This window comes from Burkholderia sp. Ap-955, assembly GCF_011753045.1.
Taxonomy (GTDB): domain Bacteria; phylum Pseudomonadota; class Gammaproteobacteria; order Burkholderiales; family Burkholderiaceae; genus Burkholderia; species Burkholderia lata_D.
The window spans coordinates 1-56,717 of the sequence record NZ_VWWH01000043.1 but is presented as its reverse complement, the minus strand read 5'-3'; the positions used below and the strand labels follow the sequence as shown (position 1 = coordinate 56,717).

Here is a 56,717-nt window from a genome sequence, read left to right as displayed (position 1 = left end):
CCTCGCGTTTTCGCCGTACTTCGTGCCGCACGACGCCGGCGTGAAGATCCTCGGGGATACGGCCGCGCGCGGCGTGCGCGTCGCGATCGTGACGAACTCGCTCGCGGCTACCGACGCGGTCGCGGTGCAGGCCGGCTATGCGCCGTATCGCGTGCCGTTGCTGCAGCGCGGCGTCGAGCTGTACGAATTCAAGTCGCAGCCGGACCAGCAGCCCGCGCGGCTGTTCGGTTCGCGCTCGCGCGCGAGCCTGCATGCGAAGGCGTACGTGATCGACCGGCAAATCCTCGTGATCGGCTCGCTGAACCTCGACCCGCGCTCCGCGCACCTGAACACCGAACTCGCGCTCGTGATCCACAGCCCGGTGCTCGCGCAGCAGGCCGCGGCGATCTTCGCGCGCGTGACGCAGCCGGACGAAAGCTACCGCGTCGCGCTCGCGAAGCGGACCGACGGCAGCCCGCCCGCGCTCGAATGGACGGGCACCGAAGGCGGTCAGGCCGCCACCTATCACGTCGACCCGCATGCGGGGCTGCTGCGTAACGTGATGACGGGCATCTTCACGCTGCTGCCGGTCGACGACCAGTTGTAAGGGCGGCAACGGCTCCGGCAAAACCCGCGTTACCGGTGCGCGGGGAAAGGTGATAAGGTTGTGCGCGCAACGATATATGAATCGTGAAGGGCGCCGCCGGGCCGCTCGCACAATGCGGGTCGGTACGGCGCCGGCAGACGATGGACGATGCGCACCGCCGCTCGCCGTGGCCGCGCGCCGTCGCAACCGGAGTTCCCCCATGCAACGTGTACCGAACCAGCCGTTCACGCGTCCCGCCCGTTTCTCCGAAGCCGAATGGCAGGCGCGCGTGCAGCTCGCGGCCGCCTACCGCATCTTCGATCACCTCGGCTGGACCGAGCTGATCTACAACCATATCTCGCTGCGCGTGCCGGGCGAGGACGGTCATTTCCTGATCAACCCGTTCGGGCTCCATTACCGCGAGGTGTGCGCGTCGAACCTCGTGAAGATCGACATCGACGGCAACGTGATCGGTCATTCCGACTGGCCGATCAACCCGGCCGGCTTCACGTTTCACAGTGCGATCCATGCGGCGCTGCCCGATGCGCACTGCGTGATGCACGTGCATACGACGCCGACGATGGCCGTGTGCTGTTCGCGCGACGGGCTGTCGTTCTCCAATTTCTATTCGGCGCAGCTGTACGGGAAGGTCGCGTATCACGACTTCGAGGGCATCACCGTGCATCTCGAAGAGGGGCGGCGCATCGTCGAGAGCGCCGGCGGGCGGCCCGTGCTGCTGCTGCGCAACCATGGGCCCGTGACGATCGGCGCGACGCTTGCGCAGACGTTCTCGCTGATGTGGCTGCTCAATCGTGCATGTGAGGTGCAGGTCGCCACGCATGCGATCGGCGACGCGCTGCCGATCGCGCCGCCGGTGCTCGAAGGGTGCGTGCGCGATTCGCTGAATTTCGATCCGAAGCATGGCGCGGGGCAGGACGCGTTCGACGCGCTGCAGCGGATCGTCGATCGCATCGATCCGGGCTATCGCGCGTGACGTGAAGCGGGGCTGTCGCTTCGTCATGCCTGATACGGCATGAACTGGATCCGACGGCGGCGTGCGCAAAAAAAACGCGGCCGGGCGGCCGCGTGAATACTCGCAGACTCCTTCGGACGAAGGAAACAAGCAACTGTGAGACGAAGTGTAGCGAAAGGCCGCGTGCCGATTCAGTCATCCGGCTGCAAAGGTCCATTCCAGGTTGATGCAGACTGATGCGTCGTGCGCCGCGCGAGCGGGCCGGCCGGGCGCGGTGCGGCGATTCGCTGCATGGCCGTTCGGTGGACTCCCGGACCGGCGGCGATCGACTACCATCCTATCTGGCGCCCCCGCTCGGGCGGCGTACAACGTCGTACAAGGAGAGTCCATGCTCAAGCTGCGTTTGCTCCAGGTCGCGTTACTCGCGGGCGTGCTGGCCGCCGGCAGCGCCGCCGCCGAAACGGTGCGCCTGTCCGCCAATCTCCAGCCGTCGAGTGAAGTGCCACCCACGGCGACCAAGGGCTCTGGCGACGTCGAGGCCACCTACGACACGGCCACGCACATGCTGCAGTGGAAGGTCTCTTACGAACACCTCACGGGGCCGGCCACCGCCGCGCACTTCCACGGGCCGGCGCCGGTCGGCCAGAACGCGGGCGTGCAGGTGCCGATTCCCAAGGAGGAACTGGCGAGCCCGATCAAGGGCTCGAAGGAACTCACCGACGCGCAGGTCACCGACCTGATGGGCGGCAAGTGGTACTTCAACGTCCATACGAAGGAGCACCCGGCCGGCGAGATCCGCGGCCAGGTGATGCCGGCGAACTGAGCGCGGGCGTTTGATCTAGAGGCACCTGTCGAGCGGTGCGGGAGCGATCGCACGTACCATCGTCACACTGTGATTACGGAGTGCGTCCGATGAGTTGGCAAAGCAAGTTCGCCTGCTGGCTGCTGCGCTGGCAGTTCCGGCCCGAGACCACGCGCGAGGTGCTCGATCCCGCCCGCGCACGGCGCTTTACCGACTTGCGGATGGTCGTGCCGCGCCGTGCGCCGTCGGGCTACCGGCTGCGCCAGTGCTATGGCCCGGGCGACGCGCCGCTGCGCGGCGAGTGGCTCGAACGCACCGACTCGGTTGCGGGCCGCGGGCCTGGCCGCACGCTGCTGTACTTCCACGGCGGCGGCTACTACTTCTGTTCGACGAAGACCCACCGTCCGCTCGTCTTCGGCCTGACGAAGCGTGCGGGCGTGCGCTCGTTCTCGCTCGACTACCGGCTGGCGCCCGAGAACCGCTTCCCGGCCGCGCTCGACGATGCGCTGGCCGCGTACCGGCAACTGCTGGCGCTCGGTACGCCGCCCGAGTCGATCGTGCTCGGCGGCGATTCGGCAGGCGGCGGCCTCGCGCTTGCGACGCTCGTCGCGCTGCGCGATCGCGGCGAGCCGCTGCCGGCCGGCGCGATCCTGTTTTCGCCGTGGACCGACCTGGCCGCCACCGGCGCGACCCTGCGCACGAACGACGGCGCCGATCCGATGTTCGCGGGCGCGGCGCTGCCGAAGGCCGCGAAGCTGTACCTGGGTGACGAGCCGGGCACGAATCCGTACGCATCGCCGCTCTATGCGGATTTCGCGGGCCTGCCGCCGCTGTATATCCAGGTCGGCAGCACCGAGGTGCTGCTCGACGATTCGCGCCGCGTCGCCGAAAAGGCAAAGGCGGCCGGGGTCGCGGTGGAGATCGAGGTGTGGCCGGACATGCCGCACGTGTGGCAGCTGTACGCGCCGATGGTGCCGGAAGCACGTGACGCGCTCGACCGCGCGGCCGCGTTCCTGCGCCGCGTCGCGGTCGAACGCGCGGTTCAGCGGGCCGGCGAGGCGTCGATCGCCTGATAGGCGGCCTTGACGGCCACCGAGCCGTACTTGCGCTCGAGCCGGCGCACGGTGAAGTGGCCGTGCGCCATCTGCTGGAAGTGGTCGATGAACAGCGTATTGACGGTCGCGCCGAGCACGGCGCCGATCGCCGGAATCGACTTCGCGGCCATCTGCTCGGTCACCTGCACCGAGAAGCGCGACGCCACCGTCTGCACGAGCTTGAACACGGCCGCCGAGCTGTGCGCGGCGATGCCCTTCGTCGTGATGTCCGACGAGGCCTTCGAGATCGCCTGCGCGAGCGCGCCGCGCAGCACGAAATAGCCGAGATCGGCGTCCTCTTCCTGCTTGTCCGGGTTGCCGCCCATGCCGAGCACGGCCAGGCATTGCAGCTGCGTATCGACCGAGCCCAGGTCTTCACCCTCGCTGCGCGCGATGTCGCACACCGAGCGGAAGATCAGCGTCGTCGTCACCGGCAGCTCGACCGGCAGTGCGAGAAAGCCGAACGCACCGCCCGCTGCACCGGTCGTCGCAACCGCGAGCTTGTGCAGCAGGTTGCTCGGCTTGTCGGGTTCGGCGTCCGGCCCGGGCGGCTTGCCGAGCGTGCGCAGCGCGATGTTCAGGCACTTGCGCAGCGCGAGCTGCGTCGCGTCGTTGATCTTGCCGGTCGCGAAATCCGGCAGCCGGGCGATCATTTTCTCGACCGGCGCGCCGAGCATGCCCGTCAGCTTCATCGTCAGCGACGGGCTTTCCAGCACCTGCTTCGCGCGCCACAGCGCGTCCCGATCCTCTTGAGACAGCGGGGTCGCGGGGGTGATTGAAATCGGTTCCATCTTTCTCCTTGGCGGTCTGGTTCGGTTTGACCGTCGCCAGCCTAGATTACTCCGGCGTGCTAGAATTTTGAGATTGTTTGACTCGTCAAAAGTTGCGCCAACAAAAAAATGGCCGTCCATACTGCCGCCCACCATTCGAGCGGGCAAGTCCTGCCGTTCCGTGAATCGCTGCTGGCGATGATCGGGATCTCATTTGTCACCATGCTGGTCGCGCTCGACCAGACCGTCGTCGGCACCGCGTTGCCGACCATCGTCGCCGAGCTTCGTGGTTTCGACCTGTACGCGTGGGTCGCAACCTCGTACCTGCTCAGTTCCGTGATCACGGTGCCGATCTTCGGCCGGCTCGGCGACTATTACGGCCGCAAGCCGTTCGTCATCGCGTCGATCGTCGTGTTCACCGGCGCGTCCGTGCTGTGCGGGATGGCGAACGACATGCTGATGCTCGTGCTCGCGCGCGGGCTGCAGGGGATCGGCGGCGGGATGCTGGTCGGCACCGCGTTCGCGTGCATTCCCGACCTGTTCCCCGATTCCGTCGTGCGCCTGCGCTGGCAGGTGCTGATGAGCTCCGCGTTCGGCATCGCGAACGCGGTCGGCCCGTCGCTCGGCGGCGTGCTGACCCAGTCGTTCGGCTGGCGTTCGGTGTTCTACGTGAACCTACCGGTCGGCCTGCTGTCGCTGCTGTTCGTGTGGCGCTACCTGCCGCACCTGCGCCACGTCGAGCACGATCGCAAGATGCGGCTCGACTGGCCGGGCGCGCTGCTGATCGCGCTGTCGCTCGGCGCGCTGCAGCTGTTCGTCGAATGGCTGCCGAAGTACGGCGTCGCGAGCTGGGCATCGCTGCTGCTCGTCGTCGCGGTCGCGGCCGGTGTCGGCCTGTGGCGCTGGGAGAAGCGTTGCGCGCAGCCGATCTTGCCGTTCGACATGTTCGGCAACCGCGCGCTGTCGGCGCTCTTCGTGCTGGCGATCCTTGCCGGCTTCTCGATGTTCTCGCTGCTGTTCTACGCGCCGCTGCTGTTCCAGGGCGGGTTCGGGATGTCGCCGAAGGAGGCGGGGCTCGTGATCACGCCGCTCGTCGTGTTCATCACGATCGGCAGCATCATGAACGGCCGGGTCGTCACGCGCATCCGCAACCCGAACGCGATGCTGCACGTCGGCTTCGTGCTGTTCGCGATCACCTGCGCGGGCATCGTCGTGTCGACCCACACGACGCCGAAGTGGCTGTTGATGGCGCTGATGGTCGCGGGCGGCATCGGGCTCGGCTTCGTACTGCCGAACCTCACCGTCTTCGCGCAGCAGACGGCCGGCCGCGAGCATCTCGGCATCGCGACGGCGCTGCTGCAGTCGCTGCGGATGGTCGGCGGGATGGTCGGCACCGCGCTCACCGGCACACTCGTCAACCAGATGTATTCGAGCGGCGTACGCAATGCGCTGTCGGCGGACCATGCGATGCAGTGGCATGCGCAGCTCGCCGATCCGCAGATCCTGATCGATCGCGCCGCGCAGGGTGGTCTCGTCGCGGAGCTGACGCGCGCCGGGCATAATGGCGCGCTGCTGCTGGAAGCGGCCCGCGAATCGCTCGTCGGCGCGATTCACCTGGGCGTCGCGATGGCGGCGGTCGTCGCCGTGGTGTCGGTGTGGCAGTGCCGCCGCGTGCCGCCGATCGCGCTGCGGCACAAGATCGAACCGCATGTCGCGGCCGACTGAACGATTGAACGAGTAGAACTGAGCGCATGGAAGAACAGGACCGCGTCGCGATCTTGCAGCAATTCGGACGCACGTATCGCGCGTTCATGACCGCGTTCGAGGCGCAGGTCGGGCAGCCGATGCCGCGCTGGCGCATCATGGTCGCGTTGCACACGATGGGCGGGCATGCGTCGCAGAAGAAGCTCGTCGAAGTGCTGCGCGTCGATCCGGGCGCGCTCACGCGCCAGTTGAAGTCGCTCGACGCGCTCGGCTGGATCCAGCGTGAATCCGACGCACGCGACAATCGCGTGACCAACGTGACGCTGACGGACGACGGCCGCGCCGCATTCGACGCATGCCTGCCGCGCCGCAAGGCGTTTCTGGATCAGACGATGGCGCAACTGCCGGACGACGTGCTGAATGCACTGTCGGCCGCGCTGGCGATGCTGGAGTCGCGGATCGCGGACGTCGGCTCGACGCCGGCCGCGCGCTGAAGCGCAGGGCAGGGCGGCGCGAACTCGCCGCCGGCCCGGCCCTTCATCTCATCTCAATTCACTTCAGGTTCAAAGCTCGATGCGCGTGCCCAGCAGCGCGAGGAACTGCGCGAGCCAGGCCGGATGCGCGGGCCACGCGGGTGCGGTGACGAACGGCGCGTCGGTCACGGCCGCGTCGACCGGGATGTCCGCGTATTCACCGCCCGCGAGCTTCACCTCGGGCGCGCACGCCGGGTAAGCCGAGATGCGCTTGCCGCGGATCACGTCGGCGGCCGCGAGCAGTTGCGCCGCGTGGCAGATCGCCGCGATCGGCTTGCCGGCTTCGGCGAACTCGCGCACGAGCGAGATCACCTTCGGATCGAGTCGCAGGTATTCGGGCGCACGGCCGCCCGCGATCGCGAGCGCGTCGTAGCGCGATGCGTCGACGTCGTCGAACGCCGCGTTCAGCGTGAACTGGTGGCCGGGCTTCTCGGTGTAGGTCTGATCGCCCTCGAAATCATGGATCGCAGTCTTGATCTTGTCGCCCGCGCGCTTGCCCGGGCAGACTGCATCGACGTGGTGGCCCACGGCCTGCAGCGCCTGGAACGGCACCATCGTTTCGTAGTCTTCGGCGAAATCGCCGGTCAGGAACAGGATCTTCTTCGCGGCCATGGCTTTCTCCAGTGGAGCTGCGTTGAGGGCCCGCGCGACAGGCAAGTGCAACGCCCGCCTGGGGCCCAGAGGACGAAAGCGCAGTGTACTCCGGCCGCTTGAAGCGCGCGTGACGGCCGCCCCGCGCGAGCGGCGGGGCGGTTGTGCACGATGTGCGCGACGGGCGTCAGAAGAAGGTTTCGACGACTTCCGTCACGTTGAACTGCGGATCGAGCACGAGCACCTGGCGCCACTTGTCGAACGTCAGGCACGGGTGCGAGATGTCGAATGCGACCATGTCACCCACTTTCACGTCCGCGCCCGGCGGGATCTGCAGGTACGCGTGCTGGTCCATCATCCCGGTGACGGCCCAGCCTTCGGCGGCGGCGACGTCGCGCGGCGCGGTGTCGCGGCCCGGGCGGAAGTGGCGCGCCGGCTCGGGCAGCCCCGCGTCGAACGCCGCGTCGCGCTTGCCGAGCGCGACGATCGCGCGATCCGCCTCCGGCACCGACTGCACGTAGGCCCACAGCTGCAGCGCGGGCAGCAGTCCTTCGCCCATCGTGCGTGCGATCGGGTTGCGCGCGAACACGTCGGTCTGCGCCTTCTTGTAGATGCCGACATCGTGCGTCAGGTAGCAGCCCGGACGCAGCACGACTTCCGCGAAGCCGGCGTTCGACGCCTTCGCGAATTCCTCCGCGACCACGTCGTACCACGCCGAACCGGCACCGGACAGGATCGCCGGCGTACGCGCGAAGCGGCCTGCTTCGGCCAGCTCGCGCGTGAGCGCGACCGCTTCCTGCAGGAACGTGCGGATCTCGCCTTCCTCCTTCAGCACGCCTTCGTAGAGTTCGATACCGGCCAGCTTCAGCGTGTCCGGATAGCGCGCGATCGCGGCGAGCACGGCCTCGCGCTGTGCGGCGTCGCGCACGCCCGCGCGGCCGCCCGGCACGCCGAGTTCGAGCAGCACGTTCAGCGGCTTCTTCAGTGCGCCGAAGAAGCGGCCGAGCTGGTCGACGCTTTCCGCCGAATCGACGAGGCAGAAGAATTCGAAATCGGGATCGGACAGCAGCCCGGCGATGATCGTCATGTTCTGGCGGCCGACCAGCTGGTTCGCGAGCAGCACGCGCCGCACGCCGCCGTGATACGCGGCCTGCGTCTGGTGCGCGGTCGCGAGCGTGATGCCCCACGCGCCGGCGTCGAGCTGGCGGCGGAACAGTTGCGGCGCCATCGTCGTCTTGCCGTGCGGCGCAAACTTGACGCCGTACTTCTGCACGAATGCCTGCATCCAGTTCAGGTTGTGTTCGATGCGGTCCTCGTAAAGCACGGCGGCCGGCAGGCTGACGTCTTCCGCCAGCAGGTTCCACTCGAGGCGGCCTGCGTCGCCGAGCGGCACGCTCGCGCTCGGCAGATTGCCGAGGCCCTTGCCGAACGGATCAATCGTCGCTTCCTGATAGTTTGTAACTTTCATGTCATCCCGCTCCATCATCACTATGCATTGCACTGAAGTTGACACGCCGATGGTACAGAAAGTAGCATCGGCGCGGTGATGTTATTTAGTAACATCGAGCTTCGCACCCTCGAGCTTTGCCCCCTTTTTGCAGATGAATACGCCCGCCACCCCGTCCGCCCCGCTCGCAGCCGAGCTTCATCCGGCGCAGGCCGTTCAGCCGGTGCTCGACATCGTCGCGCGGATCGCCGAATGTGCGCCCGAGCTGCGCGAAGCCGAGCGCAAGGTCGCCGCGTTCATCCTCGCCGACCTGGCGCGCGCCGCGCATGCCAGCATCGGCGCGCTTGCACGCGACGCGGAGGTCAGCGTCGCGACGGTCACGCGTTTCGCGAAGGCCGTCGGCTGCCGCGACGTGCGCGAGCTGAAGGTGCTCGTCGCGCAGGCGGCGGCCGTCGGCCAGCGCTTTCTGGTGCCGTCCGACGACGCGCCGGCCGACGACACGAGCCCCGCGTCGATGGTCTACGACGAGATCCGCGTCGCGCTCGCACACAACCATCAGTTGCTGCGCAATACGTCGTTCGAGGCAGCCGCCGACCTGCTCGCCGCCGCGAAGATGACCTACGTGTACGGGCAGGGCGGCGGCTCGACCGCGCTCGCCGACGAGCTGCGCTTCCGGCTCGTGCGCTTCGGCCGGCCGGTCGCGAGCTACCAGGACAGCGTGCTGCAGCGGATGGTGGCCGCCACGCTGTCGCGCGACACCGTCGTCGTCGCGCTGTCGGTGAGCGGGCGCGTGCCCGAGCTGCTCGAGAGCTGCCGGCTCGCGAAGCGCTACGGTGCGAAGCTGATCGCGATCACCGCGCCGGCGTCGCCGCTCGCGAAGCTGGCCGACCACCTGATTCCGGTCGTCGCGTTCGAAACCGATTTCATTTACAAGCCGTCGACATCGCGCTACGCGATGATGATGGCGATCGACGTGCTCGTTACCGGCGTCGCATTGCGGCTCGGCGATGCGGGCCGAGAATCGCTGCGTCGCATCAAACACGCGCTCGATGCGCACCGCGGCGGCGGAGACCGTCAACCGGTAGGAGACTGACCATGCATTCGCACCCCGAAGCCGCCGATACGCTGATCGTCGGCGCGCAGCTGTACGACGGCACCGGCGCGCCGCCCGTCACGCGCGACGTCGCGATCCGCAACGGCATGATCGCGGCGATCGGCAACCTGTCGAACTGGCTTGCCGAGAACGTCATCGATGCGAACGGCCGCGCGCTCGCGCCGGGCTTCGTCGACGTGCACACGCACGACGACACACACGTGATCCGCGCACCGGAGATGATCCCGAAGATCTCGCAGGGCGTGACGACCGTGATCGTCGGCAACTGCGGGATCAGCGCGTCGCCGGTGACGCTCGCGGGCGATCCGCCCGATCCGATGAACCTGCTCGGCGAGCGCGGTGCGTTCCAGTACCCGACCTTCGCCGACTACGTCGCGGCCGTGAACGGTGCGCGTCCGGCCGTGAACGTCGCGGCGCTCGTCGGCCACACGGCGCTGCGCAACAACCAGATGGACCGCCTCGACCGCGCGGCGACCGACGGCGAGATTGCCGGCATGCGCGCGCAGCTCGAGGAGGCGCTCGCGAACGGCGCGCTCGGCCTGTCGTCGGGCCTCGCGTACGGCTCCGCGTTCGCGGCGCCGACCGAGGAGGTGATGGCGCTCGCCGAACCGCTCGCAAATGCGGGCGCGCTGTACACGACGCACATGCGCACCGAGTTCGACGCGATCCTCGATGCGATGGAAGAGGCGTACCAGGTCGGCCGCCACGCACGCGTGCCGGTCGTGATCTCGCACCTGAAGTGCGCGGGTCCGTCGAACTGGGGGCGCAGCACCGAAGTGCTCGCGTCGCTCGAAGGCGCGCGCCGCTACCAGCCGGTCGGCTGCGACTGCTATCCGTACAGCCGCAGCTCGTCGACGCTCGACCTGAAGCAGGTGACGGGCGACATCGACATCACGATCACGTGGTCCGAGCCGCACCCGGAAGTGGCGGGCAAGCTGCTGAAGGCGATCGCGGCCGAGTGGGGCGTGACCGAGCAGGAGGCCGCGCAGCGCATCCGCCCGGCGGGCGCCGTGTACCACAACATGTCCGAGGACGACGTGCGCCGGATCCTGTCGCATCCCGCGACGATGGTCGGCTCCGACGGCCTGCCGAACGATCCGCTGCCGCACCCGCGGCTGTGGGGCGCGTTCCCGCGCGTGCTCGGCCACTACGTGCGCGACACGAACCTGCTGCCGCTCGAAGAGGCGATCCGCAAGATGACGTCGCTGTCCGCGCGCCGCTACGGGATCGCACGGCGCGGCGAGGTGCACGTGGGCTACCACGCGGATCTCGTGTTGTTCGATCCGGCGAGCGTGATCGACGCCGCGACGTTCGAGAAGCCGCAGCAGCCCGCGCACGGGATCGACGCCGTGTGGGTGAACGGCGTGCTCACTTATGAAAACGGCCAGCCGACCGGCGAGCGCGCCGGCGGCTTCGTCGCGCGCGGCGAGCGCGTGCCGGCGAGTGCCGACGCCGCGTTCTGAACGCGGTGATTGTCCGATCTGCCGCGCGCGCCATCGTTGGTGCGCGCATCCGTAACCGAAACAAGGAGTGAAACGATGAAGCGATATGGCGTAGGCGAAGCGAAGGGCACGGGCGGCCAGGTGATGCCGTTTGCACGTGCGGTCGAAGCCGACGGCTGGCTGTACGTGTCGGGCCAGACGCCGATGGTGAACGGCGAGGTCGTCGAAGGCGGCATCGTCACGCAGTCGAAGCAGACGATCGAGAACGTGATCGCGATCCTGAAGGAAGCCGGCTACGGCCTCGAGCACGTCGTGCGCTGCGGCGTGTGGCTCGACGACGCGCGCGATTTCGCGTCGTTCAACAAGGTGTTCATTTCGTACTTCGGCGAGCATCCGCCGGCACGCGCGTGCGTGCAGTCGAGCATGGTCATCGACTGCAAGGTCGAGGTCGACTGCATCGCGTACAAGGCGCCGGCGAAGTAACGCCGCCACGGCAAGCCGCTACGCAACGGGCCCGGCGCATTCACGTGCGCCGGGCCCGTTTTTTCATGTGCGGGGTACGGGTCGACCGGTGGGGCTGTGTTCCCGAGGCCGCAACCGTCGCAACGCATCCGGTCCGTTCATGTAAGGTGCCGCATGACCATACGGGGAGGATGTGCATGGAATGGGCTGCGCTGGTGCCGGAGCTGATTTGCTCGGACCTTGCCGGAAGCATTCGCTTCTATCGCGACGTGCTCGGATTCCGGATTCGCTTCGAGCGTCCGGAAGACGGGTTCGCCTATCTCGAGATCGGGGGTGCTCAGCTGATGCTCGAGCAGCACAGCCCGGAGGGCTGGTTGACCGGCCCGCTGGAGCCGCCGTTCGGGCGCGGGATCAATTTTCAGATCGAGGTCGAGGCGCTCGATCCGATTCTCGACAGGATTCGCGCCGCGGGCGTGACGCTGTTCGTCGAGCCGCGCACGTCCTGGTATCGGGAGGGCGAGATCGAGCATGGCCAGGTCGAGATGCTGGTGCAGGATCCCGACGGCTATCTGTTGCGCCTGGTGGAGCTTCTTCCGGAGCGGCCGGTGAAAGGTTGACCGTGGGGCGGCCGCGTTTCTCCGCGCAATGAAAAACGGCCCGGCCGGTTGAACCCGGTCGGGCCGTTTTATCAGGGGGTACCGCCGCGCGTTGCCAACTGCGAACCGCGGCCACCCGCCGCCGTCACTGCCGCGCGTTGCGCGCGTTGTCCGGCATCGGCTGGTTGTAGTTGGTGCGGAACGGGTTGATGTCGAGCCCGCCGCGACGCGTATAGCGTGCGTACACCGCGAGCTTCACCGGTTTGCACGCGTGCAGGATGTCGAGGAAGATCCGCTCGACGCACTGCTCGTGAAAGCCCGTGTGATTGCGGAACGAGATGATGTAGCGCAGCAGGCCCGCGTGATCGATCTGCGGCCCGACGTAGTGGATCTGCACGCTGCCCCAGTCGGGCTGGCCGGTGACCGGGCAGTTCGAGCGCAGCAGGTCGGACACGAGCGTCTCCTCGACCGGCGCTTCGTCTTCAGCGGCCGACAGCAGCGACGGATCGGGTTCGTACACGTCGGTGTCGAGGTCGAGCCGGTCGAGCGACAGCCCGTCGAGCTCGTCCATCTCGAGCTTGCCGAAATCGTGCGGCGACACGAGCTGCACGGACACGGTCGCGCCGCACGCGGCCGACACGTCGCGCTTCAGCGCGTCGCGCACCGCGTCGATCGAATCGAACTTCGTCTGCGCGAACGAGCCGAGATACAGCTTGAACGACTTCGATTCGACGATGTTCGGCGATTCGGCCGGCACGTAGAACGTCGCGACCGCGATCTGCGGCTTGCCGCGCGCGTTGAGCCACGACAGCTCGTAGGCGTTCCAGATGTCGGTGCCGAAGAACGGCAGCGCCGACGTGATGCCGAGCTGCTCGCGCGCGCCGGCGCGCGGGATCGGGAACAGCAGCGACGCGTCGTACTGGGCGGCGTAGACGGTGGCCTTGCCGAGCGGGGAATGTTCGGGATTCATGCGTGACGCCTTTACGACAGGAAGAGGCGGTAAGCCGGGTTGGCGCTCTCCTCGACATACGGATAGCCGAGTGCCGCGAGGAAGCGTTCGAATTCGGCGTGATCGGCCTGCGGCACCTGCAGCCCCACGAGGATCGAGCTGTAGTCCGCGCCCTGGTTACGGTAGTGGAACAGGCTGATGTTCCAGTCCGGCGCCATCGACGACAGGAACTTCATCAGCGCGCCCGGCCGCTCCGGGAATTCGAAGCGGAACAGGCGCTCGTCGAGCGCGAGCGGCGAACGGCCGCCCACCATGTAGCGGATGTGTTCCTTCGACAGCTCGTCATGCGTCAGGTCGACGCTCTTGAAGCCGTGCGATTCGAAGTTCGCGGCGATCTCGGCCGATTCGCCGCGGCGCTTGATCTGCACGCCGACGAAGATGTGTGCGGCCTGCGCATCGGCGATCCGGTAGTTGAACTCGGTGACGTTGCGGTCGCCGACGAGCGAGCAGAAGCGCTTGAAGCTGCCGCGCTCCTCGGGGATCGTGACCGCGAACACGGCTTCGCGCGCTTCACCCACTTCCGCGCGCTCGGCGACGAAGCGCATCCGGTCGAAGTTCATGTTCGCGCCGGACGTGACCGCGACGAGCGTCTGGTTCTCGATGCCTTCGCGTTCCGCGTAGAGCTTCGCGCCCGCGACCGCGAGCGCGCCGGACGGTTCGAGCACGCTGCGCGTATCTTGAAAGACGTCCTTGATCGCTGCGCACAATGCGTCGGTGTTCACCGTCACGACGCCGTCGAGGTATTCGCTGCAGAGCCGGAAGGTTTCCTCGCCGACCAGCTTCACGGCAGTGCCGTCCGCGAACAGGCCGACCTCGCTCAGCTCGACGCGCTTGCCGGCTTCCAGCGACTGCGCCATCGCGCACGAATCCTCGGCCTGCACGCCGATCACCTTGATCTCCGGCCGCACCGCCTTCACGTAGGCCGCGACGCCGGACGCAAGCCCGCCGCCGCCGATCGGCACGAAGATCGCGTGGATCGGGCCTTGGTGCTGGCGCAGGATTTCCATCGCGATCGTGCCCTGGCCGGCGATCACGTACGGATCGTCGAACGGGTGGACGAACGTGAGGCCGCGCTCTTCCTGCACCTTGACCGCGTGTGCATACGCGTCGCTGTACGACTCCCCGGCCTGGATCACCTCGACGCTCGGGCCGCCGTGCGCACGCACCGCATCGACCTTCACCTGCGGCGTCGTGACCGGCACGACGATCACGGCCTTGACGCCCATCCGCGCCGCAGAGAACGCGACACCCTGCGCGTGGTTGCCGGCCGACGCCGTAATCACGCCGCGCGCGAGTGCTTCCGCCGGAATGTGCGCCATCTTGTTGTACGCGCCGCGCAGCTTGAACGAGAACACCGGCTGGTTGTCCTCGCGCTTCAGGTAGACGGCGTTGCGCAGGCGGGCCGACAGGTTGCGGGCGGATTCGAGTTCCGTCTCGATCGCGACGTCGTAGACGCGCGCGGTGAGGATTTTCTTCAGGTAATCGTGGGATGCCATGGGCGCTCGCGTGCAGTGCGGAAGCAGACGGTAAAGGATCAATGATAGCGCCAAGGGTCTGCCTGCACGCAAGCGGCATGCCGAGCGGGTGCTCGCGGGGCCGTGCGGGCGGGGCGTCGGCGAGCGCGCGCGGCCTTTTTTACCGGCTTAACCGCGTGGTTACCGACCGGACGGACGGCGAATGATCACATGAAATCGCGCCGAGCCAGGCCTGGCGCGGCTCGCGGGGATAGCCCCACGACCTGTCCGACGTGTCACGCATGGCCCGATCATGGGTTAGAATTCCGTTTTGAATCAAGGATCGGAAGATGCAGAGGCACCCTCGGATCGCACCGTTGAAGCCGACGCCGCGCGCAGCCTGCCCCGCGGCCGAACGGCATGCGCGCCGCGCGCGATCGTGCTGATCGTTCCGAGTGCCGCCAGGCCCTGTCGCCGGCCAGGAGGGGCGAGTCGCCCGCTCCGGCCCCATGAAGGACAGCCGCGCGCCTGGTAACAGAACAGATTTCCCCAAGATTGCGCCCACGCGCTTGCCGACGCCCGTGCACGGTGTATCGGCCCTCCGAGTCGTCCGAACATGAACGCACCACAAGTTTTCGATCCGCATGGCGCGGCCGCTGCCGTCGCCTCCGACCCCGCGCCTCGCTTGCGCGAGATTCCCTACAACTACACGTCCTTCTCGGATCGCGAGATCGTGATCCGCCTGCTCGGCGAAGAGGCGTGGTCGGTGCTCGACGAACTGCGCGCCGAGCGCCGTACGGGCCGCTCGGCACGGATGCTGTATGAAGTGCTCGGCGACATCTGGGTCGTGCGCCGCAACCCGTACCTGCAGGACGACCTGCTCGACAACCCGAAGCGCCGCGCGCTGCTGATCGAGGCGCTGAACCACCGCCTCACCGAAATCGGCAAGCGCCGCAGCGCGGACCTCACCGAGCACCGCGACGACGCGGGCCGCGAACGTGCGTCGCGCGTCGAGATGCTCGAAACCGCCGCGCAGCGCGCGGTCAACGAGTTCGCCGACGAATTCGAGAAGATGGCCGACCTGCGCCGCCGCGCGACCAAGGCGCTCGGCCGCTGCACGCAGAAGGACAACATCCGTTTCGACGGGCTGTCGCGCGTGTCGCACGTGACCGACGCGACCGACTGGCGTGTCGAATACCCGTTCGTCGTGCTGACCCCCGATAGCGAAGCCGAGATCGCCGGCCTCATCAAGGCCTGCTTCGAGCTCGGCCTGACCGTGATCCCGCGCGGCGGCGGCACCGGCTACACGGGCGGCGCGGTGCCGCTCACGCCGTTCTCCGCCGTCATCAACACCGAAAAGCTCGAACAACTCGGCGCGGTCGAGCTGACCGAGCTGCCGGGCGTCGCGCACAAGGTGCCGACGATCTTCTCCGGCGCGGGTGTCGTCACGCGCCGCGTGACCGAGGCGGCGGAAGCGGCCGGCTACGTGTTCGCGGTCGATCCGACCTCGCTCGACGCATCGTGCATCGGCGGCAACGTCGCGATGAACGCGGGCGGCAAGAAGGCCGTGCTGTGGGGCACCGCGCTCGACAACCTGGCCTGGTGGCGGATGGTCGACCCGGACGGCAACTGGCTCGAAGTCACGCGCCACGAGCACAACCAGGGCAAGATCCACGACATCGCGGTCGCGCGCTTCGAGCTGAAGTGGTTCGACGGCGCCTACGCGCCGGGCGAGAAGCTGCTGAAGAGCGAGATGCTCGAGATCGAAGGCCGCCGGTTCCGCAAGGAAGGGCTCGGCAAGGACGTGACCGACAAGTTCCTCGCCGGCCTGCCGGGCGTGCAGAAGGAAGGCTGCGACGGGCTCATCACGTCCGCGCGCTGGGTGCTGCACAAGATGCCCGCGCACACGCGCACCGTCTGCCTCGAATTCTTCGGCCAGGCGCGCGAGGCGATCCCGAGCATCGTCGAGATCAAGGATTACCTGTTCGAAACGTCGAAGCAGGGCGGCGCGATCCTCGCGGGCCTCGAGCACCTCGACGAGCGCTACTTGCGCGCGGTCGGCTACGCGACCAAAAGCAAGCGCAATTCATTCCCCAAGATGGTGCTGATCGGCGACATCGTCGGCGACGATGCCGATGCGGTCGCGCACGCCACGTCCGAAGTGATCCGGATGGCGAACGGCAAGAGCGGCGAAGGCTTCGTCGCGGTCAGCGCGGAGGCGCGCAAGCGCTTCTGGCTCGACCGCAGCCGCACGGCCGCGATCGCGAAGCACACGAACGCGTTCAAGATCAACGAAGACGTCGTGATCCCGCTGAACCGGATGGGTGAGTACACCGACGGTATCGAGCGGATCAACATCGAGCTGTCGCTGAAGAACAAGCTGCAGCTCGTCGACGCGCTGGAAGCGTTTTTCCGTGCCGGCAACCTGCCCCTCGGCAAGACCGACGACGCGAACGAGATCCCGAGCGCCGAACTGCTCGAAGACCGGGTCCAGCAGGCGCTGGAGCTGCTCAAGCGCGTGCGTGCCCGCTGGGAATTCGTGCGCGACCGGCTCGACCAGCCGCTGCGCGAGGCGCAGCACTACCTCGTGCAGCTCGGCTACGAGGCGCTTGCCGAGAAGTTCGCCGATCGCGCGGACGATCAACCGGGCGCGACCGTGTTCCACGTCACGCAAGACCGCACGGTCCGCATCTCGTGGAAGCAGGAGATCCGTGCAGAGCTGCGCGCGATCTTCAACGGCGGCGCGTTCAAGCAGATCCTCGACGAGGCGCAGGCGATCCACAAGCAGGTGCTGCGCGGCCGCGTGTTCGTCGCGCTGCACATGCACGCGGGCGACGGCAACGTCCACACCAACCTGCCGGTCAACTCCGACAACTACGAGATGCTGCAGGACGCCCACGCGGCGGTCGCACGCATCATGACGCTCGCGCGTTCGCTCGACGGCGTGATTTCCGGCGAGCACGGCATCGGCATCACGAAGCTCGAGTTCCTGACCGACGACGAGATCGCCGAATTCCGCGCGTACAAGCAGCGCGTCGACCCGAACGGCCGCTTCAACAAGGGCAAGCTGCTCGAAGGCGCCGATCTGCGCAACGCCTATACGCCGAGCTTCGGGCTGATGGGGTACGAGTCGCTGATCATGAAGCAGTCCGACATCGGCGCGATTGCCGATTCGGTGAAGGACTGCCTGCGCTGCGGCAAGTGCAAGCCGGTGTGCGCGACCCACGTGCCGCGCGCGAACCTGCTGTACAGCCCGCGCAACAAGATCCTTGCAACCTCGCTGCTGGTCGAGGCGTTCCTGTACGAGGAACAGACGCGCCGCGGCGTGTCGATCAAGCACTGGGACGAGTTCAACGACGTGGCCGACCACTGCACCGTGTGCCACAAGTGCGCGACGCCGTGCCCGGTAAAGATCGACTTCGGCGACGTCACGATGAACATGCGCAACCTGTTGCGCAAGATGGGCAAGAAGAAGTTCAACGCAGGCAATGCGGCGGGCATGTTCTTCCTGAACGCGACCAACCCGCAGACGATCAACGTCGCGCGCAGCGTGATGATGGGCGCCGGCTACAAGGTGCAGCGCTTCGCGAACGACATGCTGAAGAAGGTCGTGACGAAGCAGACGCAGCACCCGCCCGCGACGGTCGGCAAGCCGCCCGTGGTCGAGCAGGTGATCCACTTCGTCAACAAGAAGATGCCGGGCAACCTGCCGAAGAAGACGGCGCGCGCGCTGCTCGACATCGAGGACAACAAGATCGTGCCGATCATCCGCAATCCGAAGTCGACCACCGTCGATTCGGAAGCGGTGTTCTACTTCCCGGGCTGCGGCTCCGAGCGCCTGTTCTCGCAGGTCGGCCTCGCGACGCAGGCGATGCTGTGGGAAGCCGGCGTGCAGACGGTGTTGCCGCCGGGCTACCTGTGCTGCGGCTATCCGCAGCGCGGCTCGGGCCAGTACGACAAGGCGGAGAAGATCGTCACCGACAACCGCGTGCTGTTCCACCGGGTCGCGAACACGCTGAACTACCTCGACATCAAGACGGTCGTGGTGTCGTGCGGCACCTGCTACGACCAGCTCGCCGGCTACGAATTCGACAAGATCTTCCCGGGCTGCCGGATCATCGACATCCACGAGTTCCTGCTCGAGAAGGGGATGAAGCTCGATGGCGTGACGGGCACGCGCTACATGTATCACGACCCGTGCCACACGCCGATCAAGACGATGGACCCGGTGAAGCTCGTCAACGAGCTGATGGGCGCCGAGAAGGACGGCTACAAGATCGAGAAGAACGATCGCTGCTGCGGCGAATCGGGCACGCTCGCGGTCACGCGCCCGGACATTTCGACGCAGGTCCGCTTCCGCAAGGAAGAGGAGATCCGCAAGGGGGCCGCGAAGCTGCGCAGCATCCCGGTCGTGGCCGGCAACGCGCCGGCACCGGCCGCCGCGGCCGCGAACGGCCCGGACGTGAAGATCCTGACGAGCTGCCCGTCGTGCCTGCAGGGCCTGTCGCGCTACAGCGAGGACGCGAACCTCGAAGCCGACTACATCGTGGTCGAAATCGCGCGCCAGGTGCTCGGCGAGAACTGGATGGCCGATTATGTCGCACGTGCGAACAATGGCGGGATCGAGCGCGTGCTGGTCTAATGCGGGCATGACGACCGCCCGACCGGGCCAGGAATGAGCGGGCGCCGGCGCAGCAATGCCGGCGCCCGTCCACATGGGAGCGACGATGGAATGCGTGTTTTGCCGTGAAGACGGCGGCGAAGTGCTCTGGCAGGACGATGCGGTGCGTGTCGTCCTCGCGACGGGCGAGCACGAGTACCCGGGCTTCTGCCGGGTGATCTGGGGCGCGCACGTGGCCGAATTCTCCGATCTCGGCGAACCGGAGCGGGCACATCTGATGCGCGTAGTCTATGCGGTCGAGCGGGCCGTGCGCCGCGTGATGCAGCCGAACAAGGTGAATCTCGCGAGCCTCGGCAACATGGTGCCGCACGTGCACTGGCACGTGATCCCGCGCTTTTCCAACGACGCACACTTCCCGCAGCCCGTCTGGGCGCCGCGCCAGCGCAGCGTGTCCGAGGCGCTGCTGCGCTCGCGCGCAGCGCAGGCCTCGCTGCTGCACAATGCGGTGCGCGAGGAAATTCAACGCATGACCGATTCGAGGCAGCCATGAGCGGTTTGACTTCCACGACGCCGATTCCGTCCGGCGTCGTCGTGCACGCGGTGTCGCGCGTGCTCGAATTGCAGTACCCGAACGGCGAGAGTTACCGGATTCCGTTCGAGCTGATGCGCGTGTATTCGCCGTCGGCCGAGGTGCGCGGCCACGGGCCCGGCCAGGAGACGCTGCAGACGGGCAAGCGCGAAGTGACGATCACCGCGCTCGAGGGTGTCGGCAACTACGCGCTGCAGCCGACGTTCTCCGACGGCCATTCGACCGGCATCTACTCGTGGGACCTGCTGTACGAGCTGGCCACGCAGCAGGATGCGCTGTGGCGCGATTATTTCGACAAACTGCAGGCGGCGGGCGTCGAGCGCGACGCCCCGATGCCGGCGGCGAACGCGTCGCACGGCCACTGCCACTGAAATTCGACGGCGCCCGCTCGGCGCCGTCTTGCCATTTACTGAGGATCAACGCGATGAGCAAAACCCACTTCGGCTTCGAAAGCGTCGAGGAAAACGAAAAAGCGAAGAAAGTGGCGGGTGTGTTCCATTCGGTCGCGAGCAACTACGATCTGATGAACGACCTGATGTCGGCGGGCATGCACCGCGCGTGGAAGGCGTTCACGATCGCGCAGGCGAACGTGCGCCCCGGCTTCAAGGTGCTCGACCTTGCGGCCGGCACCGGCGACCTGACCCGGTCGTTCGCAAAGGCGGCCGGGCCGACCGGCGAGGTCTGGCATACGGACATCAACGAATCGATGCTGCGCGTCGGCCGCGACCGGCTGCTCGACAAGGGCATCGTGACGCCGTCGCTCTTGTGCGACGCCGAGAAAATTCCCTTTCCGGACAACTACTTCGATGTGGTCACGGTCGCGTTCGGGCTGCGCAACATGACGCACAAGGATGCCGCGCTGGCCGAGATGCGCCGCGTGACGAAGCCCGGCGGCCGCGTGATGGTGCTGGAATTCTCGAAAGTCTGGGATCCGCTGAAAAAAGCGTACGATCTGTATTCTTTCAAAGTATTACCGTGGCTTGGCGACAAGTTCGCGAAAGATGCCGAAAGTTATCGGTATCTTGCCGAATCTATTCGGATGCACCCCGACCAGGACACGCTGAAGACGATGATGGAACAAGCGGGCCTCGATGCCGTCAAATATTACAATTTGTCAGGTGGCGTGGTAGCTTTACACATGGGAGCCAAGTATTAAGGGGCTCTTTCCATACATTTGTCTTACATCTGGAGAAACTGATGTTCGAATCGCGTTCGTTGTTCAACCGTAGCAAGCCGTCGAAGCCGTGGGCTCGACGGGTCGGCACGCTGCTGATGGTCGGCCTGCTCACGGCCGGCACGTTCGCATCGCTCGACGCCGAAGCCAAGCGCATGGGCGGCGGGCGCAGCATCGGCCGCCAGAACTCCTCCGTCACGCAGCGCCAGGCCACGCCGCCCGCACAGCAACCGATGCAGCAGGCCGCGCCGTCGCAGGCGCAGCGTGCGAATCCGGCCGCACCCGCGCCGGCCGCACAGCCCAACCGCTCGCGCTGGCTCGGGCCGATCGCCGGCCTAGCGGCCGGTCTCGGTATCGCGGCGCTGCTGTCGCACTTCGGCCTGGGCGGCGCATTCGCGAGCATGATGGCGAACGTCATCGTGATCGCGCTGCTCGCGGCGGTCGGCATCTGGCTGATCCGCAAGTTCATGAACCGCCGTCGTCCGCACGAGCCGGCCTACTCGGTCGGCGGCTCGGCGTCGTCGTCGGGCGGCTACTCGCAAAGCCCGTCGTTCCAGCAGGGCAGCACCGGCAGCAACTATTCCGGTAGCGGCAGCAGCTACGCGAACGAAGCGCAAGGCGTGTTCGGCGGCGGTGCCGCGGCCACCGGCGCGGCAGCGGCTGCTGCGGCAGCACCGCTCCAGGTGCCGGCCGGCTTCGACACCGAAGCGTTCCTGCGCAGCTCGAAGGTTTACTTCGTGCGCCTGCAGGCCGCGTGGGACCAGGGCAACCTGGCCGACATCCGCGAGTTCACGACGCCGGAAATGTTCGCCGAGATCAAGATCGACCTCGATTCGCGCGGCAACGAGTCGAACCAGACCGACGTCGTGCAGCTCGACGCGGAACTGGTCGCGATCGAGGATCGCGGCATCGAGCAGTCGGCGAGCGTGCGCTTCCACGGCCTGATCCGCGAATCGGCGAATGCGTCGGCCGCGCCGTTCGACGAGGTGTGGAACCTGTCGAAGTCGGGCAGTCAGGGCTGGCTGCTCGCGGGCATCCAGCAGATCAACACGCACTGAGCGTGACCGGCGGCCCGCGCCGCCGGCACCCGGGCAACGGCCGCCGCACTGCGACCGCTTGCCGCCCGGGTGTGCGGTCAGGCACGGTCTGCCGGCGATCCGACGTTACAATAGAAACCCGCGTGGGCGCCCGGCCTGCGCGGGTTTTTTCTTTCCCAGCCCGATGACCTTTGCCGCCAAGCCTTTTGCTGCTGCTGTCAATCACCTGCTCGCCCGCGAATCGTGGGCGCGCGACCGCCTGATTCCCTATTCGGGCAAGACTGCCCGGATCGACGTGCCCCCGGTTACGCTGACGCTGCTGGTGCAGCCCGACGGCTATCTGTCGGCCGTCGACGCGCACGATGCGCAACAGGTCGACGTGTCGATCGCGCTTGCCGGCGACGCGGTCGCCGCGTTCCTGCAGGGCGGCCAGGCGGCCGTGATGAAGCACGTGAAGATCGAGGGCGACGCGGAGTTCGCCACGCAGATCGCGAAGCTGGCCGAGCACCTGCGCTGGGAACCTGAAGAAGATCTCGCGAAGCTGGTCGGCGACGCGGCGGCATACAGGATCGCGACGGTCGTGCGCGACGCCGGCGCGCGCGCGCGACGCACCGGCCGCAACGTGCTCGATTCCGTCGCCGAATACTGGCTCGACGAGAACCCGCAAGTCGTCCGGCGCGCGTCGCTCGGCGGCTTCGATGCCGAACTGGCGCGCGCACGCGATGCGCTCGCACGGGTCGAAAAGCGGGTCGAGCGACTCGAACAAAAAATCGGCGCGCGCACGGGTTCCGGCCCGCGCGGCGCGCACTGAGGGGCCGCAGGGCATGCGCATTTTCCGTTTCATCAAGATTGTCTACACCGTCATCCGCTTTGGCCTCGACGAAGTGATGCTGTCCCGGATCGACGACCGGCGCGTGAAGCTGCTGTTGCGGATCACGACGATCGGCCGCCGCTATTCGGATCCGCCTGCCGTGCGGCTGCGTCACGCGCTCGAAAGCCTCGGCCCGATCTTCGTGAAGTTCGGCCAGGTGCTGTCGACGCGCCGCGACCTGCTGTCGGTCGATTTCGCGAACGAACTCGCGAAGCTGCAGGACCAGGTGCCGCCGTTCGATTCGGCGGTCGCGATCGGGATCATCGAGAAGTCGCTCGGTGCGCCGGTCGACGAGCTGTTCGACGAATTCGAGCGCGAGCCGGTCGCGAGCGCGTCGATCGCGCAGGTGCATTTCGCGAAGCTCAAGCAGGGCGTGCACGCGGGCAAGGCCGTCGCCGTCAAGGTGCTGCGCCCGAACATGCTGTCCGTGATCGATTCCGACCTCGCGCTGATGCGCGACATCGCGATCTGGACCGAGCGCATGTGGGCCGACGGTCGACGCCTGAAGCCGCGCGAGGTCGTCGCCGAATTCGACAAGTACCTGCACGACGAGCTCGACCTGATGCGCGAGGCCGCCAACGGCAGCCAGCTGCGCCGCAACTTCGCGGGTCTCGACCTGCTGCTCGTGCCCGAAATGTTCTGGGATTTCTCGACGTCGCAGGTGCTCGTGATGGAGCGCATGACCGGCGTGCCGATCAGCCAGGTCGAGACGCTGCGTTCGGCCGGCGTCGACATCAAGAAGCTCGCGCGCGAAGGCGTCGAGATCTTCTTCACGCAGGTGTTCCGCGACGGCTTCTTCCACGCGGACATGCACCCGGGCAACATCCAGGTGAGCCTCGATCCGAATACGTTCGGCCGCTACGTCGCGCTCGATTTCGGGATCGTCGGCGCGCTGTCCGATTTCGACAAGAACTACCTCGCGCAGAACTTCCTCGCGTTCTTCAAGCGCGACTACCACCGCGTCGCGACGCTCCACCTCGAATCGGGCTGGGTGCCGCCCGAAACGCGCGTCGAGGAACTCGAAAGCGCGATCCGCGCGGTGTGCGAGCCGTATTTCGACCGCGCGCTGAAGGACATCTCGCTCGGCCAGGTGCTGATGCGCCTGTTCTCGACGTCGCGCCGCTTCAACGTCGAGATCCAGCCGCAGCTCGTGCTGCTGCAGAAGACGATGCTGAACGTCGAGGGCCTCGGCCGCTCGCTCGACCCCGAGCTTGACCTGTGGAAGACCGCGAAGCCGTACCTCGAGCGCTGGATGACCGAGCAGATCGGCCTGCGCGGCTGGTACGAGCGCTTCAAGGTCGAGGCGCCGCAGTGGAGCAAGACGCTGCCGCAACTGCCGCGCCTGATCCATCACGCGATGGCCGCGCGCCATGACGCGCCGCGTGCCGCGAGCGAAGAGCTGATGCGTCAGATCCTCGTCGAGCAGAAGCGGACGAACCGGCTGATGCAGGCGCTGCTGATCTTCGGCCTTGCCGTCGGCGTCGGGGCGCTCGTTGCGCGTGTGCTGCTGGCGCTTGCGTACGGCACATGACCGAAAGGAGCAGGGCGATGTCCGATCCGAAGCAACCCGCTACACCGTCAGCCGCCGATTTCACGACGCGCGATCCCGGCAACGCATCGTTCTGGGACGAGCGTTTCGAGCGTGGCGTGACGCCGTGGGAATTCGGCGGTGTGCCCGAGGGCTTCAGTGTGTTCGCGCATCGGCTCGAGCCGTGCGCGGTGCTGATTCCCGGCTGCGGCAGTGCGCAGGAAGCCGGGTGGCTGGCCGAAGCCGGCTGGCCCGTGCGTGCGATCGATTTCGCCGCGCAGGCGGTGGCTGCCGCGAAGGCGCAGCTCGGTGCGCATGCGGACGTCGTCGAGCAGGCCGATTTCTTTGCGTACCGGCCGCCGTTCGACGTGCAGTGGGTGTACGAGCGCGCGTTCCTGTGCGCGCTGCCGCCGGCCATGCGTGCCGGCTATGCGACGCGCATGGCCGAGTTGCTGCCTGCTGACGGATTGCTGGCCGGCTATTTCTTCCTGATGGCGAAACCGAAGGGGCCGCCGTTCGGAATCGAGCGTGCCGAACTCGATGCGCTGCTCACGCCGCACTTCGAACTGGTCGAGGATTTGCCCGTGACCGATTCGCTCGCGGTGTTCGAAGGACATGAGCGCTGGCTCACGTGGCGTCGCCGCTGATGCGCGGGTGTCGCGGCCATTGCCGGAGCGCGACGGGGTTTCGGCTATAATTCAAGGTTTTGCAAGCTGTTTCCAGTTTCCGCGGGAAAAATATCATGCCGATCTACGCCTATCGATGCGAAGCGTGTGGTTTCGCGAAGGACGTGCTCCAGAAGATGAGCGACGCGCCGCTGTCGCAGTGCCCGGAATGCGGGAAGGATGCATTTCGCAAGCAGGTCACTGCCGCGGGCTTCCAGCTGAAGGGTTCGGGTTGGTATGTCACCGATTTCCGTGGCGGTTCGGGCGGCACCAGCGCGCCGGCGACGGCGTCGGGCGACGCAGCCCCGGCTGCGGCAACGGAAGCCGCGCCCGCTGCGGCTGCGCCGGCTGCTTCGAGCAGTTCCGAAAGCACGACGACGAGCGCAGCGCCCGCCCCGGCTGCAGCGCCCGCCGCCAGCAGTTGACCGTCGCGGCCCGGCCGGGCTGCGACCAACCCGCGCCGCCGGCGCGGTTCATTGACGGCAGATGATGAAAAAGACGACCCTGAAATCGGTGTTTCTGACCGGCCTGCTGGTTCTCGTCCCGCTCGCGATCACGCTGTGGGTGCTTGGTCTCATCATCGGCACGATGGACCAGACACTGCTCCTGTTGCCCGAATCGTGGCAGCCCGAGCGGATGCTCGGCTTCCATCTGCCGGGGATCGGCGCGGTGCTGACGCTCGCGTTCATCTTCGTCGTCGGGCTGGCCACGCAGAACTTCATCGGCCAGAAGCTCGTCACGTGGTGGAACGCCGTGGTGCGCCACATCCCGGTCGTCGGGCCGATCTACACGAGCGTCAAGCAGGTGTCGGACACGCTGCTGTCGAGCAGCGGCAACGCGTTCCGCAAGGCGCTGTTGATCGAATACCCGCGTCGCGGCTCGTATACGATCGCGTTTCTGACCGGCACGCCGGGCGGCGACGTGCTCAATCATCTGACGGAAGAATACGTGAGCGTCTATATCCCGACGACGCCGAACCCGACGTCGGGCTTCTTCCTGATGCTGCCGAAGAGCGAAGTCATCGAACTCGACATGTCGGTCGATGCCGCGCTCAAGTACATCGTCTCGATGGGCGTGGTGGCGCCCCCGGCGCCGGCTCCGGCGCCTGCACGCCGCCCCGTCGAGCCGCCGCTGTAAGTAAAGAATCATCGCCCGGGCCGCGCGTTGCGGCGCCCGTTGATCAAACCGAACGAAAGCAAACATCATGTCGATGCGTACTGAATACTGCGGTCTCGTGACCGAACACCTGCTGGGCCAAACCGTGTCGCTGTGCGGCTGGGTGCAGCGCCGCCGCGATCACGGCGGTGTGATCTTCATCGACCTGCGCGATCGTGAAGGCCTCGTGCAGGTGGTGTGCGACCCGGATCGCGCGGAAATGTTCGCGACCGCCGAAGGCGTGCGCAATGAGTTCTGCGTGCAGATCAAGGGCCTCGTGCGCAACCGTCCGGAAGGCACGGTCAACGCCGGCCTGAAGAGCGGCAAGATCGAAGTGCTGTGCCACGAACTGAATGTGCTGAACGCGTCGGTCACGCCGCCGTTCCAGCTCGACGACGACAACCTGTCGGAAACGACGCGTCTGACGCACCGCGTGCTCGACCTGCGTCGCCCGCAGATGCAGCACAACCTGCGCCTGCGCTACCGCGTGGCGATCGAAGCGCGCAAGTACCTCGACGAGCAGGGCTTCATCGACATCGAAACGCCGATGCTGACGAAGAGCACGCCGGAAGGCGCGCGCGACTACCTCGTGCCGTCGCGCGTGAACGCAGGCCAGTTCTTCGCGCTGCCGCAGTCGCCGCAGCTGTTCAAGCAGCTGCTGATGGTCGCGAACTTCGACCGTTACTACCAGATCACCAAGTGCTTCCGCGACGAAGACCTCCGTGCCGACCGTCAGCCGGAATTCACGCAGATCGACTGCGAAACGTCGTTCCTCGGCGAGCAGGAAATCCGTGACCTGTTCGAAGACATGATCCGTCACATCTTCAAGACGACGATCGACGTCGAACTCGACGCGAAATTCCCGGTGATGCCGTACTCGGAAGCGATGGCGCGTTTCGGTTCGGACAAGCCGGACCTGCGCGTGCAGCTCGAATTCACCGAGCTGACCGACGCGATGAAGGACGTCGACTTCAAGGTGTTCAGCACGCCGGCCAACGCGAAGGACGGCCGTGTCGCGGCACTGCGCGTGCCGAAGGGCGGCGAGCTGTCGCGTGGCGACATCGACGGCTACACCGAATTCGTGCGCATCTACGGCGCGAAGGGCCTCGCATGGATCAAGGTCAACGAGAAGGCGAAGGGCCGTGACGGCCTGCAGAGCCCGATCGTCAAGAACCTGCACGACGCATCGATCGCGGCGATCCTCGAGCGCACCGGCGCGGAAGACGGCGACATCATCTTCTTCGCGGCCGACCGCGCGAAGGTCGTCAACGACAGCCTCGGCGCGCTGCGCCTGAAGATCGGCCATTCGGAATTCGGCAAGGCGAGCGGCCTCGTCCAGGCGGGCTGGAAGCCGCTGTGGGTCGTCGACTTCCCGATGTTCGAATACGACGACGAAGATGCACGCTACGTCGCGGCTCACCACCCGTTCACGAGCCCGAAGGACGAGCACCTCGAGTACCTCGAGACGGATCCGGGCCGTTGCCTCGCGAAGGCCTACGACATGGTGCTGAACGGCTGGGAAATCGGCGGCGGCTCGGTGCGTATCCACCGCGAGGAAGTGCAGAGCAAGGTGTTCCGCGCGCTGAAGATCGGTGCTGAAGAAGCACAGCTCAAGTTCGGCTTCCTGCTGGACGCACTGCAGTACGGCGCGCCGCCGCACGGCGGTATCGCATTCGGTCTCGACCGCATCGTCACGATGATGGCCGGCGCCGATTCGATCCGCGACGTGATCGCGTTCCCGAAGACGCAGCGTGCGCAGGATCTGCTCACGCAAGCGCCGAGCCCGGTCGACGAGCGTCAGCTGCGCGAACTGCACATCCGTCTGCGTCAGCCGGAACAGCCGAAGGCGTAACGCGCTTCGTACCCGGTCGTGTGTGCGTTCGCGCGCACACGACGCACATGAAAAAGGCGCAGCGATGCGCCTTTTTCGTTTTTTGCGGTACAGTCGCAGCACTTGCCGCCCGTTCGGAGCATTTGCCCGGCGCGCGGCCCTGTGCTGCATGAAACAAAGATGACGAAGCCGCCGAAAATCCCCGAATCCGTTCTTGTCGTGATCTACACGCCCGACCTCGATGTGCTCGTGATCAAGCGTGCCGACCAGCCCGATTTCTGGCAATCGGTGACCGGCTCGAAGGACGCGCTCGACGAGCCGCTCGCGGTCACCGCCGCGCGCGAAGTGATCGAAGAGACCGGCATCGCAGTCGGCACGCCGGACGTGCCGGCCAGTGCGCTCGTCGACTGGCGCCACAAGATCGAATACACGATCTATCCGCAATACCTGCATCGCTATGCGCCGGGCGTCACGCGCAATGTCGAGCACTGGTTCGGCCTGTGCGTGCCGCATCGCGTCGACGTGACGCTGTCGCCGCGCGAGCATGTCGACCATGCGTGGCTGCCGTTCCGCGAGGCGGCCGCACGCTGTTTCTCGCCGTCGAACGCCGAGGCGATCCTGCAACTGCCCGCGCGCGTGGCACTGTCGCGCGCGCCGCACGGCTCGTCCGCATGACGGCGGAAGCCCGCAAGCGCTTCGCGCAATTGCGGCAGATGTTCCTGCAGGAACGCGGTTCCGCGTCGCGGCTCGCGTTTACGGCCGGCAACACGGTGCGGCTGTGCGAAACCGGCGGCGAATTCTTCCACGCGCTGATCGAACGGATCGACGCCGCGCGCGAGCAGGTGATGCTCGAAACCTACATCTTCTGCGACGACGCGGCCGGCCGGCCGGTGTCGGACGCGCTGATCCGCGCGGCGCGGCGCGGCGTGCGCGTGCGCGTGATCACCGACGGCATCGGCACCGCACGCCTGCCGTTGTTCGACACATGGGCCGAAGCCGGCGTCGAGCACTGCATCTACAACCGTTTCCTGTTCGGCCGTTTCGGCTTCTCGCGCACGCACCGCAAGCTCGCGGTGATCGATCACGCGGTCGCGTTCTGCGGCGGCATCAACATCGTCGACGACTACACGCAGGGCAGCGCGACGCTGCCGTTCGCGCGCTGGGACTTCGCAGTCGAGATGGCCGGGCCCGCGGTGGCCGACGTGCGCGCCGCGTTCGAGTTGCAGTGGCACCGCATCCAGTTCGGCCACAAGCCGTATGCGCAGTACGCGGCCGGGCTGCACGGTGGCGAAGCGTTCCCCGACATGTTCCGGCGCTGGATGCGCAGCCATCGATGGATCAAGGCCGGCGCACTGCGGGTCGTGACCGAGCCGAGCGTCGCGTTCGTCGCGCGCGACAACGTCGTGAACCGCCGCGCGATCGAGAAGGCGTATCTCGCGGCGATCGGCCAGGCGCGCCAGCGGATCCTGCTCGCGAATCCGTATTTCATGCCGGGCCGCAAGCTGCGCCGCGCACTGACGGGTGCGGCCCGCCGCGGCGTCGACGTGCAGGTGCTGATCGGTCGCAAGGAATTCACGGCGCTCGATACGGCCGTGCCGTTCCTGTATCACTCGCTGTTGCGGGCGGGCGTGCGCGTTGCCGAATACGACAAGACGATCCTGCACGGCAAGGTCGCCGTGATCGACGACAACTGGGCGACGGTCGGCTCGTCGAACCTGGACGCGCTGAGCCTGATGCTGAACAATGAAGCGAACGTCGTGCTGGTGCGCTACGATGCAGTGACGAACCAGTTGCGAGACGCGATCGCGACCGCGTTCGCCGAAGGCCGGGAGATCGATGCCGCGCGCTACGCCGCGCGCCCGCGCATCGAGCGGCTGCTGAACTGGCTTGCGTACAACACGTACCGCCTCGTGATGAAGGCGCTGACGGTCGGCGGTTACGACTGAACGCAGACTAAGTATTCGCTTCATAAAATCTGTCCGCACGTTCGTGCGGAAAAGCCGCTCCGGTCCCGCCGGAATCGCGCAAAATAGCGGCTCGGTTAGACACCGGTTTCTAATAATTTCCTTGTTTCGCGAGCGGCCGCACTCAATAATAGTACGGCCGTTCGATTTTATTCGAACCCCCGAACGGTTACAGAAATAGCTATGCGAAAAGGCGAACAGACGCGTGCCGCGATACTTGAAGCTGCTTTGGACCTCGCCAGCCGTGACGGGCTGGAGGGGCTGACGATCGGCCTGCTGGCCGAGCGCATGCAGATGAGCAAGAGCGGTGTGTTCGCGCACTTCGGATCGCGTGAAGACCTGCAGGTCGAGGTCGTCCGCGAGTATCACCATCGTTTCGAAAACGAGGTGTTCTTTCCGAGCCTGCGCGAGCCGCGAGGCTTGCCGCGCCTTCGGGCGATGCTGGCCCGCTGGACGGAGAAGCGCATCCAGGAGGTGACGACCGGATGCATCTACATCAGCGGTGCGGTCGAGTACGACGACCGGCCTGACAGCCCCGTGCGCGAGCAGTTGATCGCAAGCGTGACGGCCTGGCGTGCCGCGATGCTGCGTGCCATTTCGCAGGCGAAGGAAGAAGGGCATCTGCGTGCGGATACGGATCCGGACCTGATGCTCTTCGAGTTGTACAGCTTCACGCTCGGCCTGCATCACGACGCACGCTTCCTGCATTCGCCGGACGCCGTGCGCCTCACGTGGGCCGCGCTGGAAAAGACGATTGTTTCGTATCAGAGCGAGAGCCGTTAGCGGCGCGTGATCCGCCCGCCAGGAGCTCGAGCCGTTTTGCCCACCTTTGGAGAGAGTCATGGGACAGTACGCCGCGCCGCTGCGCGACATGCAATTCGTGTTGCACGAGCTTCTGAACGTCGAAGCCGAAGTCAAGCAAATGCCCAAGCATGCGGACCTCGACGCCGACACGATCAACCAGGTCCTCGAGGAAGCGGGCAAGTTCTGCTCCGAGGTGCTGTTCCCGCTGAACCAGGTCGGCGATCGCGAAGGCTGCACGTATGAAGGCGACGGCGTCGTGAAGACCCCGACCGGCTTCAAGGAAGCCTACCAGCAGTACGTCGAGGCCGGCTGGCCGGCGCTCGGCTGCGATCCGGACTACGGCGGCCAGGGCCTGCCCGCGTTCGTGAACAACGCGCTCTACGAAATGCTGAACTCGGCGAACCAGGCCTGGACGATGTATCCGGGCCTGTCGCACGGCGCCTACGAGTGCCTGCACGCGCACGGCGCGCCGGAACTGCAGCAGCGCTACCTGCCGAAGCTCGTGACGGGCGAATGGACCGGCACGATGTGCCTGACCGAGCCGCACTGCGGCACCGACCTCGGCATCCTGCGCACCAAGGCCGAACCCAACGGCGACGGCTCGTACTCGATCAGCGGCACGAAGATCTTCATCTCGAGCGGCGAGCACGACATGTCGAAGAACATCATCCACCTCGTGCTCGCGCGCCTGCCGGACGCGCCGCAAGGCACCAAGGGGATCTCGCTGTTCATCGTGCCGAAGTTCATCCCCGACGCAGCGGGCGAGCCGGGCGAGCGCAACGGCATCAAGTGCGGCTCGATCGAGCACAAGATGGGCATCCACGGCAACTCGACGTGCGTGATGAACCTCGACGGTGCGAAGGGCTGGATGGTCGGCGAGCCGAACAAGGGCTTGAACGCGATGTTCGTGATGATGAATGCCGCGCGCCTCGGCGTCGGCATGCAGGGCCTCGGCCTCACGGAAGTCGCGTACCAGAACTCGCTCACGTATGCGAAGGAGCGCCTGCAAATGCGCTCGCTGACGGGCCCGAAGGCACCGGACAAGCCGGCCGACCCGATCATCGTGCACCCGGACGTGCGCCGCATGCTGCTCACGCAGAAGGCCTACGCCGAAGGCGCGCGCGCATTCACATACTGGTCCGCGCTGCAGATTGACAAGGAACTGTCGCATGCCGACGAAGCGGTGCGCAAGGAAGCGGCCGACCTCGTCGCGCTGCTCACGCCGATCATCAAGGCGTTCCTGACCGACAACGCATTCGAGTCGACCAACCACGCGATGCAGATCTACGGCGGCCACGGCTTCATCTCCGAGTGGGGCATGGAGCAATACGTGCGCGACGCGCGGATCAACATGATCTACGAAGGCACGAACTCGATCCAGTCGCTCGACCTGCTGGGCCGCAAGGTGCTCGGCGACATGGGCGCGAAGCTGAAGAAGTTCGGCAAGCTCGTCACGGAATTCGCGGAAGCCGAAGGCGTGAAGCCGGAAATGGCCGAGTTCATCAACCCGCTCGCCGACATCGGCGACAAGGTGCAGAAGCTGACGATGGAAATCGGCATGAAGGCGATGCAGAACCCGGACGAAGTCGGCGCTGCCGCCGTGCCGTACCTGCGCACCGTCGGCCACCTGGTGTTCTCGTACTTCTGGGCGCGCATGGCGCGCCTCGCACTCGACAAGGAAGCGTCGGGCGATCCGTTCTACAAGTCGAAGCTCGCCACCGCCCGCTTCTACTTCGCGCGCCTGCTGCCCGAGACGGCGTCGACGATCCGCGCCGCACGCGCCGGTTCGAAGACGCTGATGGAAGTCGACGAATCGCTGTTCTGACGCGAGTCCGGGCGGGGCGCGATGCGCACCGCCCGAACGCAACGGTTCCTGGTACTCACTTCGCTGTGCAGCCCCCACCTCCCGCGCTGCACGACACTATCCGGAGACATCCCGTGAGCAATTTCCTGATTCGCAAGGTCGCCGTGCTGGGCGCCGGCGTGATGGGCGCGCAGATCGCCGCGCACCTCATCAACGCGCGCGTGCCGGTGCTGCTGTTCGACCTGCCGGCCAAGGAAGGCCCGAAAAACGCGATCGCGCTGAAGGCGATCGAGAACCTGAAGAAGCTGTCGCCCGCGCCGTTCGGCGTGAAGGACGACGCAAAGTACCTCGAGGCAGCCAACTACGAAGACGACATCGCGAAACTCGCCGAGTGCGACGTCGTGATCGAGGCGATCGCCGAGCGGATGGACTGGAAGCACGACCTGTACAAGAAGGTCGCGCCGCACATCGCGCCGAATGCGATCTTCGCGACCAACACGTCGGGCCTGTCGATCACGAAGCTGTCCGAAGGTTTCTCGGACGAGCTGAAGTCGCGTTTCTGCGGCGTGCACTTCTTCAACCCGCCGCGCTACATGCACCTCGTCGAGCTGATCCCGACCGCGCATACGCGCCCGGAGATCCTCGACCAGCTCGAAACCTTCCTGACGAGCATCGTCGGCAAGGGCGTCGTGCGCGCGAAGGACACGCCGAACTTCATCGCGAACCGCGTCGGCATCTTCTCGATCCTGGCCGTGATCACCGAGGCCGCGAAGTTCGGCCTGCGTTTCGACGAAGTCGACGACCTGACGGGCAGCCGCCTCGGCCGCGCGAAGTCGGCGACGTTCCGCACCGCGGACGTGGTCGGCCTCGACACGATGGCGCACGTGATCAAGACGATGCAGGACAACCTCGCCGACGATCCGTTCTTCCCGGTCTACCAGACGCCTGCCGTGCTCGCCGAACTGGTGAAGCAGGGCGCGCTCGGCCAGAAGACGGGCGGCGGCTTCTACAAGAAGGAAGGCAAGGCGATCAAGGTGCTCGACGCGAAGACGGGCACCTACGTGGATTCGGGCGCGAAGGCGGACGAAACCGTCGGCCGCATCCTGAAGCGTCCGCCGGCGGAACGCCTGAAGCTGCTGCGTGAAACGGACCATCCGCACGCGCAGTTCCTGTGGTCGATCTTCCGCGACGTGTTCCACTACATCGGCGTGCATCTCGAATCGATCGCCGACAACGCGCGTGACGTCGACCTCGCGATCCGCTGGGGCTTCGGCTGGAACGAAGGCCCGTTCGAAGGCTGGCAGGCCGCCGGCTGGAAGCAGGTCGCCGAGTGGGTGCAGGAAGACATCGCGGCCGGCAAGGCGCTCGCGAACGTGCCGCTGCCGTCGTGGGTGCTCGAAGGCGCGGTTGCGGAAAAGGGTGGCGTGCACACGGCCGAAGGCTCGTGGGCGCCGGCAGCGAAGCGCTTCGTGCCGCGTTCGGACCTCGCGGTCTACGACAAGCAGGTGTTCCGCGCGCCGCTGCTCGGCGAAGCCGGTGCCGATCCGAAGACGTACGGCAAGACGCTGTTCGAAACCGATGCCGTGCGTGCATGGGTCGACGACCGTGCGGGTGAGGATGACGTCGTGATCGTGTCGTTCAAGTCGAAGATGAACACGATCGGACCGAGCGTGATCGACGGCCTCGTGCAGGCGATCGAACTCGCGGAGAAGGACTACAAGGGCGTGGTGATCTGGCAGCCGACGTCGCTGAAGCTCGGCACGCCGGGCGGCCCGTTCTCGGCCGGTGCGAACCTCGAAGAGGCGATGCCCGCGTTCATGATGGGCGGCGCGAAGGGCATCGAGCCGTTCGTGAAGAAGTTCCAGGAAGGCATGCTGCGCGTGAAGTACGCGAACGTGCCGGTCGTCGCAGCCGTGTCGGGCATCGCGCTCGGCGGCGGGTGCGAGCTGATGCTGCACAGCGCGAAGCGCGTCGTGCACGTCGAGAGCTACATCGGTCTCGTCGAAGTGGGTGTCGGCCTCGTGCCGGCGGGCGGCGGTCTGAAGGAAGCCGCGCTGCGCGCAGCGGATGCCGCAACGGCCGCGAATGCGACCACCGACATCCTGAAGTTCGTCACGAAGTCGTTCGAGAACGCGGCGATGGCGAAGGTGTCGGCGTCCGCGCACGATGCCCGTGCGATGGGCTACGTGAAGCCGTCCGACACGATCATCTTCAACGTGTTCGAACTGCTCGACACCGCGAAGAAGGAAGCGCGCGCGCTGGCTGCAACCGGCTACCGCGCACCGCTGCGCGCGAAGGACGTGCCGGTCGCCGGCCGTTCGGCGATCGCGACGATCAAGGCATCGCTCGTCAACATGCGTGACGGCCGCTTCATCAGCGATCACGACTACCTGATCGCGAGCCGCATCGCCGAAGCCGTGTGCGGCGGCGACGTCGAAGCCGGCAGCCTGGTCGACGAGCAGTGGCTGCTCGCGCTGGAGCGCCGTGCGTTCGTCGAGCTGCTCGGCACGCAGAAGACGCAGGAACGGATCATGGGCATGTTGCAGACCGGCAAGCCGGTGCGTAACTGAGCGAGCGGATAAGGCAAGGAGTCTCAAATGAGCAAACAATTGCAAGACGCATACATCGTCGCCGCCAGCCGCACGCCGATCGGCAAGGCCCCGCGCGGTGTCTTCAAGAACACGCGCCCGGACGAGCTGCTGGTCCACGCGCTCAAGTCGGCGGTGGCGCAGGTGCCCGGCTTCGACACGAAGCTGATCGAAGACGCGATCATCGGTTGCGCGATTCCGGAAGCCGAGCAGGGCCTGAACGTCGCGCGGATGGGCGCGCTGCTCGCGGGCCTGCCGCAGACCGTCGGCGGCGTGACGGTCAACCGCTTCTGCGCGTCGGGCATCACGGCGCTGGCCATGGCGGCCGACCGCATCCGCGTCGGTGAATCGGACGCGATCTTCGCGGGTGGCTGCGAATCGATGAGCATGGTGCCGATGATGGGCAACAAGCCGTCGATGTCGCCGCACATCTTCGATCGCAACGAAGACTTCGGCATCGCGTACGGGATGGGCCTGACGGCCGAGCGCGTCGCGGAGCAGTGGAAGGTGAGCCGCGAAGACCAGGACGCATTCTCGGTCGAGTCGCACCGCAAGGCGCTTGCCGCCCAGCAGGCCGGCGAGTTCAACGACGAGATCGCCGCGTACACGATCACCGAGCGTTTCCCGAACCTCGCGACGGGTGAAGTCGACGTGAAGACGCGCGAGATCAAGCTCGACGAAGGTCCGCGTGCGGATACGTCGATCGAAGGCCTCGCGAAGCTGCGCACGGTGTTCGCGAACAAGGGCTCGGTCACGGCCGGCAACAGCTCGCAGACGTCGGACGGCGCGGGCGCGCTGCTCGTCGTGTCGGAGAAGGTGCTCAAGGAATTCAACCTGACGCCGCTCGCACGCTTCGTGAGCTTCGCGGTGCGTGGCGTGCCGCCGGAAATCATGGGCATCGGTCCGAAGGAAGCGATTCCGGCCGCACTGAAGGCCGCCGGCCTGAAGCAGGACGATCTCGACTGGATCGAGCTGAACGAAGCGTTCGCTGCGCAATCGCTGGCGGTGATGCGCGATCTCGGCCTCGACCCGTCGAAGGTCAACCCGATGGGCGGCGCGATCGCACTCGGCCACCCGCTCGGCGCGACCGGCGCGATCCGCGCGGCGACCGTCGTGCACGGGCTGCGTCGCCGCAACCTGAAGTACGGGATGGTCACGATGTGCGTCGGCACCGGCATGGGCGCCGCGGGCATCATCGAACGCCTGTAAGCGGAGCACGACGACAAGCTGCGACGGTGCGCGGGCCACGAGCTCGCGCACCGTTTTTTTCATTCCGATAGAGGAAAGTCAAAGGAGACGGTTGTGGCCGAAATTCAAGTGGAACGCGCCGATGGCGTGATGACGATCACGATCGCACGCCCGGCGAAGAAGAACGCGCTGACGGCGGCGATGTACCAGACGATGGCCGACGCACTCGCCGAAGCGCAGGAAGACAAGGCGGTTCGCGTGATCCTGCTGCGCGGCGGCGACGGCAACTTCACCGCGGGGAACGATCTCGAGGATTTCCTGAAGTCGCCGCCGAAGGACGACACCGCTCCGGTGTTCCAGTTTCTCGCGCGGATCAGCAGCGCGAGCAAGCCGATCGTGGCCGCGGTGCCGGGCCTGGCGATCGGCGTCGGCGTGACGATGCTGCTGCACTGCGATCTGGTCTACGCGGCCGACACCGCGACGTTCTCGTTGCCGTTCACGCAGCTCGGACTGTGCCCGGAAGCCGCGTCGAGCGTGCTGCTGCCGCGTCTGGCCGGCCATCAGGTCGCGGCCGAGAAGCTGCTGCTCGGCGAAGCGTTCGACGCGCTGGAAGCGCACCGGATCGGCATCGTCAACCGCGTGCTGCCGGCGGCCGAGCTCGACGCGTTCGCGGCGAAGCAGGCGGCAAAGCTCGCGGCGCTGCCGGCGGCGTCTTTGCGCGTGACGAAGGCACTGCTGAAGGATACGGGCGGCGTGGCGACGCAGGCGCGGATGGCCGAGGAAGCGGGCCACTTCGCCGAGATGCTGCGCGCGCCGGAAGCGCGCGAGGCGATGACGGCGTTCTTCGAGAAGCGCAAGCCGGATTTCCGTCAGTTCGACTGACCGGTCGACGGAGCAGGGCGCGCCGGCGGCGGACCGCCGGCGCGCTCCCGGGATCGCGATCAGGCCGTGCCGTAGTCGACGTGGCCGGTTTCGCGGCAGAAGCTGACGAGCCGCAAGCCGGCCGCTTTCGCGATCTCGATCGCGAGCGACGACGGCGCGGAGATCGTCGCCACCAGCGGGATGCCGACCCGTGCGGCCTTGCGCACGAGCTCGTAGCTCGCGCGGCTCGACAGGAACACGAAGCCGTCGGTCGCGTCGGCGCGCGACAGCACGAGCGAGCCGATCAGCTTGTCGAGTGCGTTGTGGCGGCCGACATCCTCGAACGCCATCCGGATCGCGCCTGTTGCGTCGCACCACGCGGCCGCGTGCAGGCCGCCCGTGAGCCGCGTGAGCGCCTGGTGAACCGGCAGCGCCTGCGCCGCGCGCGTCAGCGCGTCGGGGGCGAGGCGTGCGAGAAAGCCCGTATCGGGCACGCGTTCGGGCGCGAGGTCGAGCAGGTCGATGCTTTCGATCCCGCAGACGCCGCAGCCGGTACGCCCCGCGAGCGCGCGGCGCCGGTCCTTCAGCGCGGCGAACGCCTGCTGGACGACCTCCAGGTGGACTTCCGCATGCGGCAGCGGTGCGTCGGCGTGCAGGATCACCTCGATGTCCTTGATGTCGCTGCCGCGCGCGACGATCCCTTCCGAGATCGCGAAACCGACCGCGAACGCTTCGAGGTCGCACGGCGTACACATCATCACCGCATGCGAGATGCCGTTGAAGACGAGCGCGACGGGCCATTCCTGGCCCACGTAGTCGTGTGCGGTTTCGACGGCGCCGCCGCGCGTGCGGCGCACGGACAGTTCGATCGCGCCGCGCGGTTCGTCGCGCAAGTTGCCGGATTCGGTCGGATTCACGAGCACTCCCGTTGATTCAGCACGCGGCCGGCGGCAATCGTATCCGCCGCCCGCGCGCAGAGGTTCTAAAATACCCCAGGCAAGCCGGCCGCGCCGGTATCCGCCACATCAGGTAACGATCATGGGACTCAGCGACGCTCCACTGCTATTCGCCTTCGAACACGATTCGTCGGAAAACTTCACGTACATCCCGATGATCGTGCGTTTCAATCTCGACCGTTTCGGTCTGCGGATTTCACTGGAGCAGTGGCAGTTGCTGCCGCTCGAGGACCGCAAGCTGCTCGCGCGCTTTCCGGCCGACGAGGACACCGCGATCGAGCCCAACTTCGATCACGCGCTGTTCGAAATGCTGCGCACGCACGCGGACCTGGAACCCTCGTGGTTCCAGCCGGACGAGCAGCCGACCTGGCGCGCCACCGACATCGTGCCGGAGGCGCTCGTGCAGCAGAGCGCGCTGGCCGGGCTGACGGCGCCCGAGCTCGCGCAGTGGCAGCGGCTCGCGCCGTTCCAGCGCTACGTGCTGGTGAAGCTGTCGCGCAAGCCGAAGCTGAACCACGATTTCGTGCCCGCGATGCGGGAGTTCGGGCTGACGGCCACGCACTGAGGCGGCCGAAGCCTGGGGAAGCGCCGCCGCGCGGCGCTCGTCCGTCAGAGCGGCGGCAGTTGCCGCGGCTTGCGGTCGGTGCCGGTCGCGACGTAGGTGAGCGTCGCTTCGGTGACCTTCACGACTTCGCCCATCAGGCGCATGCGCTGCGCGTACACCTCGACGTCGACCGTGATCGACGTGTTGCCGGTACGCGTGATGGTCGCGTAGAAGCTCAGCAGATCACCGACGAACACCGGCTGCTTGAACACGAACGAATTGACCGCGACCGTCGCGACGCGACCGTTCGCGCGCTGGCTCGCGGGGATCGAGCCGGCGATGTCGACCTGCGACATGATCCAGCCGCCGAACACGTCGCCGTGGACGTTCGCGTCGTGCGGTTGCGGGACGACGCGCAGCGCGGGCTGCTTTTGCGGGAGTTCGAGGGTCGAATCGGTCATGGCGGGGGCTTTCATCCTGTAATAAATGGGCCGCCGCGCGCAGGCCGGCCGGCGAGGGCGCCGGCAGCGGCGCGAAGCGGCTTCTGCGACAATACAACGTTCGCAAATTGTACGAGAAAGTGAGCGAGCCGGCCGCCGCTGCACGCGTCCGGCACTGCCGCCGATCCTTCCCCCCATGCGCCGATTTCCTGCTTCCGGCGAGCCCGCGCCGGCTTCGACCGGGCCCCGCAACGACTGGCAGACCATCCGGTCGCTGCTGCCGTACCTGACCACCTACAAATGGCGCGTCGCGCTCGCGCTCGGCTGCCTGATCGGCGCGAAGGTCGCGAACCTCGGCGTGCCGGTCGTGATGAAGCGCATCGTCGACCACCTGTCCTACGTCCAGCAGATCACCGCGATCGGCCGCGCCGAACAGTCGGCCGGTATCGTGCTCGCGGGCGGCGTGGGGCTGCTGGTCGTCGCGTATGCGCTGGTGCGGCTGTCGACGTCGCTCTTCACCGAGCTGCGCGAGATCCTGTTCTCGAAGGTCACCGAGAGCGCGGTGCGCCAGCTCGCGCTGCAGGTGTTCAGGCATCTGCACGGGCTGTCGCTGCGGTTTCATCTCGAACGCCAGACGGGCGGCATGTCGCGCGACATCGAGCGCGGCACGCGCGGCATCCAGCAGCTGATTTCATATTCGCTGTACAGCATCCTGCCGACGCTCGTCGAGGTCGGGCTCGTGCTCGGCTTCTTCGTGGTCAAGTACGAGGCCTATTACGCGTACGTGACGTTCGCGGCGCTGGTCACGTACATCGTGTTCACGGTGAAGGTCACCAACTGGCGCACGCATTTCCGCCGCACGATGAACGAACTCGATTCGCGCGCGAACTCGCGGGCGATCGATTCGCTGATCAACTACGAGACGGTGAAGTATTTCGGCAACGAGGAGTGGGAAGCGCAGCGCTACGACGAGAACCTGAAGCGCTACCGGAAAGCCGCGATCCGTTCGCAGAATTCGCTGTCGGTGCTGAACTTCGGCCAGCAGGCGATCATCGGCACGGGGCTCGTGTTCATCCTGTGGCGCGCGACGCAGGGCGTGCTCGCAGGCAAGCTGACGCTCGGCGATCTGGTCCTGATCAACACGTTCATGCTGCAGCTGTACATTCCGCTGAATTTTCTCGGCGTCGTCTATCGCGAGCTGAAGCAGAGCCTCACCGACATGGATCGCATGTTCGGGCTGCTGTCGGCCGCGAAGGAAGTGGCCGATTTGCCCGATGCGCGGCCGCTTGCGGTCGCCGGCGCACAGGTGCGCTTCGAGCACGTGAATTTCGCGTACGAGCCTGCGCGGCAGATCCTGCACGATGTGTCGTTCACGATCGACGCGGGCACGACGACCGCGGTGGTCGGCCACAGCGGCTCCGGGAAGTCGACACTGTCGCGGCTGCTGTTCCGCTTCTACGATCTCGACCGGCAGGCGGGCGGCGCGATCCGGATCGACGGCCAGGACATCCGCGACGTCACGCAGGATTCGCTGCGCGCGTCGATCGGGATCGTGCCGCAGGACACCGTGCTGTTCAACGACTCGATCTACTACAACATCGCGTACGGCCGGCCGACCGCGACCCGCGACGAGGTGATCGCGGCCGCGCGCGCCGCGCACATCCACGATTTCATCGAAAGCCTGCCGAAGGGCTATGACACGCCGGTCGGCGAGCGCGGGCTGAAGCTGTCGGGCGGCGAGAAGCAGCGCGTCGCGATCGCGCGCACGCTGTTGAAGAACCCGCCGGTGCTGCTGTTCGATGAAGCGACGTCGGCGCTCGACTCGCGCTCGGAGCGCGCGATCCAGCACGAACTCGACCAGATCGCGCGGCATCGCACGACGCTCGTGATCGCGCACCGGCTGTCGACGGTCGTGCACGCGCAGCAGATCCTCGTGATGGACCACGGGCGGATCGTCGAGCGCGGCACGCACGACGAACTCGTGCGCGCCGACGGGCTGTATGCGCAGATGTGGGCGCTGCAGCAGCAGCGCGCGGCGGCGGGCGGGGAAGAGGCGGAAGCCGCGTGAGCGGCGGTGCTGCGCGCGGGGGCGCGCGGCGGAAGGGGGCTCGCTCGATGGGCAGAGTCGGGCCGGCATGACGGTCCGGCTGGCGCTGGACCTGTTGATCGGTCAAGCCAAACCGGCCAGTTTGCCGGTTAGCCAACCAGCCAGTCAGCCAGCTAAACAGCCGGCCAACTAAACAGCCGGCCAACTGACCAGCCGCTCAACCAACCAGCGGATCAATCAGCCCAACGACCCGTCAGCCGGTCACTCCGCGGCGCGCAGCCGCGCATCCAGCTCGCCGAGCTGCGCGGGCGTGCCGACGTTCTCCCAGATACCTTCGTACAGTTCGCCGCTCGCGCGGCCGGCCTCGATCGCCGCGCGATAGTACGGCGTCAGCGCACGCCGTGTGCCGGGCGCGAGATCGCGGAACATCCGCGTGTCGTACAGGCCGATGTTGCCGAACGTGAAGCGCGCGGCGCCGTCGAGCGCAAGGCGGCCGTCGTCGCCGAGCGCGAAGTCGCCGGCCGGGTGGAACGGCGGGTTCGGCACCATCACGAGGTGCATCGCCGGCGCGTCGAGCGCGGCCATCCGGGCGGCGCGCGGCGCGAGCGATCGGTAATCGAACGCGCAGTAGACGTCGCCGCTGACCGCCGCGAACACGGCCGGCTGCCCGTCGCGCTCGAGCAGCGGCAACGCCTGTGCGATGCCGCCCGCGGTTTCCAGCGCCTCGCCCTCGGCCGAATACGCGAGCCGCACGCCCCAGCGCGAACCGTCGCCGAGCGCAGCCTCGATCTGCTCGCCGAGCCACGCGTGGTTGATCACGATCGTCTCGATGCCCGCACGCGCGAGCGCTTCGATCTGCCACACGATCAGCGGCTTGCCGCCCGCTTCGAGCAGCGGCTTCGGGCGGGTGTCGGTGAGCGGGCGCATCCGTTCGCCGCGTCCGGCGGCGAAGATCATCGCCGTGGTCAGGGTGTTGCTCATGTTCGGCCGGGTGTCAGGAGAGTCGGAACGATCAGAACGTATAGCCCACGTCGGCCGGCGCGTTGCCCTCGAGCTCGTCGAGCAGCTTCGCGAACGGCACGAGCGGGCGATAGCGCAGCGCGACCTTGCGCGCATACGCGATGAAGCGCGGCAGGTCGTTCAGGTAGTGCGGCTTGCCGTCGCGGTAATTGATACGCGCGAACAGGCCGAGCACCTTGATGTGGCGCTGCAGCCCCATCCATTCGAGCTGGCGGTAGAACTCGCCGAAGTCGGGGTCGACCGGCAGGCCGGCCTTTTTCGCCTTTTCCCAGTAGTACGCGAAGCAGTCGAGCTCGAATTCCTCGTCCCAGCTGATGAACGCATCGCGCAGCAGCGACACGACGTCGTACGTCAGCGGCCCGTAGACGGCGTCCTGGAAGTCGAGGATGCCCGGGTTCGGCTCGCACACCATCAGGTTGCGCGGCATGAAGTCGCGCAGCATGAAACCCTGCGGCTGCGCGTGCGCGCTGGCGACCAGCAGCGCGAAGGTGCGGTCGAGCGTGCCGCGCATCGCGTCGGTGACCGGCTTGCCGAGGTGGCGGCCGACGAACCATTCGGGCATCAGCTCCATCTCGCGGCGCAGGAATGCTTCGTCGAACGGCGGCAGCACGTCAGGCGTCGACGTGAGCTGGAAGCGGATCAGCGCGTCGAGCGCCGCGCGCATCAGCGGTTTTGCGGCGGCCGGGTCGGCCGGATCGAGCACCGAGATGTACGACGTGCGGCCGAGATCGGTCACGAGCATGAAGCCCGCGTCGAAATCGTGGGCCAGCACGTCCGGCACGTGGTCGCCGGCCGCAGCGAGCAGTTGCGCGACCTGGACGAACTCGCGGCACTTTTCGGGCGGCGGCGCGTCGACGGCGATCAGCGTGCCGCCGGCGCTCGTGGCCGACGCGACACGGAAATAGCGGCGGAAACTGGCGTCCGACGAGGCGGGCGCGAGGGTCGACAGGTCGAGCGCATAGCGTTCGGCGAGCGGGTGCAGCCACGCGGTGAGCGCTTCGAGGCGGGCGTCGGGCTGGGATGCGGCGGATGGGGGCGTCATGAAACTCGGAGGAGGGGGGAACGTCTTGCCATATAATACCCCACGACTTTTTTGACGCGCCCCGCGTCAGCTTTCCGCCGTGCAGGCCCACCGCCTGTCGCGCGGTCGCCCGAACGCCTCCCCGGTTTGCGCTCAGCCGCAGTCGCGGTGCGACGGTGCGGCCCGCCGCGCGCGAATGTGCCGCGACGGCGCGGTTGACAAGGGGCGATTCGCCAAACGATAGATGCCGCCCAAACCGCTATTCCCGAATGTTTTCCCCGGTGACGGGGCGCCGCGCAAACGGCGGCTCGCGCTCGCACTCCTGGCCGTGCCCGGCCTCGTGCCGGCCGTGTCGTACGCGCAGCTGTCGGGCGCGGCCGCGCAGCCGCAGCCGCTCGACTCGCCGTGGGATCTGCGTCTCGCGCCCCAGCTCGAGGATCATCCGCTGAAGGACGGCGCGAAGCCGGCCGCCTTCGTGATCGCCGACCACACGAGCGGCACGGCCGAGCAGGATCTCGCCGCGAAGGGTTCGGCCGAGCTGCGGCGCGGTGACGCCGTCGTGAAGGCCGACGCGATCCACTACGATCAGGATACCGACATGGCCGATGCGTACGGCCAGGTCAAGGTGGTCAATGGCGGCACGTCGTTCGCCGGCCCCGAGGCGCACCTGAAGATCGAGGCGAACCAGGGCTTCATGACCGCGCCGAAGTACCACTTCAACGTGACGGGCGGGTCGGGCAGCGCGGAACGCGTCGACATGGTCGACAACGAGCGCTCGGTGTTCGTCAACGGCACCTATACCGCGTGCCAGTGTTCGACGAACCCCGCGTGGTACATCAAGGGCAGCCGCTTCGACTTCGATACGGGCGCCGACGAAGGCACCGCGCGCAACGGCGTGCTGTTCTTCCAGGGCGTGCCGATCTTCGCGAGCCCGTGGATGACATTCCCGCTGTCGGGCGAGCGGCGCAGCGGCCTGCTGCCGCCGACGTTCGCGATGAACTCGAGCAACGGGTTCGAACTGTCGCTGCCGTACTACTTCAACATCGCGCCGAACCGCGACCTGACGCTCACGCCGCGCATCATCTCGCGGCGTGGCGTGATGACCGAGGCGACGTTCCGCTACCTGTCGCCGTCGTATTCGGGCACGTTTACGGCCAATTACCTGCCGGATGACCGGCTCGCGCACCGCAACCGTTACGCGATCTACTGGCAGCACCAGCAGAACTTCGGCGGCGGCTTCGGCGGCTATGTCTACTACAACAAGGTCTCGGACAATACGTATCCCGAAGACCTCGGGTCGGCGAACCAGTTCATCAACGGGACGCAGACGCTGTACCAGCAGGAAGCGGGCCTCACGTACAACAACGGCCCGTGGTCGGTGCTCGCGCGCTACCAGCACTGGCAGACGCTGCCGCCGTCGATCGCGCCTTACAGCCGCGAGCCGCAGTTGAACGTGAAGTACACGAAGTACAACGTCGGCGGCTTCGACTTCGGCGCGGAAGCCGACTATTCGCGGTTCCGCATCACGACGGCCGATGCGACCCAGGGTGACCGGATCGTCTTCAACCCGTACATCGCGTACGGCGTATACGGCCCCGGCTACTTCGTCGTGCCGAAGGTCCAGTACCACTTCGCGTCGTACGACCTGAACTACCTGTCGTCGAGCACGCCGAACAGCCCGAAGCGCTTCACCGAGTCGATCCCGACCGTGAGCTTCGATTCGGGCCTGATCTTCGACCGCTCGGTACGCCTGTTCGGCCAGGATTTCATCCAGACCCTCGAGCCGCGCCTGTACTACGTGTACACGCCGTATCGCGACCAGTCGAACGCGCCGCTGTTCGACACCGCGGAGTCGGACTTCGGCCTCGCGGAGATCTACCAGCCGAACACGTTCGTCGGCAACGACCGGATCGCCGACGCGAACCGGATCACGGCCGGCCTCACGTCGCGCTTCATCGACCCGCGCACCGGTGACGAGCGCGCGCGTTTCGTGATCGCGCAGCAGTACTACTTCGCCGATCAGCGCGTCACGCTGACTCCCGGGCAGAGCGCCGTGCTGGCGCGCCACTCTGACCTGATCGTCGGCGCCGCGCTGAAGCTCGGCTCGGGCTTCATGTCGGAGACGGCGTTCCAGTACAACCAGAACAACAACCAGCTCGTGAAGTCGAGCGTCGGTTTCGGCTACAGCCCGGGCGAGCGCCGCGTGATCAACGTCGGCTACCGCTACACGCGATCGAACACCACGCTCGACAACCAGCCGATCAACCAGTTCCTGGTGTCCGCGCAATGGCCGCTCACGCGCCGCCTGTATGCGATCGGCCGCTTCAACTACGACCTCGCCGGTGATCGCGTGGTCGACGGTCTGGTCGGCTTACAATACGACGCGGATTGCTGGGCGCTCGGGGTCGGGGTGCAACGGGCGGCGAACGGCATCAATTCGTCGGGACAGCAGAACTCGTCGACGCGAGTCATGATGCAGCTGACGCTCAAGGGCCTGTCGACCGTCGACAACGGCCTCGTGTCCGCATTCCGCGCCGGGGTGCCGGGCTACACGCCGCTGCCGCCGCCGCCGCCGCCGATGTCCCGCTTCAGCAACTACGAGTAACGCCGGCTTGTCTGCACCGGTCAGCACGATTTCAATGGAGTTCCAGTGGCAATGAAGAAAACCCTTCGTTTCGCGGCAGTCGTGTCCAGCCTCGCTGCGGCCTCCGCGCTGCTCGCCGCCGCGCCGGTCGCGGCGCAGGCGCTCGGTTCGCAAGGTGCGCAGCTCGCCGACGAAGTCGTCGCGGTCGTCAACAACGACGTGATCACGGGCCGCGAACTCGACCAGCGTGCCGGCCTGATCGCGCGCCGGCTGCAGCAGCAGAACGCACCCGTGCCGCCGACCGACCAGCTGCGCGCGCAGGTGCTGAACCAGATGGTGCTCGAGCGTATCCAGGTGCAGAAGGCCAAGGACGACGGGATCCGCATCGACGACGCGACCGTGCAGGCCACGCTGCAGCGTCTCGCGCAGGCGAACGGCATGACGCTCGAGCAGTACCGCGCGCGTCTCGAGGCGCAAGGCGTGCCCTGGAGCATCTTCACGAGCGACGCGCGTACCGAACTGATGCTGTCGAAGCTGCGCGAGCGCGAGGTCGACGGCAAGATCACCGTGTCGGACGCCGAGGTCGCGAACTACATCGCGAGCCAGCGCGGGCCGAATGCGTCGCAACAGCAGGACCTGCGCTTCCAGCACATCTTCATCAAGGCGCCGACCAACGCGCCGCAGGCCGACATCGAAGTCGCGCAGAAGAAGGCTGACGCGTTGCTGCAGCAGGCGAAGTCGGGCGCCGATTTCGAGAAGCTCGCGAAGAACAATTCGGAAGCGAACGACGCGAAGAAGGGCGGCGACCTCGGCTTCAAGGCACCGAGCGCGCTGCCGGCCGACGTCGTCGACGCCGCATCGAAGCTGCGCCCGGGCCAGGTCAACCCGACGCTGATCCGCGTGCCGGACGGCTTCGAGATCGTGCGTCTCGTCGATCGCCGCCAGAGCCAGGGCGCGACCGCCGCCGCACCGAAGATCGTCCAGACGCACGTGCGCCACATCCTGCTGCGCGTGGGCGAAGGCAAGTCGGAAGGCCAGGCGCGCCAGCAGTTGCAGGACATCCGCAAGCAGGTCGAGGCCGGCGGCGATTTCGAGAAGTTCGCGCGCACCTACTCGCAGGACGGTTCGGCATCGCAGGGCGGCGATCTCGGCTGGATCAGCCCGGGCGAGACCGTGCCGGAATTCGAGCGCGCGATGAACAACCTGCAGGCCGGCCAGATCAGCCAGCCGATTCGTACCGAATACGGCTATCACCTGATCCAGGTGGTCGAGCGCCGCGAGGCGGAAGGCTCGGTGCAGCAGCAGATGGATATCGCGCGTCAGGCGATCGGCCAGCGCAAGGCCGAGCAGGCGTATGCCGACTGGCTGCGCGAGCTGCGCGATTCGTCGTACGTGCAGTACAAGATCGGCGGCGTCGGCCCGGCGAACTGAGCGAGCTTCAGATGACCACACCCGCGCTGCAGATCGCGATCACGACTGGCGAACCCGCGGGGGTCGGCCCGGAGCTGACCGTGCAGGCGCTGCGTGATGCCGCGCAGCGCTGGCCCGACGCGCATTTCACCGTGCTCGGCGATGCGGCGCTGCTCGACGCGCGTGCGGCGGCCGTCGGCGCCGACCGGGCCGCACTGGCCGGCAGCGGGCCGGTGTCGGTCGCGCATCACGCGCTCGCCGTGCCCGCGCAGGCGGGCAAGCTGGACGCCGCGAACGGCCCGTACGTGCTCGGGTTGCTCGACGCGGCGATCGACGGTGCGCTGGCAGGCCGGTACGATGCGATCGTCACCGCGCCGCTGCAGAAGAGCACCATCAACGATGCGGGCGTGCCGTTCACCGGCCATACCGAATACCTGGCGGAGCGCACGCATACGCCGCGTGTCGTGATGATGCTGGCCGGTACCGGCCACAAGCCGCTGCGCGTCGCGCTCGCGACCACGCACCTGTCGCTGAAGGAGGTGTCGGCCGCACTCACGATCGACGGGCTCGTCGAGACACTCGCGATCATCGATCGCGACCTGCGGCGCGACTTCGGTCTCGCCGCACCACGCATCCTCGTGACGGGCCTGAACCCGCACGCGGGCGAGAACGGTTATCTCGGCCGCGAGGAGATCGACGTGATCTCGCCGGCGCTGGCCCGCGCGAACGCGCAGGGCATCGACGCGCGCGGCCCGTATCCGGCCGACACGCTGTTCCAGCCGCGCCATCTCGCGGACGCCGATTGCGTGCTCGCGATGTTCCATGACCAGGGTCTGCCCGTGCTGAAGTATGCGACGTTCGGCGAGGGCATCAACGTGACGCTCGGGCTGCCGATCATCCGGACGTCGGTCGATCACGGCACGGCACTCGATCTGGCCGGCACCGGCCGCGCGGATCCGGGCAGTATGATCGCCGCGCTCGACACGGCCGTCACGATGGCGCGCCATCGCCGCACGGCCTGACGCGGCCCGGCTTCACCTCTTTCGTCGTATTTTTCGTTTTACTCAGTCGATGTCGAACAGCAGACAGCACCAAGGCCATTTCGCGCGCAAGCGCTTCGGGCAGAACTTCCTCGTCGATCACGGAGTGATCGACTCGATCGTCTCGACGATCGGCCCCGCGCGCGGCCAGCGCATGGTCGAGATCGGCCCCGGGCTCGGCGCGCTGACCGAGCCGCTGATCGAGCGCCTCGCGACGCCCGAGTCGCCGCTGCATGCGGTCGAGCTCGACCGCGACCTGATCGGGCGCCTGCAGCAACGCTTCGGCGCGCTGCTCGAACTGCACGCGGGCGACGCGCTCGCGTTCGACTTCCGGTCGCTCGCGGCGCCCGGCGACAAGCCGTCGCTGCGAATCGTCGGCAACCTGCCGTACAACATTTCCAGCCCGCTGCTGTTTCACCTGATGACGTTCGCCGATGCGGTCATCGACCAGCATTTCATGCTGCAGAACGAAGTCGTCGAACGGATGGTCGCGGAGCCCGGCACGAAAGCGTTTTCGCGTCTGTCGGTGATGCTGCAGTACCGCTACGTGATGGAGAAGATGCTCGACGTGCCGCCGGAATCGTTCCAGCCGCCGCCGAAGGTCGATTCGGCGATCGTCCGGATGATTCCGTACGAACCGCACGAATTGCCGGACGTCGATCCGGTGCTGCTCGGTGAAATCGTCACCGCCGCGTTTTCGCAGCGCCGCAAGATGCTGCGCAATACGCTCGGCGACTATCGCGAGACGATCGATTTCGACGCGCTCGGCTTCGATCTCGCGCGCCGTGCGGAGGACGTGAGCGTGGCTGAGTACGTCGGCGTCGCGCAGGCGCTCGCGGCGGTGCGCAAGGCCGGTTGAGGCCGGTCACGCGAGCCGGACCGGATGGGAAGAAGAGGCTGCCCTGCGAGGCAGCCTTTTTTATTGCGTGGGCCCGCGCGTGTTGCGCCGGGTCGTCACGCCCGCCGGCGCGGTGGCGCGTTGACGAGCGCGATGCCGGTCAGCACGAGCGCGGCCGCGGACATGAAGCGCCAGCCGACCGATTCGCCGAGCAGCAGCACGCCGAACGCGACGCCGAACAGCGGCGACAGGAACGTGAAGACCGACAGCCGTGACGCGCTGTAGCGTGTCAGCAGCCAGAACCACGACAGGTAGCTGACGAACGCGACGATCACCGACTGGTACGCGAGGCTTGCCACCGCGACCGGCGTGACGTGCGCGAACGACACCTGGCCGAACAGTGCGGCAAGCGCGACCAGCACGACCGCCGATACCGCGAGCTGGTAGAACAACGTCTTGCTCGCGCTCGCCCGTGCGAGCGCGGTCGAGCGCACGACGACCGTCGTCGCGGCCCACATCGCGCCGCCGAGGATGCCGAGCGCGTCGCCGGCGAGCCCGGCCAGTACCGATGCGCCGGGTGCGCGCGGTTTCAGGAAGCCGTCCGCGAATGCGAGCGCGATGCCGGCGAATGCCAGGCCGACGCCGGCCCACTGCGTGCGCTGCAGCCGTTCGCCCGGTGCGAACAGATGCAGGCCGAGCGCGGTGAAGCAGGGCGCCGTGTACAGGAAGATCGCCATGTGCGACGCACTCGTCAGCGTCAGCCCGAAGAACACGCAGATGAATTCACCAGCGAACAGCGCCCCGGCCGCGAGGCCCGCGCCGAACGTGCCGTCCGCCTGGAACAGCGGCGTACCGCGCGAGCGGGCCCAGCCCCACAGCAGCACCGCCGCGATCACCGAGCGCAGCCCGGCCTGGAACATCGGCGCGATCGCGGCGTTCGTGCTCTTGATCGCGACTTGCTGGAAGCCCCAGATCGCGCAAAGCAGCAGCATCAGGCCGACGGCGCGCGTGTCGAGCGCGCGGCGCATGGGGACGGCGGCGAGCGTGGTCATCGGCGAGCCTCGCCGGTTCGGCGCGGGGGCTGCAAGGTCGGGAGGGCGGCGCATCCGGCGCGCTCGAATCGGCGGTTTCGCACGGCAGTGTGGCTGTCTCGAGGAAGGGGTGGTCGCGTTCGGGCAGTGGGTCGCATGCCCGTTTTTGGTGCGAGGTGGAAGGATGTTACCCGATCGGCGCAGTAGCCGGGCGAGCCGGATCGTGCCGTTTTACACCGTTGTGCTCGCGCCGGTTGGTGCCGACGGGCCATATCGGCCGCGTTCAGGCGAGGCGCCCCCTGCTGGTCGCTCTTGGATGGCCGCGGCCAGGCGCCCCCGGCTAGGCGCCCCCGGCGAAATTCACCCGACTCTGGTAGAGTTCCCGGTTCTGGAAAGTCCCCACAGGAGTACAACACATGCGATTGCTGCATACGATGCTGCGAGTCGGCGATCTCGACCGCTCGATCAAGTTCTACACCGAATTGCTCGGCATGAAGGTGCTGCGCCGCGACGACTATCCGGAAGGCAAGTTCACGCTCGCATTCGTCGGCTACGGCGATGAAAGCGACAACACGGTGATCGAGCTGACCCATAACTGGGATACGCCGGCCTACGATCTCGGCAACGGCTTCGGCCACCTCGCGCTCGAAGTCGACGATGCGTACAAGGCCTGCGAGCAGATCAAGGCGCAAGGCGGCAAGGTCACGCGCGAAGCGGGCCCGATGAAGCACGGCACGACCGTGATCGCGTTCGTCGAGGATCCGGACGGCTACAAGATCGAGTTCATCCAGAAGAAGGCGCACTGAGCGCCGGATGAACCGGGCTGCGGCGTGCGATGTGCGCCGCGGCAGCAAAAAAGGGCGATGCGGGGTGACCCGCATCGCCCTTTTTCGTTGGCGGAGACGCCGCGCGCGTCACAGCGACGGCAGCAACTCGGGAGGATGGTGCTTGAGTGTGTGCCGCGCTTCGCGGAACTCGGGAAAGATCGATTCGACGGTCTGCCAGAAGGCCGGGCTGTGGTTCATCTCGCGCAGGTGCGACAGCTCGTGCGCGACGACGTAGTCGATGATCGACATCGGGAAATGGATCAGCCGCCAGTTCAGCCGGATCTTGCCGTCGCTCGAGCAGCTGCCCCAGCGCGTCGCGGCCGACGATAGCGCGTACATCGAATACGTGACGCCGAGTTTCTCCGCATAGACGGAGAGGCGTTCACCGAAGATCCGCTTCGCTTCGCCCTGCAGCCAGCCCTGCACGCGATCCTTGATCTGCTGCATGTCGGCCTGCACGGGCAGCGGCAGCGAGAGCCGCAGCGCATCGGTATCGAACGCGACGGCGCCCGCGCCGAGCGCGATCGTCACCGTCTTGCCGAGATAGGGAAGCGCCGCGCCGTCGCGCCAGTCGATCTGCGGCAGCGCGCGCTGTTCGGTGCGCGTCTTCCACTCCGCGAGCTTCGCGAAGATCCAGCGCTGTTTCTCGGAGATCGCGGCTTCGATGTCGGCGAGCGTGACCCAGCGCGGCGCGGTGATCGACAGCCCGCTGCCGTCGATCGTGAAGCCGATCGTGCGGCGCGCGGAGCGCTTCAGGCGGTATTCGAGCACGCGGCTGTCGAGTGCGAACGTGCGCACGCGCGAGCGGTCGGGCGCCGGGCCCGGATCGAGGGGCGCGGCAGGTGCTGCTTCGGGCGGCGCCGGCGGCGTGGCGGGCGCCGACGGTGCGGCGGCCGGCCCGTCGAAGAGCGGCAGGTCCATCTGGCGATGATCGAGGGCCACGACGGCAGGCCGTGGCCGCGGACGCTGTTTCATCAGTTCGCTTCTTTTTGTCGTACGCAACGGCTGCAACCTGGGGGCGTCAGACACGCGCGGCATCGCGCGTGCCCGCATTGCCTGCCTGGCGATACGAATCGGGATCGATCCGGCGCATTTCCGCTTCGATCCATGCTTCGACCTGCGAGTTCAATGCATCGGGCGTCAGCCCCTCGCTGGGGATCGGCTTGCCGATCGACACGGTGACGACGCCCGGGAATTTCGTGAACGAGTTGCGCGGCCACACCCGACCTGCATTGTGCGCGATCGGCACGACGGGTGCGCCGGTTTCGATCGCGAAGCGCGCGCCGCCCGTCTTGTACTTGCCCTGCTTGCCGACCGGCGTGCGCGTGCCTTCCGGGAACATGATCATCCATGCGCCTTCCGACAGGCGCTTCTTGCCCTGGCGGATCACCGACGTGAACGCGTTCTTGCCTTCCTTGCGGTTGATGTTGACCATGTGCAGCATGCCGAGCGCCCAGCCGAAGAACGGCACGTACAGCAGCTCGCGCTTGAACACGTAGCAAAGCGGCCTCGGCATCAGCGCCGGAAACGCGAGCGTCTCCCACGCGGACTGGTGCTTCGACAGCAGCACCGCCGGGCCGTCGGGCAGGTTCTCGTACCCTTCGATCCGGTAGCGGATGCCGTTCAGCCAGCGCACGACCCACAGCGTCGACTTGCACCAGCCGGCGGCCATCCAGTAGCGCGCGTCGGAGCGCATGAACGGAAAGGCGATGAAGCACGCGGTGGCGTACGGCACCGTGTACAGGATGAAGTAGATCAGCAGCAGCAGGGAGCGGACGAAGCGCATCGGCGTAAGTCTGGCGTTAGGGAGGATGCGCGCGGCGGCTGCATCACTCGTGTTCGTGTGAAAGGAAATCGAGCGCGAACGCGCGCAGGTCGTCGTGGACCTTCGTGCCGGGCGGCAGGTTGCCGGCGGCGAGCGTCTTCTTGCCCTTGCCGGTGAGCACGAGGTGCGGCTGGAAGCCGACCGCGATGCCGGCCTGCAGGTCGCGCAGCGAATCGCCGACGACCGGCGTGTGACCGGGATCGATCTCGAAGCGCTCGGCGATCATCTGCATCATGCCGGGTTTCGGCTTGCGGCAGTCGCAGTGATCCTCGGCCGTGTGCGGGCAGAAGAACACCGCGTCGATACGTGCGCCGACCGAGGCCGCCGCGCGATGCATCTTCAGATGCATCTCGTTGAGCGCAGCCATGTCGAACAGCCCGCGACCGATGCCGGACTGGTTGGTCGCGACGACCACGCGATACCCCGCGTGGTTGAGCCGGGCGATCGCCTCGAGGGCGCCGGGCAGCGCGATCCATTCGTCGGGCGTCTTGATGAACGCATCCGAATCGACGTTGATCACGCCGTCCCGGTCGAGGACGACGAGCTTTCGGTTGGGGCTGGTCGGCATCGTGCGGCCCTTATGCAGCGAGCTTCGAGATGTCGGCGACGCAGTTCATCTGCTGGTGCAGCGCGGACAGCAGGGCGAGACGGTTCGCGCGCAGTGCCGGATCTTCCGCGTTGACCATCACGTCGTTGAAGAACGTGTCGACCGGTGCGCGCAGCGCGGCGAGCGCCGACAGCGCGCCCGTGTACGCGCGCGCCTCGAGCTGCGACTGCACGTGCGGCGTCACGGCCGCGAGCTGTTCGTGCAGCGCCTTCTCGGCGGCCTCGACGAGCAGCGTCGGCTGCACCGTGCCGTTCGCGCCGCCTTCCGACTTCTTCAGGATGTTCGAGATCCGCTTGTTCGCGGCCGCGAGCGCTTCGGCTTCGGCGAGGCGCGTGAACTCGCGCACCGCGTCGAGGCGTGCGACGAGATCGTCGACGCGCGTCGGGTTCAGGCTCAGCACCGCGTCGATTTCACCGGCCGAATAGCCGCGCTCGCGCAGCAGGCCGCGCAGGCGATCCATGAAGAACGCGAGGATCGCATCGGTCGATTCGGCCACGCCCGGCACGCCTTCGAAGCGTGCATGGGCCGTGCGCAGCAGCGACACGAGATCGAGCGGCAGCTGCTTCTCGAGCAGCAGGCGCAGCACGCCGAGCGCGTGGCGGCGCAGCGCGAACGGATCCTTCTCGCCGGTCGGCGCGAGGCCGATGCCCCAGATGCCGACGATCGTCTCGAGCTTGTCGGCCAGTGCGACGGCGGTCGACACCGGCGTGGTCGGCAGTGCGTCGCCGGAGAAGCGCGGCTGGTAGTGCTCGGCGCATGCGAGCGCGACGTCGTCGGCTTCGCCGTCGTGGCGCGCGTAGTACGTGCCCATCGTGCCCTGCAGTTCCGGGAACTCGCCGACCATGTCGGTCAGCAGGTCGGCCTTCGCGAGACGCGCGGCGCGCTTCGCGTGCGTGGCGTCGGCGCCGATCGCGGGTGCGATCTCGCCGGCCAGCGCCTCGAGGCGCTCGACGCGTGCGAGCGCCGAACCGAGCTTGTTGTGATACACGACGTTCGCGAGCTGCGGCACGCGGTCGGCGAGCGGCTTCTTCTTGTCCTGCTCGAAGAAGAACTTCGCATCGGCGAGGCGCGGGCGCACGACGCGCTCGTTGCCTTCGATGATCTCGCCCGGCGTCTTCGTCTCGATGTTCGACACGATCAGGAAGCGCGAGCGCAGCTTGCCGGCGACGTCGGTCAGCGCGAAATACTTCTGGTTGGTTTGCATCGTGAGGATCAGGCATTCCTGCGGGACCTGCAGGAATTCGTCCTCGAAGCGGCACGGGTAGACGACGGGCCATTCGACCAGCGACGTCACTTCGTCGAGCAGCGACTCGGGCATCACGACGGTATCGCCGTTCGCGTGCTCGTTCAGTTGCGTGCGGATCGTTTCGCGGCGATCGGCGAAGTGCGCGATCACGCGACCCTTGTCGCGCAGCGCGTCGGCGTAGGTGCGCGCATGCTGGATCGCGACGAGGCCGTCGGACAGGAAGCGGTGGCCGAGCGTGGTGTCGCCGGCGTCGACGCCGAATGCGGTGACGGGCACGACGCGATCGTCGTGCAGCACCGTCAGGCGATGCACCGGGCGCACGAACTTCACGTCGGAGCCGTCCGGGCGCTGGTAGGTCATCACCTTCGGGATCGGCAGCTTCTCGAGCGTTTCGTCGAGCGCGGCCTGCAGGCCGTCGGCGAGCGTCGCGCCGGCTGCCGAATAGTTGATGAAGAACGCTTCGGCCTTGCCGTCCTGCGCGCGCTCGAGATCGGCGATCGACAGGTTCGGGTGGCCGAGCGCCGCGAGCTTCTTCGCGAGCGGCGCGGTCGGCTTGCCTTCGGCGTCGAGCGCGACCGACACGGGCAGGACCTTTTCGCGGACCTGCTTTTCAGGGGCGACGGCGCGCACGTTCTGTACGACGACGGCGAGGCGGCGCGGCGTGGCATAGCGTTCGAACACGAGTTCGCCTTCGATGAGGTCGCGCGCCGCGAGGCGTTGCGCGAGACCTTCGGCGAATGCGTCGCCGAGGCGCGCGAGGGCCTTCGGCGGCAGCTCTTCGGTCAGCAATTCGACGAGCAGGGGGGCGGGATGATTGTGCGTCATGATTGGAATGAATCTCGTCTCGTCAGTCCTGATCGATCTTGCGTTCGACCTTGAGCGGCGGCGCCCACGCCGGCTGTGCGGCGTCCTGGGCGTCGGTGGTGAGGCCCGGCACGCCCGGCGGGTTGCCGAGCATCGGGAAGCCGAGCTTCTCGCGCGAGTCGTAGTAAGCCTGCGCGACGAGACGCGACAGCGCGCGGATGCGGCCGATGTACGCCGCGCGCTCGGTGACCGAGATCGCGCCGCGCGCATCGAGCAGGTTGAACGTGTGACCGGCCTTCAGCACGAGCTCGTACGCGGGCAGCGCGAGCTGCGCGTCGATCATTTTCTTCGCTTCCGCTTCGTAGCTGTTGAAGAACGTGAACAGCAGGTCGACGTTCGCGTGCTCGAAGTTGTAGGTCGATTGCTCGACCTCGTTCTGGTGGTAGACGTCGCCGTACGACAGGCGTCGCAGCTCGGGGCCGTTCGGGCCTTGCTCTTCCCACTCGGTCCACACGAGGTCGTACACGTTCTCGACCTTCTGCAGGTACATCGCGAGGCGTTCGAGGCCGTACGTGATCTCGCCGAGCACCGGCTTGCAGTCGAGGCCGCCGACCTGCTGGAAATACGTGAACTGCGTGACTTCCATCCCGTTCAGCCACACTTCCCAGCCGAGGCCCCACGCGCCGAGCGTCGGGTTTTCCCAGTCGTCCTCGACGAAACGCACGTCGTTCTGCTGCAGGTCGAAGCCGAGCGCCTCGAGCGAGCCGAGGTACAGGTCGAGGATGTTTTCCGGCGCCGGCTTGAGCACGACCTGGTACTGGTAGTAGTGCTGCAGGCGGTTCGGGTTCTCGCCGTAACGGCCGTCCTTCGGGCGGCGCGACGGCTGCACGTACGCGGCGCGCCACGGCTCGGGGCCGACCGCGCGCAGGAACGTGTGGACGTGCGAGGTGCCCGCGCCGACTTCCATGTCGATGGGCTGGAGCAGGGCGCAACCCTGCTTGTCCCAGTAGGACTGCAGCGTCAGGATGATTTGCTGAAACGTAAGCATGAAGAGCCTTCGTGGCGCTGGCGCTCCGTTGCGGGCGGCGCTCCGGGCGGGGCCCGGAGGGTCGGCTCGCGCGGCGGCGCGGCTTGTTAGTGTGCTGAAACGCGTAATTTTACCGGATCGGCGAGCGGATGCGGCCGGAACGCGGGCGGGCACGCCGTCGGCCCCGTTCGGGCGGCCTGCGCGGGCGTGACCG

Annotated in this window: 50 protein-coding genes (1 of these 50 running past the window's edge); 35 read left to right on the top strand and 15 right to left on the bottom strand. The window is 67.0% G+C overall.

Annotated features, from left to right (window positions below; genetic code table 11):
* The 4 genes from F3J15_RS22025 to F3J15_RS22010 all read left to right on the top strand — a co-directional run.
* On the top strand, window positions 1–586 hold the 3' end of the coding sequence (locus F3J15_RS22025) for a phospholipase D family protein (protein WP_166893985.1). It extends 1,022 nt beyond the left edge of the window; 586 of the gene's 1,608 nt are visible here — the last part of the coding sequence; its start codon lies beyond the left edge, outside the window; it ends in the stop codon at window positions 584–586.
* A gap of 199 nt (window positions 587–785) precedes the next feature.
* Complete coding sequence (locus tag F3J15_RS22020) at window positions 786–1,559, top strand: class II aldolase/adducin family protein (RefSeq protein WP_166893983.1); 774 nt, start codon at window positions 786–788, stop codon at window positions 1,557–1,559.
* A 367-nt stretch (window positions 1,560–1,926) separates the two neighbouring features.
* Window positions 1,927–2,361 carry a CHRD domain-containing protein gene (locus F3J15_RS22015; protein WP_069248846.1) on the top strand — a complete coding sequence of 145 codons (435 nt, stop codon included), beginning with the start codon at window positions 1,927–1,929 and terminating at the stop codon, window positions 2,359–2,361.
* A gap of 89 nt (window positions 2,362–2,450) precedes the next feature.
* On the top strand, window positions 2,451–3,413 hold the full coding sequence (locus F3J15_RS22010; protein ID WP_166893981.1) for an alpha/beta hydrolase: 963 nt from the start codon (window positions 2,451–2,453) through the stop codon (window positions 3,411–3,413).
* Here F3J15_RS22010 and F3J15_RS22005 read toward each other — a convergent pair.
* Window positions 3,383–4,225 carry an EcsC family protein gene (locus F3J15_RS22005; protein WP_089446396.1) on the bottom strand — a complete coding sequence of 281 codons (843 nt, stop codon included), beginning with the start codon at window positions 4,223–4,225 and terminating at the stop codon, window positions 3,383–3,385. The genes F3J15_RS22010 and F3J15_RS22005 overlap by 31 nt on opposite strands.
* Window positions 4,226–4,333: 108 nt before the next feature.
* On the opposite strand from F3J15_RS22005, the gene F3J15_RS22000 reads away from it, so the two are divergent.
* Window positions 4,334–5,929, top strand: coding sequence for an MDR family MFS transporter (locus F3J15_RS22000; protein ID WP_166893978.1), 1,596 nt, complete (start codon window positions 4,334–4,336; stop codon window positions 5,927–5,929).
* 26 nt (window positions 5,930–5,955) lie between these two features.
* Window positions 5,956–6,402: a MarR family transcriptional regulator gene (locus F3J15_RS21995; protein ID WP_069248842.1), complete on the top strand. Its 447-nt coding sequence runs from the start codon at window positions 5,956–5,958 to the stop codon at window positions 6,400–6,402.
* A gap of 69 nt (window positions 6,403–6,471) precedes the next feature.
* Here F3J15_RS21995 and F3J15_RS21990 read toward each other — a convergent pair whose 3' ends face one another.
* Together F3J15_RS21990 and F3J15_RS21985 are read right to left on the bottom strand one after the other, a co-directional pair.
* Complete coding sequence (locus tag F3J15_RS21990) at window positions 6,472–7,053, bottom strand: DJ-1/PfpI family protein (RefSeq protein ID WP_021161332.1); 582 nt, start codon at window positions 7,051–7,053, stop codon at window positions 6,472–6,474.
* A 166-nt stretch (window positions 7,054–7,219) separates the two neighbouring features.
* Complete coding sequence (locus F3J15_RS21985) at window positions 7,220–8,500, bottom strand: amino acid deaminase (RefSeq protein ID WP_089446393.1); 1,281 nt, start codon at window positions 8,498–8,500, stop codon at window positions 7,220–7,222.
* Between the two features lie 133 nt (window positions 8,501–8,633).
* Here F3J15_RS21985 and F3J15_RS21980 point away from each other — a divergent pair, with 133 nt between their 5' ends.
* The 4 genes from F3J15_RS21980 to F3J15_RS21965 all read left to right on the top strand — a co-directional run bounded on the left by F3J15_RS21980 (window position 8,634) and on the right by F3J15_RS21965 (window position 12,114).
* Window positions 8,634–9,572, top strand: a complete 939-nt coding sequence (locus F3J15_RS21980; RefSeq protein WP_089484571.1) for a MurR/RpiR family transcriptional regulator — start codon at window positions 8,634–8,636, stop codon at window positions 9,570–9,572.
* A gap of 2 nt (window positions 9,573–9,574) precedes the next feature.
* Window positions 9,575–11,056 (top strand): D-aminoacylase, encoded by a 1,482-nt coding sequence (locus F3J15_RS21975; protein WP_166893976.1) that lies wholly within the window; start codon window positions 9,575–9,577, stop codon window positions 11,054–11,056.
* Window positions 11,057–11,131: 75 nt separating this feature from the next.
* Window positions 11,132–11,518, top strand: a complete 387-nt coding sequence (locus F3J15_RS21970; protein WP_011353171.1) for a RidA family protein — start codon at window positions 11,132–11,134, stop codon at window positions 11,516–11,518.
* A gap of 176 nt (window positions 11,519–11,694) precedes the next feature.
* On the top strand, window positions 11,695–12,114 hold the full coding sequence (locus tag F3J15_RS21965; RefSeq protein ID WP_089484568.1) for a VOC family protein: 420 nt from the start codon (window positions 11,695–11,697) through the stop codon (window positions 12,112–12,114).
* A gap of 124 nt (window positions 12,115–12,238) precedes the next feature.
* Here F3J15_RS21965 and queF read toward each other — a convergent pair whose 3' ends face one another.
* Together queF and ilvA are read right to left on the bottom strand one after the other, a co-directional pair.
* On the bottom strand, window positions 12,239–13,063 hold the full coding sequence (gene queF / locus F3J15_RS21960; RefSeq protein ID WP_047852210.1) for an NADPH-dependent 7-cyano-7-deazaguanine reductase QueF: 825 nt from the start codon (window positions 13,061–13,063) through the stop codon (window positions 12,239–12,241).
* A gap of 11 nt (window positions 13,064–13,074) precedes the next feature.
* Window positions 13,075–14,598, bottom strand: a complete 1,524-nt coding sequence (gene ilvA / locus F3J15_RS21955; RefSeq protein WP_166893974.1) for a threonine ammonia-lyase, biosynthetic — start codon at window positions 14,596–14,598, stop codon at window positions 13,075–13,077.
* 574 nt (window positions 14,599–15,172) lie between these two features.
* Here ilvA and F3J15_RS21945 point away from each other — a divergent pair.
* From F3J15_RS21945 to F3J15_RS21860, 18 genes are all read left to right on the top strand, one after another.
* The gene (locus F3J15_RS21945; RefSeq protein WP_166893972.1) at window positions 15,173–19,198 is read left to right on the top strand and encodes a DUF3683 domain-containing protein; all 4,026 of its coding nucleotides are present in this window, start codon (window positions 15,173–15,175) and stop codon (window positions 19,196–19,198) included.
* An 85-nt stretch (window positions 19,199–19,283) separates the two neighbouring features.
* Window positions 19,284–19,727, top strand: coding sequence for an HIT family protein (locus F3J15_RS21940; protein WP_046546239.1), 444 nt, complete (start codon window positions 19,284–19,286; stop codon window positions 19,725–19,727).
* Window positions 19,724–20,137, top strand: coding sequence for a DUF971 domain-containing protein (locus F3J15_RS21935; protein ID WP_089446386.1), 414 nt, complete (start codon window positions 19,724–19,726; stop codon window positions 20,135–20,137). Before F3J15_RS21940 ends, F3J15_RS21935 begins: the two co-directional genes overlap by 4 nt.
* Window positions 20,138–20,190: 53 nt before the next feature.
* A complete protein-coding gene (ubiE, locus tag F3J15_RS21930; protein WP_039360112.1) occupies window positions 20,191–20,922 on the top strand; it encodes a bifunctional demethylmenaquinone methyltransferase/2-methoxy-6-polyprenyl-1,4-benzoquinol methylase UbiE in 732 nt (243 codons plus the stop codon).
* A gap of 41 nt (window positions 20,923–20,963) precedes the next feature.
* On the top strand, window positions 20,964–21,998 hold the full coding sequence (locus tag F3J15_RS21925) for a TIM44-like domain-containing protein (protein ID WP_069248832.1): 1,035 nt from the start codon (window positions 20,964–20,966) through the stop codon (window positions 21,996–21,998).
* 163 nt (window positions 21,999–22,161) lie between these two features.
* Window positions 22,162–22,788: an SCP2 sterol-binding domain-containing protein gene (locus F3J15_RS21920; protein ID WP_166893970.1), complete on the top strand. Its 627-nt coding sequence runs from the start codon at window positions 22,162–22,164 to the stop codon at window positions 22,786–22,788.
* A gap of 13 nt (window positions 22,789–22,801) precedes the next feature.
* Window positions 22,802–24,379: a ubiquinone biosynthesis regulatory protein kinase UbiB gene (gene ubiB / locus F3J15_RS21915; RefSeq protein WP_069248830.1), complete on the top strand. Its 1,578-nt coding sequence runs from the start codon at window positions 22,802–22,804 to the stop codon at window positions 24,377–24,379.
* Between the two features lie 17 nt (window positions 24,380–24,396).
* Window positions 24,397–25,023: an SAM-dependent methyltransferase gene (locus tag F3J15_RS21910; RefSeq protein WP_166893968.1), complete on the top strand. Its 627-nt coding sequence runs from the start codon at window positions 24,397–24,399 to the stop codon at window positions 25,021–25,023.
* 95 nt (window positions 25,024–25,118) lie between these two features.
* Complete coding sequence (locus tag F3J15_RS21905; RefSeq protein ID WP_011353158.1) at window positions 25,119–25,466, top strand: FmdB family zinc ribbon protein; 348 nt, start codon at window positions 25,119–25,121, stop codon at window positions 25,464–25,466.
* 61 nt (window positions 25,467–25,527) lie between these two features.
* Window positions 25,528–26,178 carry a DUF502 domain-containing protein gene (locus tag F3J15_RS21900; protein ID WP_069248829.1) on the top strand — a complete coding sequence of 217 codons (651 nt, stop codon included), beginning with the start codon at window positions 25,528–25,530 and terminating at the stop codon, window positions 26,176–26,178.
* Window positions 26,179–26,245: 67 nt separating this feature from the next.
* Window positions 26,246–28,048 carry an aspartate--tRNA ligase gene (aspS, locus tag F3J15_RS21895; protein ID WP_069248828.1) on the top strand — a complete coding sequence of 601 codons (1,803 nt, stop codon included), beginning with the start codon at window positions 26,246–26,248 and terminating at the stop codon, window positions 28,046–28,048.
* Window positions 28,049–28,207: 159 nt separating this feature from the next.
* The gene (gene nudB / locus F3J15_RS21890) at window positions 28,208–28,702 is read left to right on the top strand and encodes a dihydroneopterin triphosphate diphosphatase (RefSeq protein ID WP_089446382.1); all 495 of its coding nucleotides are present in this window, start codon (window positions 28,208–28,210) and stop codon (window positions 28,700–28,702) included.
* Entirely contained in the window at window positions 28,699–29,973 is a 1,275-nt protein-coding gene (gene clsB / locus F3J15_RS21885; RefSeq protein WP_089446381.1) for a cardiolipin synthase ClsB, read from the top strand. Before nudB ends, clsB begins: the two co-directional genes overlap by 4 nt.
* Before the next feature lie 201 nt (window positions 29,974–30,174).
* Window positions 30,175–30,774: a TetR/AcrR family transcriptional regulator gene (locus F3J15_RS21880; RefSeq protein WP_006751498.1), complete on the top strand. Its 600-nt coding sequence runs from the start codon at window positions 30,175–30,177 to the stop codon at window positions 30,772–30,774.
* Window positions 30,775–30,832: 58 nt separating this feature from the next.
* Entirely contained in the window at window positions 30,833–32,620 is a 1,788-nt protein-coding gene (locus F3J15_RS21875; protein WP_069248825.1) for an acyl-CoA dehydrogenase C-terminal domain-containing protein, read from the top strand.
* A 113-nt stretch (window positions 32,621–32,733) separates the two neighbouring features.
* Window positions 32,734–35,169, top strand: coding sequence for a 3-hydroxyacyl-CoA dehydrogenase/enoyl-CoA hydratase family protein (locus F3J15_RS21870; RefSeq protein ID WP_046544448.1), 2,436 nt, complete (start codon window positions 32,734–32,736; stop codon window positions 35,167–35,169).
* Between the two features lie 27 nt (window positions 35,170–35,196).
* Window positions 35,197–36,396: an acetyl-CoA C-acyltransferase gene (locus F3J15_RS21865; RefSeq protein ID WP_039360089.1), complete on the top strand. Its 1,200-nt coding sequence runs from the start codon at window positions 35,197–35,199 to the stop codon at window positions 36,394–36,396.
* A 93-nt stretch (window positions 36,397–36,489) separates the two neighbouring features.
* On the top strand, window positions 36,490–37,257 hold the full coding sequence (locus F3J15_RS21860) for an enoyl-CoA hydratase (RefSeq protein ID WP_089446378.1): 768 nt from the start codon (window positions 36,490–36,492) through the stop codon (window positions 37,255–37,257).
* A 59-nt stretch (window positions 37,258–37,316) separates the two neighbouring features.
* On the opposite strand, the gene fdhD is transcribed toward F3J15_RS21860, so the two are convergent.
* On the bottom strand, window positions 37,317–38,153 hold the full coding sequence (fdhD, locus tag F3J15_RS21855) for a formate dehydrogenase accessory sulfurtransferase FdhD (RefSeq protein WP_069249363.1): 837 nt from the start codon (window positions 38,151–38,153) through the stop codon (window positions 37,317–37,319).
* Window positions 38,154–38,274: 121 nt separating this feature from the next.
* On the opposite strand from fdhD, the gene F3J15_RS21850 reads away from it, so the two are divergent.
* A complete protein-coding gene (locus F3J15_RS21850) occupies window positions 38,275–38,757 on the top strand; it encodes a nitrate reductase associated protein (RefSeq protein WP_089446377.1) in 483 nt (160 codons plus the stop codon).
* Window positions 38,758–38,801: 44 nt separating this feature from the next.
* On the opposite strand, the gene F3J15_RS21845 is transcribed toward F3J15_RS21850, so the two are convergent.
* Window positions 38,802–39,197, bottom strand: a complete 396-nt coding sequence (locus F3J15_RS21845; protein ID WP_041492954.1) for a hotdog domain-containing protein — start codon at window positions 39,195–39,197, stop codon at window positions 38,802–38,804.
* A gap of 175 nt (window positions 39,198–39,372) precedes the next feature.
* Between F3J15_RS21845 and F3J15_RS21840 the strand changes: the two genes are divergently transcribed.
* A complete protein-coding gene (locus F3J15_RS21840) occupies window positions 39,373–41,244 on the top strand; it encodes an ABC transporter ATP-binding protein/permease (protein WP_046546241.1) in 1,872 nt (623 codons plus the stop codon).
* Between the two features lie 240 nt (window positions 41,245–41,484).
* Here F3J15_RS21840 and murU read toward each other — a convergent pair whose 3' ends face one another.
* Together murU and F3J15_RS21830 are read right to left on the bottom strand one after the other, a co-directional pair.
* A complete protein-coding gene (gene murU, locus F3J15_RS21835) occupies window positions 41,485–42,204 on the bottom strand; it encodes an N-acetylmuramate alpha-1-phosphate uridylyltransferase MurU (protein ID WP_089446376.1) in 720 nt (239 codons plus the stop codon).
* Between the two features lie 31 nt (window positions 42,205–42,235).
* Window positions 42,236–43,285, bottom strand: a complete 1,050-nt coding sequence (locus F3J15_RS21830; protein WP_166893966.1) for a phosphotransferase — start codon at window positions 43,283–43,285, stop codon at window positions 42,236–42,238.
* A 223-nt stretch (window positions 43,286–43,508) separates the two neighbouring features.
* Between F3J15_RS21830 and F3J15_RS21825 the strand changes: the two genes are divergently transcribed.
* From F3J15_RS21825 to rsmA, 4 genes are read left to right on the top strand one after another with little or no spacing between them, the layout of a single operon-like run.
* Window positions 43,509–45,869, top strand: coding sequence for an LPS-assembly protein LptD (locus F3J15_RS21825; protein ID WP_166893964.1), 2,361 nt, complete (start codon window positions 43,509–43,511; stop codon window positions 45,867–45,869).
* Window positions 45,870–45,920: 51 nt separating this feature from the next.
* Window positions 45,921–47,279, top strand: coding sequence for a peptidylprolyl isomerase (locus F3J15_RS21820; RefSeq protein WP_089446373.1), 1,359 nt, complete (start codon window positions 45,921–45,923; stop codon window positions 47,277–47,279).
* Window positions 47,280–47,290: 11 nt separating this feature from the next.
* Complete coding sequence (gene pdxA / locus F3J15_RS21815) at window positions 47,291–48,280, top strand: 4-hydroxythreonine-4-phosphate dehydrogenase PdxA (protein WP_166893963.1); 990 nt, start codon at window positions 47,291–47,293, stop codon at window positions 48,278–48,280.
* Window positions 48,281–48,329: 49 nt separating this feature from the next.
* Window positions 48,330–49,157: a 16S rRNA (adenine(1518)-N(6)/adenine(1519)-N(6))-dimethyltransferase RsmA gene (gene rsmA / locus F3J15_RS21810; protein WP_047852199.1), complete on the top strand. Its 828-nt coding sequence runs from the start codon at window positions 48,330–48,332 to the stop codon at window positions 49,155–49,157.
* A gap of 95 nt (window positions 49,158–49,252) precedes the next feature.
* Here rsmA and F3J15_RS21805 read toward each other — a convergent pair whose 3' ends face one another.
* A complete protein-coding gene (locus F3J15_RS21805; protein WP_069249362.1) occupies window positions 49,253–50,188 on the bottom strand; it encodes a DMT family transporter in 936 nt (311 codons plus the stop codon).
* Between the two features lie 395 nt (window positions 50,189–50,583).
* Here F3J15_RS21805 and gloA point away from each other — a divergent pair, with 395 nt between their 5' ends.
* Window positions 50,584–50,973 (top strand): lactoylglutathione lyase, encoded by a 390-nt coding sequence (gene gloA / locus F3J15_RS21800; RefSeq protein ID WP_069248815.1) that lies wholly within the window; start codon window positions 50,584–50,586, stop codon window positions 50,971–50,973.
* Between the two features lie 108 nt (window positions 50,974–51,081).
* On the opposite strand, the gene F3J15_RS21795 is transcribed toward gloA, so the two are convergent.
* The 5 genes from F3J15_RS21795 to glyQ are packed head-to-tail and all read right to left on the bottom strand — an operon-like array spanning window position 51,082 to window position 56,524.
* Window positions 51,082–51,969 carry a SprT family zinc-dependent metalloprotease gene (locus F3J15_RS21795; protein ID WP_089446370.1) on the bottom strand — a complete coding sequence of 296 codons (888 nt, stop codon included), beginning with the start codon at window positions 51,967–51,969 and terminating at the stop codon, window positions 51,082–51,084.
* A 46-nt stretch (window positions 51,970–52,015) separates the two neighbouring features.
* Window positions 52,016–52,780 (bottom strand): lysophospholipid acyltransferase family protein, encoded by a 765-nt coding sequence (locus F3J15_RS21790; RefSeq protein ID WP_011353136.1) that lies wholly within the window; start codon window positions 52,778–52,780, stop codon window positions 52,016–52,018.
* A gap of 43 nt (window positions 52,781–52,823) precedes the next feature.
* Window positions 52,824–53,387: a D-glycero-beta-D-manno-heptose 1,7-bisphosphate 7-phosphatase gene (gmhB, locus tag F3J15_RS21785; protein WP_089446369.1), complete on the bottom strand. Its 564-nt coding sequence runs from the start codon at window positions 53,385–53,387 to the stop codon at window positions 52,824–52,826.
* A 10-nt stretch (window positions 53,388–53,397) separates the two neighbouring features.
* Window positions 53,398–55,497 carry a glycine--tRNA ligase subunit beta gene (gene glyS, locus F3J15_RS21780; protein ID WP_166893962.1) on the bottom strand — a complete coding sequence of 700 codons (2,100 nt, stop codon included), beginning with the start codon at window positions 55,495–55,497 and terminating at the stop codon, window positions 53,398–53,400.
* Between the two features lie 22 nt (window positions 55,498–55,519).
* The gene (gene glyQ, locus F3J15_RS21775; RefSeq protein ID WP_011885965.1) at window positions 55,520–56,524 is read right to left on the bottom strand and encodes a glycine--tRNA ligase subunit alpha; all 1,005 of its coding nucleotides are present in this window, start codon (window positions 56,522–56,524) and stop codon (window positions 55,520–55,522) included.
* Window positions 56,525–56,717 lie beyond the last annotated feature (193 nt).

What these genes read in the sequence shown, in the direction of transcription:
- F3J15_RS22020 (WP_166893983.1), top strand. Translation starts at nt 786, where the DNA reads ATGCAACGTGTACCGAACCAGCCGTTCACGCGTCCCGCCCGTTTCTCC.
- F3J15_RS22015 (WP_069248846.1), top strand. Translation starts at nt 1,927, where the DNA reads ATGCTCAAGCTGCGTTTGCTCCAGGTCGCGTTACTCGCGGGCGTGCTG.
- F3J15_RS22010 (WP_166893981.1), top strand. Translation starts at nt 2,451, where the DNA reads ATGAGTTGGCAAAGCAAGTTCGCCTGCTGGCTGCTGCGCTGGCAGTTC.
- F3J15_RS22005 (WP_089446396.1), bottom strand. Translation starts at nt 4,225, where the DNA reads ATGGAACCGATTTCAATCACCCCCGCGACCCCGCTGTCTCAAGAGGAT.
- F3J15_RS22000 (WP_166893978.1), top strand. Translation starts at nt 4,334, where the DNA reads ATGGCCGTCCATACTGCCGCCCACCATTCGAGCGGGCAAGTCCTGCCG.
- F3J15_RS21995 (WP_069248842.1), top strand. Translation starts at nt 5,956, where the DNA reads ATGGAAGAACAGGACCGCGTCGCGATCTTGCAGCAATTCGGACGCACG.
- F3J15_RS21990 (WP_021161332.1), bottom strand. Translation starts at nt 7,053, where the DNA reads ATGGCCGCGAAGAAGATCCTGTTCCTGACCGGCGATTTCGCCGAAGAC.
- F3J15_RS21985 (WP_089446393.1), bottom strand. Translation starts at nt 8,500, where the DNA reads ATGAAAGTTACAAACTATCAGGAAGCGACGATTGATCCGTTCGGCAAG.
- F3J15_RS21980 (WP_089484571.1), top strand. Translation starts at nt 8,634, where the DNA reads ATGAATACGCCCGCCACCCCGTCCGCCCCGCTCGCAGCCGAGCTTCAT.
- F3J15_RS21975 (WP_166893976.1), top strand. Translation starts at nt 9,575, where the DNA reads ATGCATTCGCACCCCGAAGCCGCCGATACGCTGATCGTCGGCGCGCAG.
- F3J15_RS21970 (WP_011353171.1), top strand. Translation starts at nt 11,132, where the DNA reads ATGAAGCGATATGGCGTAGGCGAAGCGAAGGGCACGGGCGGCCAGGTG.
- F3J15_RS21965 (WP_089484568.1), top strand. Translation starts at nt 11,695, where the DNA reads ATGGAATGGGCTGCGCTGGTGCCGGAGCTGATTTGCTCGGACCTTGCC.
- queF (WP_047852210.1), bottom strand. Translation starts at nt 13,063, where the DNA reads ATGAATCCCGAACATTCCCCGCTCGGCAAGGCCACCGTCTACGCCGCC.
- ilvA (WP_166893974.1), bottom strand. Translation starts at nt 14,598, where the DNA reads ATGGCATCCCACGATTACCTGAAGAAAATCCTCACCGCGCGCGTCTAC.
- F3J15_RS21945 (WP_166893972.1), top strand. Translation starts at nt 15,173, where the DNA reads ATGAACGCACCACAAGTTTTCGATCCGCATGGCGCGGCCGCTGCCGTC.
- F3J15_RS21940 (WP_046546239.1), top strand. Translation starts at nt 19,284, where the DNA reads ATGGAATGCGTGTTTTGCCGTGAAGACGGCGGCGAAGTGCTCTGGCAG.
- F3J15_RS21935 (WP_089446386.1), top strand. Translation starts at nt 19,724, where the DNA reads ATGAGCGGTTTGACTTCCACGACGCCGATTCCGTCCGGCGTCGTCGTG.
- ubiE (WP_039360112.1), top strand. Translation starts at nt 20,191, where the DNA reads ATGAGCAAAACCCACTTCGGCTTCGAAAGCGTCGAGGAAAACGAAAAA.
- F3J15_RS21925 (WP_069248832.1), top strand. Translation starts at nt 20,964, where the DNA reads ATGTTCGAATCGCGTTCGTTGTTCAACCGTAGCAAGCCGTCGAAGCCG.
- F3J15_RS21920 (WP_166893970.1), top strand. Translation starts at nt 22,162, where the DNA reads ATGACCTTTGCCGCCAAGCCTTTTGCTGCTGCTGTCAATCACCTGCTC.
- ubiB (WP_069248830.1), top strand. Translation starts at nt 22,802, where the DNA reads ATGCGCATTTTCCGTTTCATCAAGATTGTCTACACCGTCATCCGCTTT.
- F3J15_RS21910 (WP_166893968.1), top strand. Translation starts at nt 24,397, where the DNA reads ATGTCCGATCCGAAGCAACCCGCTACACCGTCAGCCGCCGATTTCACG.
- F3J15_RS21905 (WP_011353158.1), top strand. Translation starts at nt 25,119, where the DNA reads ATGCCGATCTACGCCTATCGATGCGAAGCGTGTGGTTTCGCGAAGGAC.
- F3J15_RS21900 (WP_069248829.1), top strand. Translation starts at nt 25,528, where the DNA reads ATGATGAAAAAGACGACCCTGAAATCGGTGTTTCTGACCGGCCTGCTG.
- aspS (WP_069248828.1), top strand. Translation starts at nt 26,246, where the DNA reads ATGTCGATGCGTACTGAATACTGCGGTCTCGTGACCGAACACCTGCTG.
- nudB (WP_089446382.1), top strand. Translation starts at nt 28,208, where the DNA reads ATGACGAAGCCGCCGAAAATCCCCGAATCCGTTCTTGTCGTGATCTAC.
- clsB (WP_089446381.1), top strand. Translation starts at nt 28,699, where the DNA reads ATGACGGCGGAAGCCCGCAAGCGCTTCGCGCAATTGCGGCAGATGTTC.
- F3J15_RS21880 (WP_006751498.1), top strand. Translation starts at nt 30,175, where the DNA reads ATGCGAAAAGGCGAACAGACGCGTGCCGCGATACTTGAAGCTGCTTTG.
- F3J15_RS21875 (WP_069248825.1), top strand. Translation starts at nt 30,833, where the DNA reads ATGGGACAGTACGCCGCGCCGCTGCGCGACATGCAATTCGTGTTGCAC.
- F3J15_RS21865 (WP_039360089.1), top strand. Translation starts at nt 35,197, where the DNA reads ATGAGCAAACAATTGCAAGACGCATACATCGTCGCCGCCAGCCGCACG.
- F3J15_RS21850 (WP_089446377.1), top strand. Translation starts at nt 38,275, where the DNA reads ATGGGACTCAGCGACGCTCCACTGCTATTCGCCTTCGAACACGATTCG.
- F3J15_RS21845 (WP_041492954.1), bottom strand. Translation starts at nt 39,197, where the DNA reads ATGACCGATTCGACCCTCGAACTCCCGCAAAAGCAGCCCGCGCTGCGC.
- F3J15_RS21840 (WP_046546241.1), top strand. Translation starts at nt 39,373, where the DNA reads ATGCGCCGATTTCCTGCTTCCGGCGAGCCCGCGCCGGCTTCGACCGGG.
- murU (WP_089446376.1), bottom strand. Translation starts at nt 42,204, where the DNA reads ATGAGCAACACCCTGACCACGGCGATGATCTTCGCCGCCGGACGCGGC.
- F3J15_RS21830 (WP_166893966.1), bottom strand. Translation starts at nt 43,285, where the DNA reads ATGACGCCCCCATCCGCCGCATCCCAGCCCGACGCCCGCCTCGAAGCG.
- F3J15_RS21825 (WP_166893964.1), top strand. Translation starts at nt 43,509, where the DNA reads ATGCCGCCCAAACCGCTATTCCCGAATGTTTTCCCCGGTGACGGGGCG.
- F3J15_RS21820 (WP_089446373.1), top strand. Translation starts at nt 45,921, where the DNA reads ATGAAGAAAACCCTTCGTTTCGCGGCAGTCGTGTCCAGCCTCGCTGCG.
- pdxA (WP_166893963.1), top strand. Translation starts at nt 47,291, where the DNA reads ATGACCACACCCGCGCTGCAGATCGCGATCACGACTGGCGAACCCGCG.
- rsmA (WP_047852199.1), top strand. Translation starts at nt 48,330, where the DNA reads ATGTCGAACAGCAGACAGCACCAAGGCCATTTCGCGCGCAAGCGCTTC.
- F3J15_RS21805 (WP_069249362.1), bottom strand. Translation starts at nt 50,188, where the DNA reads ATGACCACGCTCGCCGCCGTCCCCATGCGCCGCGCGCTCGACACGCGC.
- gloA (WP_069248815.1), top strand. Translation starts at nt 50,584, where the DNA reads ATGCGATTGCTGCATACGATGCTGCGAGTCGGCGATCTCGACCGCTCG.
- F3J15_RS21795 (WP_089446370.1), bottom strand. Translation starts at nt 51,969, where the DNA reads ATGAAACAGCGTCCGCGGCCACGGCCTGCCGTCGTGGCCCTCGATCAT.
- F3J15_RS21790 (WP_011353136.1), bottom strand. Translation starts at nt 52,780, where the DNA reads ATGCGCTTCGTCCGCTCCCTGCTGCTGCTGATCTACTTCATCCTGTAC.
- gmhB (WP_089446369.1), bottom strand. Translation starts at nt 53,387, where the DNA reads ATGCCGACCAGCCCCAACCGAAAGCTCGTCGTCCTCGACCGGGACGGC.
- glyS (WP_166893962.1), bottom strand. Translation starts at nt 55,497, where the DNA reads ATGACGCACAATCATCCCGCCCCCCTGCTCGTCGAATTGCTGACCGAA.
- glyQ (WP_011885965.1), bottom strand. Translation starts at nt 56,524, where the DNA reads ATGCTTACGTTTCAGCAAATCATCCTGACGCTGCAGTCCTACTGGGAC.